The 48,723-nt window shown below is 49.6% G+C and carries 39 protein-coding genes, 1 tRNA gene and 1 pseudogene; 3 read left to right on the forward strand and 38 right to left on the reverse strand.

The annotated features are described in order from the left end of the window. The 5 genes from ACLTD4_RS14610 to ACLTD4_RS14630 form a co-directional block, all read right to left on the reverse strand. A partial coding sequence (locus ACLTD4_RS14610) for a GH25 family lysozyme (protein WP_412331391.1) occupies positions 1 to 391 on the reverse strand: 391 nt, incomplete at its 3' end. Between the two features lie 41 nt (positions 392 to 432). After that, positions 433 to 1,125 carry a hypothetical protein gene (locus tag ACLTD4_RS14615; protein ID WP_117634262.1) on the reverse strand — a complete coding sequence of 231 codons (693 nt, stop codon included), beginning with the start codon at positions 1,123 to 1,125 and terminating at the stop codon, positions 433 to 435. Between the two features lie 105 nt (positions 1,126 to 1,230). After that, positions 1,231 to 2,091 carry a PhzF family phenazine biosynthesis protein gene (locus ACLTD4_RS14620; protein ID WP_117634264.1) on the reverse strand — a complete coding sequence of 287 codons (861 nt, stop codon included), beginning with the start codon at positions 2,089 to 2,091 and terminating at the stop codon, positions 1,231 to 1,233. Between the two features lie 295 nt (positions 2,092 to 2,386). Beyond that, positions 2,387 to 2,593 carry a hypothetical protein gene (locus ACLTD4_RS14625; protein ID WP_055659632.1) on the reverse strand — a complete coding sequence of 69 codons (207 nt, stop codon included), beginning with the start codon at positions 2,591 to 2,593 and terminating at the stop codon, positions 2,387 to 2,389. A 40-nt stretch (positions 2,594 to 2,633) separates the two neighbouring features. Then, the gene (locus ACLTD4_RS14630; RefSeq protein WP_117634266.1) at positions 2,634 to 2,885 is read right to left on the reverse strand and encodes a TfoX/Sxy family protein; all 252 of its coding nucleotides are present in this window, start codon (positions 2,883 to 2,885) and stop codon (positions 2,634 to 2,636) included. Between the two features lie 644 nt (positions 2,886 to 3,529). On the opposite strand from ACLTD4_RS14630, the gene ACLTD4_RS14635 reads away from it, so the two are divergent. Further along, positions 3,530 to 4,435 (forward strand): AraC family transcriptional regulator, encoded by a 906-nt coding sequence (locus ACLTD4_RS14635; protein ID WP_117634268.1) that lies wholly within the window; start codon positions 3,530 to 3,532, stop codon positions 4,433 to 4,435. Between the two features lie 196 nt (positions 4,436 to 4,631). On the opposite strand, the gene ACLTD4_RS14640 is transcribed toward ACLTD4_RS14635, so the two are convergent. The 13 genes and pseudogenes from ACLTD4_RS14640 to ACLTD4_RS14700 form a co-directional block, all read right to left on the reverse strand. Then, a complete protein-coding gene (locus ACLTD4_RS14640; protein ID WP_117634271.1) occupies positions 4,632 to 5,693 on the reverse strand; it encodes a MerR family transcriptional regulator in 1,062 nt (353 codons plus the stop codon). Between the two features lie 455 nt (positions 5,694 to 6,148). Continuing rightward, positions 6,149 to 7,395: pseudogene (gene glyA / locus ACLTD4_RS14645) on the reverse strand (serine hydroxymethyltransferase). Between the two features lie 163 nt (positions 7,396 to 7,558). Beyond that, on the reverse strand, positions 7,559 to 9,028 hold the full coding sequence (locus ACLTD4_RS14650; RefSeq protein ID WP_117634275.1) for a glycoside hydrolase family 32 protein: 1,470 nt from the start codon (positions 9,026 to 9,028) through the stop codon (positions 7,559 to 7,561). Beyond that, entirely contained in the window at positions 9,015 to 10,082 is a 1,068-nt protein-coding gene (locus tag ACLTD4_RS14655) for a LacI family DNA-binding transcriptional regulator (protein ID WP_070102559.1), read from the reverse strand. The genes ACLTD4_RS14650 and ACLTD4_RS14655 overlap by 14 nt, the downstream gene beginning before the upstream one ends. Positions 10,083 to 10,106: 24 nt before the next feature. Further along, entirely contained in the window at positions 10,107 to 12,584 is a 2,478-nt protein-coding gene (locus ACLTD4_RS14660) for a GH116 family glycosyl-hydrolase (protein ID WP_117634276.1), read from the reverse strand. 19 nt (positions 12,585 to 12,603) lie between these two features. After that, complete coding sequence (locus tag ACLTD4_RS14665; RefSeq protein WP_055659617.1) at positions 12,604 to 13,488, reverse strand: carbohydrate ABC transporter permease; 885 nt, start codon at positions 13,486 to 13,488, stop codon at positions 12,604 to 12,606. After that, complete coding sequence (locus tag ACLTD4_RS14670) at positions 13,481 to 14,392, reverse strand: carbohydrate ABC transporter permease (protein WP_117634278.1); 912 nt, start codon at positions 14,390 to 14,392, stop codon at positions 13,481 to 13,483. The genes ACLTD4_RS14665 and ACLTD4_RS14670 overlap by 8 nt, the downstream gene beginning before the upstream one ends. Before the next feature lie 34 nt (positions 14,393 to 14,426). After that, the gene (locus ACLTD4_RS14675; RefSeq protein ID WP_117634280.1) at positions 14,427 to 15,776 is read right to left on the reverse strand and encodes an ABC transporter substrate-binding protein; all 1,350 of its coding nucleotides are present in this window, start codon (positions 15,774 to 15,776) and stop codon (positions 14,427 to 14,429) included. Positions 15,777 to 15,971: 195 nt separating this feature from the next. Beyond that, complete coding sequence (locus tag ACLTD4_RS14680) at positions 15,972 to 16,277, reverse strand: GNAT family N-acetyltransferase (RefSeq protein WP_270466885.1); 306 nt, start codon at positions 16,275 to 16,277, stop codon at positions 15,972 to 15,974. Positions 16,278 to 16,409: 132 nt separating this feature from the next. Then, a complete protein-coding gene (locus ACLTD4_RS14685) occupies positions 16,410 to 17,549 on the reverse strand; it encodes a Gfo/Idh/MocA family protein (protein WP_117634282.1) in 1,140 nt (379 codons plus the stop codon). Positions 17,550 to 17,564: 15 nt separating this feature from the next. After that, complete coding sequence (gene recJ, locus ACLTD4_RS14690; protein WP_117634284.1) at positions 17,565 to 19,277, reverse strand: single-stranded-DNA-specific exonuclease RecJ; 1,713 nt, start codon at positions 19,275 to 19,277, stop codon at positions 17,565 to 17,567. After that, positions 19,228 to 20,418: an MCP four helix bundle domain-containing protein gene (locus tag ACLTD4_RS14695; protein ID WP_117634286.1), complete on the reverse strand. Its 1,191-nt coding sequence runs from the start codon at positions 20,416 to 20,418 to the stop codon at positions 19,228 to 19,230. The genes recJ and ACLTD4_RS14695 overlap by 50 nt, the downstream gene beginning before the upstream one ends. Next, positions 20,384 to 21,151 carry a SprT family zinc-dependent metalloprotease gene (locus ACLTD4_RS14700; RefSeq protein WP_321013872.1) on the reverse strand — a complete coding sequence of 256 codons (768 nt, stop codon included), beginning with the start codon at positions 21,149 to 21,151 and terminating at the stop codon, positions 20,384 to 20,386. The genes ACLTD4_RS14695 and ACLTD4_RS14700 overlap by 35 nt, the downstream gene beginning before the upstream one ends. A gap of 192 nt (positions 21,152 to 21,343) precedes the next feature. Here ACLTD4_RS14700 and ACLTD4_RS14705 point away from each other — a divergent pair, with 192 nt between their 5' ends. Further along, entirely contained in the window at positions 21,344 to 22,240 is an 897-nt protein-coding gene (locus tag ACLTD4_RS14705) for a tocopherol cyclase family protein (RefSeq protein WP_055659605.1), read from the forward strand. A 35-nt stretch (positions 22,241 to 22,275) separates the two neighbouring features. Here the strand turns inward: ACLTD4_RS14705 and ACLTD4_RS14710 are convergent, their stop codons facing one another. From ACLTD4_RS14710 to ACLTD4_RS14755, 10 genes are all read right to left on the reverse strand, one after another. Continuing rightward, a complete protein-coding gene (locus ACLTD4_RS14710; protein WP_117634288.1) occupies positions 22,276 to 23,121 on the reverse strand; it encodes a serine hydrolase in 846 nt (281 codons plus the stop codon). A 129-nt stretch (positions 23,122 to 23,250) separates the two neighbouring features. Then, positions 23,251 to 24,186: a C40 family peptidase gene (locus tag ACLTD4_RS14715; RefSeq protein WP_412331392.1), complete on the reverse strand. Its 936-nt coding sequence runs from the start codon at positions 24,184 to 24,186 to the stop codon at positions 23,251 to 23,253. A 130-nt stretch (positions 24,187 to 24,316) separates the two neighbouring features. Next, on the reverse strand, positions 24,317 to 25,252 hold the full coding sequence (locus ACLTD4_RS14720) for an ATP-binding cassette domain-containing protein (protein ID WP_117634290.1): 936 nt from the start codon (positions 25,250 to 25,252) through the stop codon (positions 24,317 to 24,319). Beyond that, a complete protein-coding gene (locus ACLTD4_RS14725) occupies positions 25,252 to 26,301 on the reverse strand; it encodes an ABC transporter ATP-binding protein (protein ID WP_055659601.1) in 1,050 nt (349 codons plus the stop codon). The genes ACLTD4_RS14720 and ACLTD4_RS14725 overlap by 1 nt, the downstream gene beginning before the upstream one ends. Before the next feature lie 39 nt (positions 26,302 to 26,340). Further along, entirely contained in the window at positions 26,341 to 27,354 is a 1,014-nt protein-coding gene (locus ACLTD4_RS14730; protein WP_172683671.1) for an ABC transporter permease, read from the reverse strand. Beyond that, positions 27,351 to 28,292 carry an ABC transporter permease gene (locus ACLTD4_RS14735; RefSeq protein ID WP_002601476.1) on the reverse strand — a complete coding sequence of 314 codons (942 nt, stop codon included), beginning with the start codon at positions 28,290 to 28,292 and terminating at the stop codon, positions 27,351 to 27,353. Before ACLTD4_RS14735 ends, ACLTD4_RS14730 begins: the two co-directional genes overlap by 4 nt. A 166-nt stretch (positions 28,293 to 28,458) precedes the next feature. Further along, complete coding sequence (locus tag ACLTD4_RS14740) at positions 28,459 to 30,411, reverse strand: peptide ABC transporter substrate-binding protein (protein ID WP_055659599.1); 1,953 nt, start codon at positions 30,409 to 30,411, stop codon at positions 28,459 to 28,461. A gap of 65 nt (positions 30,412 to 30,476) precedes the next feature. After that, positions 30,477 to 31,562 carry a dipeptide epimerase gene (locus ACLTD4_RS14745; RefSeq protein ID WP_117634292.1) on the reverse strand — a complete coding sequence of 362 codons (1,086 nt, stop codon included), beginning with the start codon at positions 31,560 to 31,562 and terminating at the stop codon, positions 30,477 to 30,479. Continuing rightward, the gene (locus tag ACLTD4_RS14750; RefSeq protein WP_055659595.1) at positions 31,559 to 32,359 is read right to left on the reverse strand and encodes a serine hydrolase; all 801 of its coding nucleotides are present in this window, start codon (positions 32,357 to 32,359) and stop codon (positions 31,559 to 31,561) included. Before ACLTD4_RS14750 ends, ACLTD4_RS14745 begins: the two co-directional genes overlap by 4 nt. Positions 32,360 to 32,607: 248 nt before the next feature. Next, a complete protein-coding gene (locus ACLTD4_RS14755) occupies positions 32,608 to 33,255 on the reverse strand; it encodes a Crp/Fnr family transcriptional regulator (protein WP_117634294.1) in 648 nt (215 codons plus the stop codon). A gap of 104 nt (positions 33,256 to 33,359) precedes the next feature. Between ACLTD4_RS14755 and ACLTD4_RS14760 the strand changes: the two genes are divergently transcribed. Next, positions 33,360 to 34,064 carry an ATP-binding protein gene (locus ACLTD4_RS14760; protein ID WP_117634296.1) on the forward strand — a complete coding sequence of 235 codons (705 nt, stop codon included), beginning with the start codon at positions 33,360 to 33,362 and terminating at the stop codon, positions 34,062 to 34,064. A 184-nt stretch (positions 34,065 to 34,248) separates the two neighbouring features. Here the strand turns inward: ACLTD4_RS14760 and ACLTD4_RS14765 are convergent. The 10 genes from ACLTD4_RS14765 to ACLTD4_RS14810 form a co-directional block, all read right to left on the reverse strand. Then, positions 34,249 to 34,322: transfer RNA gene (locus ACLTD4_RS14765), tRNA-Arg, on the reverse strand. Positions 34,323 to 34,440: 118 nt separating this feature from the next. Then, entirely contained in the window at positions 34,441 to 35,136 is a 696-nt protein-coding gene (locus tag ACLTD4_RS14770) for a DUF1961 family protein (protein ID WP_055659590.1), read from the reverse strand. A gap of 31 nt (positions 35,137 to 35,167) precedes the next feature. Further along, positions 35,168 to 35,977: a polysaccharide deacetylase family protein gene (locus ACLTD4_RS14775; RefSeq protein ID WP_117634298.1), complete on the reverse strand. Its 810-nt coding sequence runs from the start codon at positions 35,975 to 35,977 to the stop codon at positions 35,168 to 35,170. A 17-nt stretch (positions 35,978 to 35,994) separates the two neighbouring features. Beyond that, complete coding sequence (locus ACLTD4_RS14780) at positions 35,995 to 39,144, reverse strand: GDSL-type esterase/lipase family protein (protein ID WP_117634300.1); 3,150 nt, start codon at positions 39,142 to 39,144, stop codon at positions 35,995 to 35,997. 69 nt (positions 39,145 to 39,213) lie between these two features. After that, positions 39,214 to 41,844 carry a hypothetical protein gene (locus ACLTD4_RS14785; protein ID WP_117634302.1) on the reverse strand — a complete coding sequence of 877 codons (2,631 nt, stop codon included), beginning with the start codon at positions 41,842 to 41,844 and terminating at the stop codon, positions 39,214 to 39,216. Between the two features lie 69 nt (positions 41,845 to 41,913). Beyond that, positions 41,914 to 43,482 (reverse strand): extracellular solute-binding protein, encoded by a 1,569-nt coding sequence (locus ACLTD4_RS14790; protein WP_117634304.1) that lies wholly within the window; start codon positions 43,480 to 43,482, stop codon positions 41,914 to 41,916. 34 nt (positions 43,483 to 43,516) lie between these two features. Then, positions 43,517 to 44,419, reverse strand: coding sequence for a carbohydrate ABC transporter permease (locus ACLTD4_RS14795; RefSeq protein WP_002601487.1), 903 nt, complete (start codon positions 44,417 to 44,419; stop codon positions 43,517 to 43,519). A 26-nt stretch (positions 44,420 to 44,445) separates the two neighbouring features. Further along, entirely contained in the window at positions 44,446 to 45,414 is a 969-nt protein-coding gene (locus tag ACLTD4_RS14800; protein WP_002601488.1) for an ABC transporter permease, read from the reverse strand. A gap of 248 nt (positions 45,415 to 45,662) precedes the next feature. Continuing rightward, positions 45,663 to 47,879 (reverse strand): helix-turn-helix domain-containing protein, encoded by a 2,217-nt coding sequence (locus ACLTD4_RS14805; RefSeq protein WP_181988664.1) that lies wholly within the window; start codon positions 47,877 to 47,879, stop codon positions 45,663 to 45,665. A 5-nt stretch (positions 47,880 to 47,884) separates the two neighbouring features. Further along, entirely contained in the window at positions 47,885 to 48,706 is an 822-nt protein-coding gene (locus ACLTD4_RS14810; RefSeq protein ID WP_412331393.1) for an MBL fold metallo-hydrolase, read from the reverse strand. Positions 48,707 to 48,723: the final 17 nt, after the last annotated feature.

Consider the following 48,723-nt stretch of genomic DNA (forward strand, 5'->3'; position numbering starts at 1 on the left):
GCCGGAAGGCTGGTACTGTCTCTGTAAAATGCTTCAGCTGGCTCTCTCCCGGGCTGTCAAAGCTGAAAAAATGGTATGCCCCGATCCTGAGTCCCGTGTCCTTCGCCGCTTCCCAGTTCTCCGCAAACTTCTCATCCGTATGAGAGCTTCCCTCTGTCGCCTTTATGTATGCAAAATCCAGATCCTGCGCCGCCAGAACCGGCCAGTCGATGGTCCCCTGATAGTGGGAGACATCCACACCGCGTACCGGATACCGCTTCTTTGAAGGATTATTTAACTGAATCAGGCCGCAATAGACCGCATACCCATAGAACGCGCACAGGACGGCCGCCATCACGCAGAACACGCCGGCTGCTATTATCCGTTTTCTTCCTCTTCTGCTCTTATCCATTCCTGCCCTCCTCTGCCGCTGTCACTGAAAACAGGCTGTTGTCAACGGGAATGGACCGCTTTCGCCATTCGGAACTTAAGGCCTGTCTCCCTGTTCACTCTGTCTGCCATAGCTGCTGATGCATATAAATACAATGGCGCCTCATGGCTGTTATCCAGGTAAAAACGTTGTTCTCCGCCGCCCTGCCGGTCCAGAATCCGGTTTAAAAATCCCGCCATCCCGGTATCCATCCAGTCGCGGTTTTTTCTGGCCTTCCATTGATAAACACGGTCATGAAAACGGAAGCTTACCGCATAACGTTCCTCCCCGCTGATCTCCTCAAACGGCAGCCCGGATATCGCCTTCAGACCATTTAATATCTTTCCGTAGGAATCCCACTGATAGATACACTCCCGGTCCCCGGTCGAGTAGACGCAGTTCAGCGCCTTCCTGCTCCCGGCCAGTATACAGAATCCATAGTATGGGTGACTGGCAAGATACTCATTTTCCGAAGGCGTAAGACCGAGAATAAATTCCTGTTCCATTTCAGCCGGAGTAATGGAGATCCCCGCTTCCCTCAGTACCCGTATCTGCTCCAGTTTCGGAACACATCCGCTTCCCTCCACTCCCATCATATCTTCAACCGCCGCCACGGCGCGCCGTTTTACAATCTGCACACAGACGGCCAGAGCCACCGCGACAGCCAGTAAAATCAGGAGACAGCTCATTATCGTACCGATGAAACCTGCTGCCATATCCGCTTCACTTCCTTTCCCGGGCGTACCTGCATTCCCGTAACTATTTTTGATAAATGCCGCGGCACGACAGCAGCATTTTTACCCGAGGAACCAGGTGTTCTCTCAATCCATGATGATCGTTTTCATCGTTTCCACATTCCCATACCCGCCTGCGAAAACACCGGAAACAGTATTGCCGCTGCTATGCACATGAACATATATTTCGGAAATGCGATTCAAGCAATGTCCCTGTTCAAAGATATACCGACTCCGTTTCTGTTCGTATTTATGCAGATAACAGGCCAGCGCACAGTTGGAGGTTCCGGTGGCGGATTCCTCATCAATACCATACAGAGGCGCGAAATTTCTGCATATTGCGGTTAAATTTCCCTCTCCCGTAAGAGAAAATGCATGAATCCCGACGCAGTCCCTTTCCTGACTGAGTTTCGCAATAACGGCGAAATCAGGAACCATGTTTTCCAATACCGTCGGCGACTCAATCGGAACTATGATATCTTTTAGACCAGTCGATACCATTTGAACAGGCAGATTTCCTATACCGGAGCCAGCTTTTAAACCGAAACATGGTTCGACCTCTGCCCTGTTCAGTGTCTCGTAAAATTGCGGAGTATTCTGCTGCATGAATATTGCCCCGTCATCCTCCACATTTATGCTCAATATTCCAGACCTTGTCTCAATCGTATACCCGGATTTTTTCAGTCTGTTTAAATAATTTAACACGACAAACGATGCAATTGTCGCATGGCCGCACAGGGGAACCTCTCCCGCCGGTGTAAAATATTCCAGACTATAATCCGCCTGTTCCGACTGAGAAAGAAAGGCAGTCTCGGAATATCCTAACTGATACGCTATCTTTGTTTTTTCTTCTTTGCTCAAAACAGGGCACTGCAAAACTACACCGGCTCTATTTCCGCCCATATTGTTTTTACTAAATGCGCTTGCTACGCAGACATCGATCAACATAGGAATTCCTTTCGCTGTAACAACGGTATTTTGCTGTTGGACACGCTGTCCTTATGAATAAGGATCATTTATGAAAACGGATCATTTATGAAAGCCGATAAAATATGAAAACAGCAAGCCATCTCCGGCCTGCTGATCAGTCCTGCCATACCACATTCCGCCTGGTTTTGCCGCTTAACAGAGATACGTTCGACTCCGGCTGGAAAACCGTTACACTCATTATCTGCATTTTTTTCATTTGAATTCTCCCGTTTTTCACAAGCCGCAATTTACCTGGAACCTGACCGTTATGGAATCAGTCTGTTTTTTCAAAAATGACGGTCTGCTCTTTCATCGATATTTTACCGACCTGCCAGCCATACTCTGTCAACTCTTTTTTATAGTTCAAAAAAGAATGGTCTAATGGTATTCCAACTATATCCGCTATCTCATCAAACGTTAATTTCAAAGACTTGCATTCCTTTTCCCGTACATATTCCCACAATGCCTGATATTTGCTCATTTCGTATTACTCCTTTCCGCCCCTCTGAAGCTGCCGTTTATTAAAAACCGTCGCTAAACGCCTTTAGATCTCTTTTGACTTCATCGGGCAATTGATTATACCCCAGATCATCAATCGCTCCCTGAAGCGTATATAAATGGACTAAACAGACATTTGGGTAACGCAATTTCAAACGCAGAAAAGCTTCTTTGCTTCCTGTCTGCCTTAACTCCTCAGCCGAACAAATATCGACAGCTTTCAACTTCTCTTCCATTGTTTTTCCAATATTTCGCATGGAAGTCAATTCTGCCATAGAATACCTCCTGATCTTTGTCGTTTATTTTCACCTGACCGGTCAACAGGCGATGCTTATATTCCTGTAACTCGTAACTTACCGAGACAAAAAACGATGACCGGTTTTATAAAATCCTGCATAAAGTCTAAAACAGTACTTTTGACCATTATAGTTCCATTTTACAGTAATCACTGCTATTTTACTACCACGTTTGTTACGAAAATTTATTTTGTGAATCTGTATGCGGCGCTGACCTTAAAAATACAGGTACCTGCTGGACCACACAAATGACGTATCTGTGGCAGTCTATAATTGTAAGACAAAGTTTAGTGACTGATAAATACTTCCCATGTTTCTTTAAATCCCAAATTGCCCCCATCCCATTTAACATCATTATTGTACCATCCCTTTCATTGCCTTTTAAGAGACTTATTAAATAAAGGCATTATACTACAACCGGCCAATGTCAACAAGGCAAAAGTAAACTCGGAGACAGCAATTATGCAGTTAATTAAGCCAATGGTACCGCTGACACCAGGAAGCGGTGTCTGAAAAAGCCGGATTTCTGAAATCAACATACAAAAAGAGCATTGTGTGATAAGCTAATGTTAAATTATCCGGTTAGAATATCATTAAAGAAAACAAAGGAGGGATATCAAATCGTGCATGCATGGGAAGCAATTCAAAAGTCCGTTGATTATATAGAAAACCATTTAACGGAAGACATACCCATTGATAAACTTGCGGAGACTGCCAGCTTATCACCATTCTATTTCCAGCGTTTATTTTCACGCTTAGTTAAAAAGCCCGTCTGCGAATATATAAAGTTACGCAAATTGGCACAGGCAGCAGATGATTTGAAAACCAAAAACACCCGCATAATTGATACTGCAGTGAACTACGGTTTTTCCAGTCATGCTAACTTTACAAGGGCCTTCAAAGAAGTTTATGGTATTACACCAGACGAATATCGAACGTCAGACGTACATCTAAACCAATTTGTAAAACCTGAACTGATCTTAAATTACGTAATGGTTGACGAAAATGTTCCACTGGTTACAGATGGTATTGTTCTGGAAGTCACACGCAGACAACTGGCCACACCGCGAATATTTATTGGGATTGAAAAAGAAATACCGATTAAAGAATTGATGGGAGGAACTGAAACGAGCATTTCATATGCTGCAAAGCTATGGAACGAATTTCACGAAATAAAACCGAAAATACCTCATCTCATCGAACATGGAAATGAATTTGGCGCTCTTTATATCGGAAATGCGAAAGAGGGATACTGTACCTATATGGCAGGCGCCGAAGTCGAATATGGAACTGCTGCAGAGGGATATTCTACCTTCGAACTACCTGCTGCAGAGTATATTGTATGCGGATTTGAAGCTGAAAGCTTTGAGGAGTTGACAAATTCTGCCGTTTATAAAGCACAGACATTCATGGAAAGGTGGATGAAAAAACACAAGCTGGCCGCAACCGATTTTGCAGGGGAAATGTATTACCCCACGGATGGCTGTGCGTATTTGGAACATTGGATAAGACCAGTTACAACGGATTAGTAACATCGCCCTCGTCGATGAACTATTTTTCTTTCCGGATTTGCTGAAAATTACCGCTGATATTGACAATGGTAACGAGAATTCAAAAATGCATTACTGTCATGCAGTTCAAATCTTATTTTTACATTACAATGCGGCGCCGTATAACCGATTTTCTACTTCTGCGGTGCCGCATTGATTCCGTTCTCTGCTTCGTCTAATCCCCAGCCCTTCTATCCCCGGTCACAATCCAAATTAACGGATCCACCTGTACATGCCTGGCATCGAATCCCAACGTTTCTAACACGCCTTCCAGCCGGTCCACATATGCGAAATATTCATCCTCCAGATCCTCCCGTTCCGCGTCAGAACAGTTTTCCGCAAATATCTTCCTTGCCTCTTCATCTGCAAACATCAGATCCGCAATCACAATACGCCCCGCCGGTTTCAGAATCCGGGCCATCTCCTTGACCGCCAGGATTTTCTCCTCCTCATTGCAATGATGGAACGCATAGGATGACACCACGGTATCCACACTCCCGGAATCCATGGGAAGCTGCAGAAACGTTCCCAATTTCACCTTCAGCTTGGGGAACTTCTTTTTAGTCTCCTTGAGCATATTCACCGACTGGTCGATTCCGGTAATTTCACAATCAGAAAGCCGCCGTCCAGCCAGTTCTCCCGTACCGACCCCAATTTCCGCCATGATGCCTCCGTGCTCCCGAGCCAGCCGCGCCGTCTCATTTAGGACCGTTTCATAATTCTCATAAAATGCAAGCCCGTTCACACCACGCCTCACCATCTCATCGTAATGAACCGCAGAGCTGTCGAAGTCCCACCGGTCCTCCCACTCCGCCATCCCCGCAAGCAGTGCCGCAGTTTTCTCCAACTCCTCCATGGCACTTGCCGGTATGGCCGCATTGAAACTGGAACCTCCATCTTCCGTTCCATTTATCTCTCCCAGCATCCCGTCGATGCAGCCCGCCAGGGAATCCCGGATCAGGCTCATGGAATGAACATGACGGTTTAAAATATCATACTGCTGAAAAAATAAATCCACCGGACTTTCCTCCTGCCCGAGCAGTTTTAAAATCATTTCAATGGAAAATCCCATCCTTCGGTACAGCAGAATAATCTGAATCCTGGCGACATCATCCATCGTATACAGCCGATAACCATTTTCATCCCTGTGCGGTGCAAGAGCCCCCTTCTTTTCATAAAAACGCAGGGCGTTCGGATTGACATGCAGCATTTTAGCCGCCTCATTGATTTTAAGCATCTTCTCTCCTCCTAAACATACCGTTTTCCCGGTGATAACGTAAGTATAGAGCTTCGCCCAGGGTGAATGTCAAGCGGGTATTTTTCACCATATTCATTATTGGGGCACTGTCCTGCACTTTCTTTACAATGGGGTCAATGGAGTCATTGAAGTCATTGAAGTCATTGAAGTCACTGCCGTGATCTGCATAAAATTACAACTGTTTTTATTTTAACTCATGCCTGCTATGAAAAAGCCAAAAGCGATAAAATAAAATGAAATAATATAAAAATAAAAAAACAGCAGACCGAAACCGCACAGTCTCCCATTCCAGGGGAACCGCACGACTCCGGCCTGCCTCTATCTCATTTACTGCTATTTTTATTTACTGCTGTCTCATTTACTGCAATCTCATTACCGTGTCGCATTCTATCCTTATCTGCGATTTACTCTACGATTTTCTATTATTTACTGAATTATTCGTAGATCGGATACTTCGTACAGATTTTCGTCACTTCAGCTCTGATGTAGTCGGCCTTGTTCTCAAAATCAGTCGCAGCCAGCCAGATGCATTCTGCGATCTTTTCCATATCCTCTTCCTTTAATCCTCTGGAAGTTACGGCCGGAGTTCCTACACGAACGCCGGAGGTCACGAACGGGCTTCTCGGATCATTCGGAACCGCATTCTTATTTAGTGTAAGATAAACCTCGTCACAACGGTTCTGAAGCTCCTTACCGGTTACTTCCATACCGCGTAAGTCGATTAACATCAGATGATTATCCGTGCCGCCGGTCAGAATGTTGAAGCCCTGCTTCACAAAAGCCGCAGCCAGAGCTTTGGCGTTTTTCACTACCTGCTCCTGATACTCTCTGAATTCCGGCTTCAGCGCCTCACCGAAGCACACTGCCTTGCCAGCGATTACATGCTCTAAAGGACCGCCCTGGGTACCCGGGAAAATAGCTTTGTTGAAATTGAATTTCTCAGCAGCTTCCTTATTCGCCAGAATCATACCGCCTCTCGGTCCGCGAAGCGTCTTGTGGGTCGTCGTTGTCACGACATCCGCGTACGGGATTGGACTTGGATGGAGCCCTGCTGCCACTAATCCGGCGATATGAGCCATGTCTACATTAAGTAAGCGCCTACCTTATCGGCAACCTCACGGAATCTTTTGAAATCAATGGTTCTTCCGTAAGCACTTGCGCCTGCAATGATCAGTTTCGGTTTGTTTTCAACAGCGATCCGCTCCATCTCGTCGTAATCGATGAATCCCTCGTCATTGACACCGTAAGGAACAATATTAAAATAAAGACCGGAAAAGTTGACTGGACTTCCATGTGTTAAATGGCCGCCGTGGTTCAGATTCATGCCCATCACGGTATCGCCCGGCTGCACCATGGCTACAAATGCCGCCATGTTAGCCTGTGCTCCTGAATGTGGCTGTACGTTGGCATAATCACAGCCAAACAGCTTCCTGGCACGCTCGATGGCAATATTCTCCACGATGTCCACGTCCTCGCAGCCGCCGTAATAACGCTTTCCAGGATATCCTTCTGCATACTTGTTGGTGAGAACGGTTCCCATCGCCATCATAACCGGCTCAGAAACGATGTTTTCCGACGCGATCAGCTCTAAGTTTCTTCTCTGGCGCGCGCATTCCAGCTCAATAGCCTCGCCCACTTCCTTGTCATAGCTGGTGATAAACTTCATTACTTCATTGACCATGTCCACTTTCCCTCTCTTTTCCCTTTCAATTTAACAGTTGCACAAAGACGCTGGCAGAGGGACTCTTCCCTGCACCAGCGCCTCTTACCGTTGTGGTTGATTATAATGCATTTTTAATAAGACTGTCAAGTTCTTTCCGGAGTCTTAACAATCTTAGCTCCCCCTAATCCCAGATCCCATGAAACGATATTACCTCCAGGCGTTCAAGCGCTGCAGTTTTATACGGTGTTCTTATAAAACAGCCTGTCTGTTCCTTATCCGGATATACATTAGTCGTCATACAGCAACGCCCCTCATCCGTAATCACCTCCACGGAACTGTGATCGACCAGTATTCTCATCTCAAACACCGGACGTGATGTATTAAAAGGCGCATGGATGCGTCCCACATCCCACGGTCCCATACGGCTCTTATCAATCGTAACGACTCCCGCTACAAAGTCCGCATCAATCATCAGCACATGCTCACCGTCATCGAACAGCCCGATCTCAATGGACTGTGATTCGATGTTCTTGATACTTACGCGCACCGCCACTTCAAAACAAAAGGGGTCTCCCGGATAGAGATATCGTTTTCTCCCAGTCAGTTCGCACCGTTCTGCAACGGTCCGGTCCCTTTGTATGGTATCCAGAGAGATCGGCGCTGCACAGATACTCCCCTCCGAATCCAATGTAATTCTCCTTGGAAGTGCCAGAACACACCGCCAGCCTTCTTTTCCTGATGGCCCCTGCCCTGTACACCATGGCATCCAGTCCCAGCCATTCTGCCAGGCCATCATAATGCGTTTTCCGAATTGATCCAGACAGGACTGTGCTGCATAATAATCAGAACCATAATCCAGACATCCGATTTTCTCCACTTCATAACGACATGTTTCAAAATCCATGGTTCCCACACAGTAAAGCGCCTTATTTCCTCCCGGGTGATACATAGGCGAACAGGTAACGATCCATTTTCCATCCAGTTCAAACATGTCTGGACACTCAAACATGGTGCCAAGCCTGCCGTCAGATGCGAGCACTGTACCGGCAAACTTCCATTTTAAAAGATCCTCGGATCGGTAGAAATAGATTCTTCCATCTCCCCCGCCTCCGTCCCCGCAGGCGGAACCGCCTACCACCATGTTCCAGCCTCCTTCAGCAAAAAAAACTTTGGGATCCCTGAAATCTTCGGAATTGCCTTCCGGCGGCTCTGTAATTACAGGATTTAAATGATACTTATGAAAAATAACCCCATCATCAGAATAGGCCATACACTGTGTCTGAACAGCCCTGCCGCCTCGTTTTACCGCCCCTGTGTAAAAGAGCCACAGTCTTCCATCCTTCTCTACTGCACTGCCCGAAAAGCAGCCTCCTTCCGGATCGTCGTCATACGGCTGGTCTGGTTTCAATGCAGGGGGCAAATCTTTCCAGTGCAGAAAATCCCTGCTCACGGCATGTCCCCAGTGCATAGGGCCCCATTCGCAACCAGCCGGATTGTATTGATAAAATAAATGATACCAGCCTTTGTAATAAATAAGCCCATTCGGATCATTCAGCCATCCTGACGGCGCCGTAAAATGATACGCCGGACGCCAGAACTCTTTCTTCTCCCCCTTAAACCGTTCAGAGGGAAGTAACTCATCCTCTATCATCAAATTCCTCCTCACCGATGCTGCGGACGGAACTGCGGATAATCAGCTTGGGACTGATTAAAATCTGCTCCGCATCAAACGGGTACTGGTGGCGGAATAAGTAGCTCACCGCCTGGTCACCCATCTCGTAATGGGGCAGCTCAATAGTCGTTAAAAAAGGTACCAGGAATTCTGCGATAACCGTCTGATTATCATAACCAATCACCGATAAATCCTCCGGTATTTTGAGTCCCAGCGCATTAGCAGCGGAATACACGCCCATCGCCATTCTGTCATTATAACACATGACAGCAGTCGGACGGTCCGCAGACGATAAAATATCCGTTGCCGCCTCAAACACATCATGGCCTGTTATGGTAATCGGAATAATCGCAGCAGTTTCTGACGAAACTCCATGATCTTCAAACGCCGCTTTAAATCCCCGTTCTCTTAACAAAGTGGCTGGCAGTCTCTCGCCATTCCTCGTCTCCCTCTTCTCGTTGCTTAAGTAGACAACATTCCTGTGACCACATTCAATCAGGTAGGAGGCCGCCTGATATGCGCCTGAATAATCATCAGGCAGAATGGCCGGATACCGGTTTTCAGAGTCGAAGCAGTTAACCAGTACGGTCGGAATATCCTTTAAATTTGACGGAAGTTCGATTCTCCTGTGATACATGGATGCATAAAGGATGCTGTCCACCCGGTATCCAATCATCATATCGACCGATTTTTCCACCAGCCGCCCCTCATTCTCCAGGGCCGCAAGCATCAGTATCTTATTTTTTCCCAGGGCACGTTCCTGGGCACCCTTTACAATTGCACCAGCAAAGTTCGTCGTGATCAGCTCATCTGTCAGCATGCCTATGATTCCGCTGCCTGTACTGTTTAACGCACTGGCCAGCTTGTTCACACGATATCCCAGTTCACTGCTGGCCTGGAATATCCGGTCCCTGGTAGCCTCCGGTATGTTATCCCCCGCTTTCCCCCGAAGCACAAGAGAAACTGTGGACTGTGAAACTCCTGCTAACCTGGCGACATCCGTCATAGTAGGCAATTTTCTATTGGCACCCATTTTAACCCTCACATTCTATTGTTCTTATCTTTCTAATATTCTAACACCGTCCAGACTTCCGTACAATACTTGAATACCAGATTTTACCACACCATCCTCACCAATGGATTGTTCATAAGTCCCCCAGGCTTTTCCATTAATCCAGAAGGATTTAAAGTGATTCTTGTTGATTACCGGCTTAAACGACATGGTCTTCTCCGTCATATCACACTCATAACCGGACAGAGCCGGAATCAGAGAAAAGCTGGACATTGGGCGTATATAGTGATGGCCTGCCTCAGTCTCACTCCAGGGGCATCTCTTATATCCGTCATACCTGTCACGGACTGCCCTTATAATGGTAAACGCTTCCTCCAGCATCCCCTCCTTTATCATACATACTGCCACCTGATATTCAACGCCGGTCCACACTTCATCACAGTAAGCGAACGGGAATCTCGGACGGCCGCCTTTTGGCCAGGAGCAGAGAACCAGCCCAGCCTCATCATTCAGCGCATAGGTTCGCTGAACATTAGGGACCTCTTCCATGCAGTCACGGAAATTATAGCGGTAAATGGATTCCAGCGTCTTTTTTACATGATCTTTCGGAAGCACGTATCCCAGCCCCGCGGCATGTGCCATGAACTGTCCCAGAAGCTGGTCCGTAAGGCACCCGGTACCGTACTGGTAACGATAAGCATCCACATCATCAAGCATCTGCACGTAATATTCTCCGTTAAACAGCATTTCATCCACCAGCGGTTCTGCCTTCTCATACAAAGCACGATATTTTTCCGCCTCTTCTGTCTTTCCCAGATGTTCTGCCATGAATGCAACACCTTTGACAGCTGCCAGATAAATGGTATTTGTCATCGTATTCGGACCATAGAACTCGATGTCATAGGTCACATGCATTTTTCCGTCGAGAACGCAGTCTCCATCCGTATCCCACTCATGGATCGCATATTCAAGTGCTTTTATCATTGACTCCCATATTTCTTTCAGGAAATCATCGTCTCCAGTATACTTCCACTCACGATACACCCGTAAAACAGAGCCAAACTGCCCATCACATGCGGGTATCATATCCCAACGGCTCTCCCCGAGAACCTTTCTTGCTCTAAATGGCATACCGCCATCGTCATCCAGTTCCTTCTTAAATTCTACATTACGCATGGTAATTTCAAGATCCGGGAACAGGGCCGCCACAGCTGTAGCATAGTTCCACACATGGTTTACATTACCCTGACCACAGCCTACATAGTCTCTGATCCCTTCCCAGCCCAAGAACTCTCCCGTCTCAATCCGGAAGCAGCAATGGCTCTTCATTGACATGATATTGGCGGCCACTGCATCGATCACATAAACTGGAATCGTAGTATCAAACAGTGCCTCTTCAAATGCTCGGGAAGGCTTTTCCAGCTCGTCCATCTTCCCGGCTACGTACTCCGTTACATTCCATGCATCGGTAAATCTTGTGGCGTAATAATTGCGTATCGTATCATATCCGCCATCTCTGTATCGCTCTAAATCCTCATCGTATTCGATCCAGCCCTTTGGACGGTTGGGAAAATACCAGGAAATCACGAATTCAAACGTCTTCTCCTCGTTTGGCCCAACCATTTCCATACTTCCGACAGAGCTGATGCGTTCCTTGAGATTTAAGAAGCTGAAATCGTAATGGGAAAGAAGATCACATCCTTTTGACTCAATTGTTTCCATATCGTCCAGAACTCCGTCCTCAGTAAAATCATCCCAGAAGTCCTGCGCATTATCCGTCCATTGGCCGTGCAGCCACTGTTTCTTATAAGTATTCTTCGCTCTCACAGATGCAATGGACATGCTTCCAAATTTCATGTCCGTTTCTTTTAAGTGCTTTGCAGTATAATACCAGCCTTTGATTTCTCCATTTTCACGATATTCATTCTGTACTTCATCAACCAGCTTAACATTATTAAATACATCGTAGCCCTGAAATCCGACCACATTAGCCATGGTGCCCACTACGGATACTTCTACCGCCCTATCGGTTGGATTCTTCACGTGATAACGGATAATTGCTGTTGGAATTCCGGAATCATCGGAATTAAGCGGTATGAATGGTGTAAATGCCTCCATTTTTACCTCGACCGGCACCTTGCTGTCCTCCAGATCAATATATACGAAGGGCTGCTTCCCTACCATTTTAGAAGATTCAAAACGAGGGATTCCTGCCAGTTCCCCATTTAAAAATCCGTGAGATTTATAGTACGGCGGACATATCTTAGATTCCAGAATCCTGCTGACCGGTTCCTTTCCCTCCTCCCTGGTACGGATTGCAAAAAATGAAAATGGAACGAATTGTCCCTTTCCCGGCCAGTTAAATATTTCCCAATCCCTAAGCTCCCCTCTGGCCCCCACGGAAATATTGCCCGTTCCGATTCCGCCCAAAAGAAATTTAGCAACTCCGGCATCCCCATTGTAGGAGATCTCCCCGCCGGTCTTGAATAAATCTGTCTTTGAATGCAGCATTTCTCTGTTCATCTCTTAAATACTCCTCCTCTTATCCCTTCACTCCCACATGCGTCATGCTCTGTACAATCCATTTCTGTCCCAGAATAAATACGAACAGGACCGGCAGCACCGCGAGACAAACTGCGGCAAATACAACATTATCACCTGTGGAAAACGGTTGTTTGATTGATAGAATTCCTACGGGCAGCGTCAGCTTTTCCGTAGAGTTGATCATAATAAATGTAGTAAAATAATCATTCCAGGCAAATGTAAAAACTATAATTGCCAGGGACGCCAGCGTCGATTTTGCCATTGGCAGCATGATGGAAAAAAAAGTTCTTATAATGCCTGCCCCATCGATCGTAGCCGCCTCTTCCATTTCAGCCGGCACCGTCATAAAAAACTGTCTCATCATAAATATTCCAAATGCACCCGCAAATCCCGGGCACATGGCTCCAAAAACAGAAGGCAGTGTCACGGCAGCCGCCGTGTTGATAACCCCCAGCAAATTCATGATCTTAAATAAAGGGACTATCGTCACCTGTACCGGTACCATCATACCCACCAGCATCAGCCCAAACATCACATTCTTTCCTTTAAAGGAGAGACGGGCATAGGCATAGCCTGCCAGCGCACCATGGCATACCATTCCAGCAGTGATGATTGTGCTAATTTTCAGACTGTTCCGCATAAAAGTAAAAAATGGGATCTGCCCCGAACATAATTTGTCAAAATACTTCATATTCCACTCGCCGAGGGCAGGCGGAAGCCATTTGGGCGGCAGTGCCGTCGCATCACTGAATGTCCGCAGCGACGCTGAGAACACCCACAAAAACGGGGCAATCATAATCATGGCCACAAGGATCATACCAATGGCCAGAAGAATCTGTCCGGGACGTACTCTTTTTCCTTTTATTCTAATTATCTTAGTCATAATGTACCCACCACCTGCTTCCCGCGAATTGAATCATTGTAATGATCCCGATCAAAATCAGAAGGATCATGGACAGAGCCGAAGCTATTCCATAATCGAATGAGGTAAACGCCTTTTCCGCAATAAGCATAACAAGACTTCTGCTGGAATCTCCCGGCCCGCCGTTTGTCAGAACATATACCGATTCGTAAATACGCAGCGCACCCGTCACATTCATAACCAGCACAAAGAAAATGGTCGGAGACGCGAGGGGAAGAGTCATCTTTAAGAACTTCTGCACAGGACCAGCCCCATCGATACCCGCTGCCTCTAAAAGGCCTCTGTCGATATTCTGGAGTCCTGCCAGAATAAGCAGCATGGACATCCCACAGTTCTTCCATACGTCAAGGATCAGAACAGAAAACTTTGCCATGCTCTTGTCACTGAGCCAACCGATTTTACTGACTCCAATCTTTCCCAGATAATAATTAATCACCCCGGCATCCGTCTGAAAAAAATACTGCCAGATAATTGCTACAAAGACCAGTCCGATTAAGGAAGGAAAAAAATAGATGGATCGGAAGAATACCGTGACTTTTCCCGGAAGCTTATTGTCCACAGCTATCGCTAAAAGAAGCCCCACCGCTGTGTTGCCTACCGTTGCGAAGATTGCATACCACAAAGTATTCCCCAGTGTGGTCACAGATCTTGGATCCTGTAAAATATGCAGATAATTCTTTACCCCGTTCCATGTGCTGGCCCCGGTAAATACATTGTATTTTTGAAATGAAATGATAAGGGCCCAGAATACCGGAATCAGAACAAAGGCTATGAATCCAAGGAAGGATGGCAGGGTAAATAAATACCCTGTCAAAGCCTCTTTTTTCTTTCTTCGGTTACCTGGTCTTCGTTTTATTCCTGCCATCGCTTCCTCCAATCTAGTGTTTCGCCGAACTGTCCTACTTGTTTGCAATCGTCGTCTCCACCTCTGACTGCGCCTGATTCATGGCATCTTCTACACTCATGGAACCTGAGAATACATTTTCCAGTCCACGAAGCATCGCCTGTTCGATATCACCAAAGAATACGGGAGCCGCAACCGGTGAAGCTATCGTAACTGCTTTCCAAAGCCCAAGAATGTTATCCGGTACGGTTCCCATGATTGCCGTGTCACAAGCCAGCTTCTCTGTCGGTGGTATCTGCTGTCCGCCCGCCGCTACTGCAGTTAACGTCTCGTCTGCCACCATTTCCTTCAGCAGTTCGACAGCCAGTTCTTTCTCCTTTGTCATGGAACCGATACACCATGCGGAACCTCCATATACACTGCCCTCTTCCGTCTTCTTCGGCCACTGCACACAGTCAAAATTCTTCATTCCTGCATCCTGCCATGTATTTAGTACCCATCTGCCAGCACCTACCATAGCCAACTGACCGGAAGAGAACATCGTATAAACATCAGAGCTGATCGGATCCGGCGTTACCTTTTTATCTACCATAGATTTTAAGAATGTAATGGATTCCAGCATAGACGGCGAATTTAATGTTGGTTTCTCATAGTCCTCGCTGACCGGATATGCACTGTTTGTAGCCCACCACGGTGTCAGCTGAAAATAAGAACTGGATAATCCGTATCCATATACGGTCTTTCCATTTTCTTCATATGTAAGCTTTTCAGCCGTCTCCAGAAATTCATCCCAGGTCCAGCCTTCCTTCGGGTACTCGACGCCTTTTTCATCAAAAATATCCTTGTTATAGTACATAACCATGGTCTGTGTTCCACTTGGAAGCCCATAAAGCGTCCCACCCTCGCTGAAGCCTTCCAGCAGCGACTCCGCATACTGTTCTTTCTTACTCTGTAATTCTGCATCCCCTGCTGCAATGTCATCGAGCGGAAGCAGTAAATCATTGGCAACCGCCATCTTCGCACCTTCCAGTCCCAGATTAATCACATCCGGCGCCTCCCCCGAGGTGCTCATGGTAATCCACTTCTGGATAAAGTCGGACCAGGAATCAACTGGAACACATGTCTGTTCAACCTCCACGCCCGGATGCTTCTCCTTAAATCTGCCAATCGCATCATTGGCGATAGCTTCCTCCTCCGTATTTCCCCAGTTCAACATCCGGAGTGTCACCGTCTTTTCTTCTTCCCCCGCGGAAGATTCCTTTGAAACCTCGCCAGACGTCTGCGCCTCCTTCTGGCTGCTTACCGTAGCTGGATCTGCCGCCTTTTGCGGGCTGCAGCCTGCTGCCTGGAGTACCATGAACGCGCCGAGTGCCAGTGCCGTAAACCGTTTCCATTCTTTTTTCATTTTACCTTCTCCTTTTTTCTTAAAGTTAGTAATTCGAATTAGTAATACGTATTACTAACTTTAAATTAACACATTGCCAGACCTTTGTCAAGAGTAATTCCTCCACTAAAGGCGAATTTTTCAAAAAAAAGGAACGCTGTTTTCACAGCATTCCTTTCCTAATCAGATCCCCTGGAAACAAACCGTCCCAAAGCTCTATAGTTCAATCCAATATCTCTGCGTAATCTTGCCTAGATACGGGACTTCATTTTCCAATACCGCTCCGTTTTTCTTCATAGTGGCGATCGAAGCCGTTTTATCGCTGTCGACTGTCAAAAGTACTCTGTCCAATCCTATCTTTTTCGCCTCCTTCAGAGCCAGCCGCAGCATTTCAGCTGCATATCCCTTCTGCCGCTCTGATTTGCGGACGCAATAGCCAATATGTCCTAAATAACGGTACATTTCTTCAGTTAAATCATATCTGACATTAATCATACCAACGATTCTTCCTCTGAAGTCCATAATCTCGTGCTGATACTGCTCAGAAGGCTGTATCAGACAGATATTTGACTAAGTGAGTAAGTTGTTCTGTTCCATTCTCATCCTCCATTAGAAAAACAGATCAAATTCCCTTCGCATTTAAGCCTGAACACTTCATCTATCAAGACAGGACAGCAATTTCTGTTCGTCCCGGACCTTCTCCTCCAGCATTACCGCATACTTCTCATCATCGATCGGGAACTCAACCCGCTGTTCCTGCCAGGACGAGAGGTACGCGCCATTCGCAATCATCAGTACGCGGAGCCCATCCTCTCCCGTTGCAAGCAGCGGTTCTCCTTTTAACAAATGATCCGTAAAATTCTGGAAGATCTTCTGATATCCTTCAACGCCATTTTTCTCCACTGCAATCTCCCTTGCATAGTGCTCCGGCATTCCATAGATATCCTGATTCAGACGGTTAAATTCATCCGTAGACATCACATTTTCGTCAAATATAATCCGGCTGCTGTCCTCGATGCACAGCCTTCCCTTTGTTCCCCAGATTTCCAGACGGTTGACTCCCGGATACTCCCCGCTGGAAGCAATAAAGGTTCCGTGGAGCCCGTTGTCATAGAAGAACTGGATATCTAAACTGTCGTCTACCGTGATATCACTGTATTTCCCACATTCCACCGTAGCCAGAACCTGATCCGGCATGCCGAGAAGCCACTGCCACACATCGAGGAAATGCTGGCTCTGATTGATCAGCAGACCGCCGTGTTCTCCCTCCCATGTGCTGCGCCAGGACGCGGAATTGTGATAGGCCGGAGTACGGAACCAGATATTGGATATCCACACAGCGCGGTTAAGCCGCCCCAGTTCTCCGCGCTCGATCATCTCCTTGGCACGGAAAAATACGCGGTTCATCCTCGTATTAAAGATCATTCCCAGACAGACTCCCGCGCGGGCCGCCGCATTTATGAGTCCCTTCACTTCCTTCGTCGATATCCCGGCCGGCTTATCCAGCAGGATATGCTTTCCCGCCGCGGCCGCCATCTTTCCGATCTCGACATGGGTAGCGTGAGGTGTCACGACAACTACAGCATCAAATTCGTCTCCGCATGCGAACATCGCCTCCACATTCGGATAGACAGATGCCCCCGGGTAGACTGTCCTGATCTCATTCTGCCCCTTTTCATTTCGGCAGCAAACTCCGGCGAGTACCATGCCGTCGATTTCACCGTCATAAATCATCTGTACGTACTGGCGGCCCATACCGCCGAATCCAACCACTGCGGCTCTGATTTTCTCCATCGTCCTGCTCCTTCGTCAAACCGGTATTTTATAATTTTTGATTATAATCTGTAAAGTCCTGCTGCCATTGTATACATTAACCGTCGGATAATAAATCACATCGATTACCCGGCTTCTGCCGAGTTCCTCCAAAAATGCGTCGCCGTCTGTAAACAGCATGGCGTCGATCGGAACGCCCTTATCGTCAGCCAGGGAAAACTTCACCGCGTTCCGGTTCTTTCCCAGCACCCGCACGCTTCTGATATGAAGCCCTTTCAGTGCAAACAGCGGCTTTTCATTGCCCTGTCCAAATGGTTCCAATAGCTCCAGTTCTTCAATAAGAGGCTCATTTATGTAATCGAGAGGCATGGGAACATCGATCCAGATCTTGCGGACAAAGTCATCCTCTGTAAGTTCCGCCTCCTCATTCAGCCTGCGGCGGAATTCATCGATATTTTCTTTTTCAAGTGAGAGCCCTGCGGCCATGGGATGGCCTCCGAATTTAAGCAGGAGATCCTTTACCTTCACCAGCCCTTCGAACATATGATACTGCTCGATCGACCGCCCTGATCCCTTCGCACATTCCTCTCCATCCGTCAATACAAAGGCCGGTTTCTGATACTGCTCCCGCAAACGCCCTGCAATGATTCCCGCCAGCGATTCATGGCAGGAAGGCAGATACGCCACCAGAACCTTATCGTCACGATAGCACTCCTCCACCTGTGCAATGGCTTCCTCGGTCCCCTGCTTCGTCATATCTTTTCTCTGGTCATTTAACTCCTTCAGTTCCATGGCCAGCCGGTCCGCCTCTTCCCCGTCCTCACACAGCAGAAGCGACAAAGCCAGCTTGGCTGTCTGAAGACGTCCGCCTGCATTTAAACAGGGACCGATGACAAATCCGATATGATATGCGGTAATCTGGTCTTTATCCAGGTCATTCCGCTCGATCAGCTTTAAAAGACCAATACTCTTTGTATTTGCAATTCTTTTTAATCCTTCTTTGACAATGATACGGTTTTCATCCCGCAGCTTCATCACATCGCCCACCGTGGCAATCGCTGCAAATTCCAGCATGGACAGCCATTCCTCCTCCGAAACGGAAAATGCCTCGTAGAGGGCCTTTACAAGCTTATAAGCGACCATTCCGCCGCATATCTCCGGGTATGGATAGCTGCACTCACTCTGTTTTGGATTGACCACCGCGTCCGCGGGCGGAAGCAGATCATGGCCATCCTCCTGCATGATATCGTGATGGTCCGTGATCAGCACGGTAAGTCCCAGTTCCTTCGCCAGGCTGATCTGCGCCACAGCGGCGATTCCATTGTCACATGTCAGGATCGTATCGACTCCGTCCTCAGCCGCGGCGCGGATAATGGATTCATTGATTCCATAGCCATCCCTGATCCGGTCCGGAATCTCATAATCCACGTTAGCCCCGATTCTCGTGAGCGCCCGGTAAAGCAGGTACGTAGAGCAGACGCCGTCTATATCGTAATCCCCGACAATCCGGATCCGTTTTCCCTGCTCCGTCTTCTCCTTCAGGATCTCTACTGCAAGATCCATGTCCTTTAACAGATGAGGGCTGTACAGATCCTTTAATGATCCCCGGAGATACTTCTCTACCGCCTCCTCTCCCACAATATCCCTGTTCCGGATAATCCTCGCCGTTACAGGTGTAATATGATGGATTCTTGCCATCTCATGAAAGTCTGCCTTCTTCGTCTGAAGCATCCATCGTTCTGCTGCCATCCTTCTTCGTCTCCTCACCAGCCTGTTCTCGATCAGGCGTTGTATTTTCTCCCGCCGACTGCATCTCTTCCGCCAGCTTCTTCTCTTCCGCCAGCTTCTTCTCTTCTGCCAGCTTCGCTTCTTCCGCCAGCTTCTTCTCCGCGATTATCTCCGCGGCGACCCGATCCTCCAGCCGCTTTTTCAGTTCTTCCTTTTTCTGCTTCGCTATATCCAGTCTGCTCATCAGGCTGGCAATGGAATACAGAATAGGTGCAAAATCCCCTCTGTAAGCCTGTTCACAGGTAGACTTCACCTCGAAATTCTCACTTCCGATCTCGCGGAAAAGGTATTTCTCATCGTCAATAATGTTCTTCAGCCGCTCAATCAGCTGATTCACGGAATCCGTCAGAATTCCGATCTCATCCTCAGAATCGTAGGGAAGGTACACATCCAGGTCACCGTTGGAGACCCTTCTGGTCCCCTCCACGATCGCCTTTACCGGCTTATCGATAGCAATAATAATATAGATGACAAGCATCGTGATCATCAGCGCAATCAGGCAGATGGACACGATCTTCACCCTGGCCAGCCTGGCGTAAAGCTGATCGCCCCGGACACTGGCCGCCTCGGCTCCAAGACGGTTAAACTCCGCCATCTTTAAAAAGTTGCCGCTTGCCTCATCAAATAAGAGCCTGGACTCTCCGATGATCATCTTCAGTGATTCCTCGTTATCATTGCCCCGGCTGATCGGAAGAAGCCGGTCGCTGTATTCCAAGTACCGGTCCCAGTAGGCTCTGGCGTTTTCCATCAGCTCCCGGTCCGTTTCGTCCGTAATATAATTCTGCTCATACTCCGTAAAAGCCGCGTCGATCTCATCACGGACCGCCATCATCTCTTTTTCCAGATGATCCATGGTCTCCTGGTCGTGGGTAATGGCATGGTAAAATTCCTTGATCCTGTAATCCGAGGTCTCGGTATTCAGTTCCTCCGCGATGATAATCGCCGGAACCCAGGACTGGGAAATCTCCGTGCTGGCCTGGTTAATCTGTCTCGCCGTGATAATGGACTCCGCGCCGATAAACACGAGTCCCAGAATGCTGACTCCTCCCAGAAACAAAAGCTTCGTTTTAATCCTGATATTTCTGATTGATTTCACTTTCATAACCCTTAAGTCTTCTCCTTCTTTGCCGGTAATCCGGCAGTTCTCTCTCAACGACTTTCCAGAAGTCCTTTGAATGATTCATCTCTGTGCGATGAGCCAGTTCGTGCACCACAACGTAATCCGCCAGCTCCACGGGCAGAAGCACCAGCTTCCAGTTATAGTTAATATTACCGCGGGCACTGCAGCTTCCCCATCTGGTGGCCTGATCCCGAATGGCGATTCGCAGATACGACACCCCCATCCGATCCGCCCACCACGCGGTTCTCTCCTCCAGAAAACGCCTCGCCTGCTTCCGGTACCAGTTTTCCATGGCCGCCTTCACAAGCGGCTCGTCATCCTCCTGCCCCGTAAAGGGGCCGGATACCAGAAATTTATCGCCGGTATCGCATACCCGGAACCGTTCCGTCTCATAGTCCCGCTCAAAATGGAGTTTTCTGGGGCTTCCATGAAAGAGCAGTAAAGCCCCCTCCGTCCAGTGAAACTGTTCCCGTTTCTCCATTTCTTCCCTGATCCTGGAAGCATGCGCAAAGATCCATTCCTGATTCCGCTGCGCAAATTCATGGCCGGCCTTCCACGATAGCCGATCCGGTATCCGCACAACAATCTCTCCCTCCCTGGTAACGGAGACCGCCATCGTGCGCCTGGCGGATTTCACTATCCTGTAAGGGAAAAAATCCCCATCTTCACAGATGAGTATCCCTTGATCAGGCAGCGCCTGTTTTTCAGTTTTCATTTATTTTCACATTCTTTTCTATCATGCTTCAGCCTTGCTTTTACCTTCAGTACACGCCGCATTCTCACGGCCTGTATGTCACATTATAGCGGATAATGTCAAAAGAAACAAGTGTGAATGTTTCCGCAGCACCTGGACAGACTATAAATGGTACTATCTGCTAAAAAACAAAAAAATACGGAGGTTCTCCTCATGAAATATTTTCACGGCTATCAGAAAAAACACTCTTTCTTTGAAGGCTGGTACTTAAAACATCAGTCGCCGGACGGCGTACTCGCCCTGATTCCGGCATACCATATTGACAGGCAGGGAAAGCCATCCGCCTCCCTCCAGATTATCACCAATACCGAGTCGTGGGTTATCCCCTGCTCTGCCGACCAGTTCCGGGCGGCCTCAAGTCTATTTTATGTAAACCTCGGTACATCCACCTTCGCGGAACAGGGCATCCATCTGGATATTGCCACAAAAGAGGTGACACTGACCGGTCACCTCTCCTATGGGCCATTTACACCGCCCAGCTACGATATTATGGGGCCTTTCTGCGCCGTTCCGTTCATGCAGTGCCGCCACGGAGTCTTAAGTCTCTCCCACCGCCTGTCCGGCCAGCTGGTCTTAAACAGGAAAAAGCTGAACTTTGACGGCGGTCTCGGCTACATCGAAAAAGACTGGGGCCGTTCCTTTCCCTCCCGTTACGTATGGACCCAGTGTACCTGGACCGATAAGAAGACGAAAGCCCCCTGCTGCGTCATGCTTTCCGTGGCCGATATTCCCTTTGCCGGAACACATTTTAACGGTTCTGTCGGTTCGGTTTTGTTCCGCGGAAAGGAATACCGCCTCGCCACCTACAAAGGGCTTAAAATCCTGGAATTCACCGACCGCGAGCTCCTGGTCAGCCAGGGCGGCCTGATGCTTCACGTCAACCTGATCAAGGACCAGCCCCTGTCTCTGGCCGCGCCCTCGTTCGGAAGCATGAGCCGCACCATAAAAGAGAGCGCGGCCTGCCAGGTCCGCTACCAGTTCTTCTACCAGGAAAAAAAGATATTTGACATCCTGTGTCACCATGCAGGCTTTGAATCCCAGATCATGTGACACATAACTGACAAAAAGCAATTTTAAGACACGCACTACATCTGAAAACGGCCTTCCAGCGCGATGAACTGATCAAACAGCATCCGGCTGACTCTGGCACCGAACACCGTCGCCGGATGCGCCGGATAATACATGGCGTCGCTGAACTTCTTATTGAACATCACCAGCACATACGGACCGTACGGGGTGTATATGATGCCGCCGTCATTTCGGCAGGCGTTCATGCTGCCGCTCTTGGAGGCCACATTTACCATCACATCATCCGTATTGTCACTGTCCATGTAAACAGCCGGAAAATCCTTTGTGATCATGCTGTTGTAGTGCTGCTTCTTAAAAATCTCCAGCATCTTCGCGTCCGCTTCAGGGCTTATCAAAGTCCCCGCTGCCAGCCTCGTAAAAATGCTGGCGTAATCCCTGGGAGTCGATGTTCCCAGCTTATCATACCGCTCAAAATGAAGCGGATTGTGCAGCACCGTGTCCCTGCATCCCAGTCCGCGGATACACGCATTGATCGTATCCAGCCCCAGATAGTCGATCATCATGTTCGTCGCCACATTGTCGCTGACAATAATCATCAGGGTGGCTGCGTCCTTCACCCGGAGCACAGCCCCCGGCTCCAGCGCACACATTACTCCGCTGCCGTCAACCGCGTGTTCCTCTTTAAATTCCACCATATCCTCTAAGCTGGCTTTTCCCTTTTCCACCTGATCAAACAGACACGCCAGAATATACGTCTTTATGGTGCTGGCCGTCTCAAACGGCTCATCCGCGCCGATGGCAATAACATTTCCATGAAAATCGTCGGCGTAGATACCCATTGTCCCATCATAACTCATGAGCTCCGCCTCAATCCGTCTCTCTATCGTCAGTCTCTTATCCATTCTCTTTCTCCTCTTCCGTCTCTGCGCCGCAGATCAGTGCTGCGCCGCTTATCCGCCCCGAAACCGATTCGCTCCCGAAACTATCCACTCCCGAAACCGATTCGCTCCCGAAACGGCATGGTTCCTCTGTCAGAAAATACTTCCCACCGCATACAGGCTCTCTGCCAGATCGGCTCTGAAATCCGCATCCTCCGGGTTCAGGCTGTTGATCACCACTCCGCCGCTTCCCGCCTTTCCGGTGGAATGAATATACTTTCCATCTCCCATATACATGGCGATGTGTCCTGGGAAATACAGCAGATCTCCCATTTTTTTCTCACCCACTGCGATCTCGCGGACCGGATACCCCTCCACGATTTTCGCATCCCGGTAGGTCAGAATTCCATTCATCATATAACTTACCGAGGTAAGCCCGGAACAGTCGATCCCGGCGGTGGAACGGCCGCCCCACCGGTATTGAATCCCCAGATACCTCTTTGCCGTCTCCACTACAGCGCGGCGAAATGCATCTTTATCCACAATTTTCTTCTGCGGAAGCACCTCTGTCCACAATCCAGCCTGCGAAAACTCCTTGTTTTCCAGAAACTGCTCCCTGATGTATCCGAAACGGCCGTCTGCCAGCTTCACCTTCCCCCAGCCTTCTATGCCGCATTCATACGGTATCACACTCACCAGAGCGCCCCGGAACAGGCTGACAAGCCTTACTCCCTGTACTTTTGGCACGGAAACCACATCGACGCAGAAAGCGGTGGTCACCATAAGACCGCCTTCCTCCCACGCCATCATTTCCTCTAAAGAGACAAGCCGCACCGCTTCTTTCCGAACATAGCCCGTATAACCGTAAAACGTGCGCACCGGCAGAAATCCCTGCCCGGCAGCCTCCCTCCCGGTAATCTCTGTCCCGGTGGCCTCCGCCCCGGTGACCTCCGCCCCGGTAATCGCAAGCCCCGTTCCATACATCGCCTCATCCGCAATAGCGGACAGCGTCATTCCATCCTTAACCATAGTCTCCGCCGGAATCTCATAAATAGTTGCAACCGGCTGTATCACAATTCCATACTGCATCGTTCCATCTCCTGTTCCGGACTCCTGGATTTTCCTGAACCACAGGAAAGGCAGCGCCAAAGCGCCGCCTTCCTGCTGCCTCTTTCCTCATTCCATATGGTCCTTTTCCATGATTTCCGCGAAGTGCGGACTATCTGTCCCGGTATAGCTTCTTATACGCCTCATACTCGCTGCTGTTAGCCAGCACATAATGTTCCGGCCTTACCTCCCGCCAGGAAGGCGGATCCGCCTCATAGTGATGCATGGAGGCGTCATAGACCAGAAGCTTCTTCTCCCTCTCATGCCGCGGATCCGGCATGGGGATCGCTGACAGCAGCGCCCTTGTATATGGATGAATGGCGTGGGTAATCAGTTCCTCCGTCTCCGCCATCTCCACGATCTCCCCTTTTCTGATGACCGCGATTCTGTCGGTGATAAAACGCATAACCGACAGATCGTGTGCGATAAACAGATAGGTGATCCCGCGCTTCTTCTGCATATCCGCCAGAAGGTTTAACACCTGCGCCCGAACCGACACGTCCAGCGCGGAGATCGGTTCATCCGCGATGATAAACTCCGGATTCATAATGAGTGCCCTGGCAATACCGATTCTCTGCCGCTGTCCTCCCGAAAACTCGTGAGGGAAACGGCTGGCAAATTCCGGCAGCAGCCCCACATCCAGGAGGGCCTGGTCCACCCGCTTCTTCCGTTCCTTCTCGCCGATCCCTTTCTCGATGTTCATCAGACCTTCGCTGATGATGTAATCCACCTTGGCCCGCTCATTCAGCGAAGCCTGAGGATCCTGAAAGATCATCTGGATCTCCCCCATTACCTTTCGGTCCAGTTCTCCGCTGATCCTGCCGTTGATCTTCTCGCCTTTATAGATGATCTCCCCGCCCGACGATGGGATAATTCTCATGATTGCCCGGCCGATGGTCGTTTTTCCGGAACCGGATTCTCCCACCAGTCCGAAGGTCTCTCCCTTGTAGATCTTGAAATTGACCTTCTTTACCGCCTCATACCGCTTCCTCCGCTCGCCGAACGTGACGTCTAACTCCTTTACATCCAATAATACTTCTCTCTCCATTAAAACAGACCTCCGTTTCGGATTTTTTCTACCACGGAAGGCGGGTCCACCTTCGGAGCCCGTTTATCGAGCAGCCAGGTTTTAGCCTTATGGGTCGGAGATACGAAAAAATACGGAGGCCGTTTGATAAAATCGATCTTTAGCGCCTGGGGATTTCTCGGCGCAAACGCGTCCCCCTTTATCTCCGTAAATAAGTTGGGCGGTGTCCCGGGAATCGAGAATAGATCCGTCCCCTTCACGCCCACCTGCGGAAGCGACGAGAGCAGCGCCCACGTATACGGGTGTCTCGCATCGTAGAAAATGTCCTCGCCCGTCCCGATCTCGATAATATCTCCCGCATACATCACAGCCACGCGGTCCGCGATATTGGCGACCACGCCCAAATCGTGAGTAATCAGGATGACGGATAAATGGTATTTGTGGCGCAATTCCTTGATCAGATCGAGTATCTGTGCCTGGATCGTCACGTCCAGCGCCGTTGTCGGCTCGTCACAGATTAAAATCTGCGGGTTGCAGGCAATGGCGATGGCGATCACCACACGCTGCCGCATGCCGCCGGAAAACTCATGGGGATACTGGCCGAACCGTTTCTCAGGCTCACTGATTCCCACATCCGTCAGGTATTGCAGCGTTCTGGCCTTCGCCTCGGTGCGGTTTACATTCTGATGGAGCAGTACCGCCTCCATAATCTGCACACCGATCGTCTTTAACGGGCTTAAGCTGGTCATGGGGTCCTGCATGATCATGGCAATCTCATGGCCCCGGATCTTCAGCCATTCCTTTTCCTTCTTTAAGGCTGTCAGTTCCACCGGCTCTTTATTGTCCGCACCGTAATACGTGGCCGTCCCCGCCGTCACATGGCCGTTCTGGTCCAGAAGTCCCATGAAGGACTTGGTAAACACGGATTTTCCGCTTCCCGACTCGCCCACAATGGCCAGAATCTCTCCTCTATGTAAATCCATGGAAATTCCTCTGATTGCATGCAGAGTCTTTCCCCTCAGTTCAAATTTAATCTCTAAATCTTCTACCGTCAGTATCTTCTCTGGCATTCCTTTCCTCCTTCTGATCGATCCGTTCTGTCCTGTCTTCTACACATGGTTCTTCGGGTCAGCCGCGTCGGAAAACGCGTTGCCGATAATATAGAATGAAATAGTGACGAACGAAAGAATGATGGTCGGATATACGAGCTGGTAACGGAGCGCCGGGCTGGTGATGAGGGCGCGGCCCTCATTGATTAAGTTGCCAAGGCTTGGAATGTTGACCGGAAGCCCCAAACCGATGTACGTGATAAAAACCTCATTTCCAATGGCGGACGGAATCGTCAGCGCCATACGCAGCATAATAACCGACACCAGATAAGGAAGCAGGTTTTTTATGATAATCTTCGCCGTCGGCGTGCCGAGACAACGGCTGGCCACATTGTAATCCCTGTCGCGGATAATCAGAATCTGGTTTCTGATGAAACGAGCCATCTGAATCCATCCCGTAAGACACATGGCGAAGATCAGTGTCTTCACACCCGGCTTCAAAATATAGGAAATCAGAATCAGGACAATCGTATTCGGTATGTTGTCTATAATATTATAAATCTCAGTCAGTATAAAATCAGCCTTCCGCACGTAACCCCAGATGACACCGACCGTGATGCCGATCAAAGCTTCCGCCAGCGCCACAGACAGGCCGATCAGCAGGGAGGTTCTGGTTCCCGCCCAGATTCTCGCCCACAGATCCTGGCCAATGGAGTTGGTTCCCAGAATAAACTGGTCTCCGGGCGGAATATTGCGATACTGCATTCCCGCTTCATCATTGACGATCATGTTCGGGTCATACTGGCCCGGAAGATGGGGCTGAATGAAGGTAAATGCCAGAAGAAGGAGCAGGAGAACGAGAAGAACGACCGCCCCCTTATTCTTTAAGAAAGCCCGAAACGTACTGCTCCAGTAGGAATAGTTGCTGTAGCCGGTCCGCTCCACTTCCGCTTCGTTAAATCCGGCGAAGGAAAAAAGCTCCTCATCGGTCTGTGGGGCGCCCTTTGCCGCCTGTTCCATGCTGTCCATCAGCTCTGCCTCTTTCGTATGGCGGTAAGAAAACTGCTTCATCATCTGTCACCTCCCTTTTTGCTCAGGCTGATCCTCGGGTCAAGCAGAACCATCAGGATATCGCCGAGAAGCAGACCCATAACACCGACGCAGGCATAGAGGAGCACGATTCCCTGAACCATGGTATTGTCGTGTTTCTTAATCACCGTGACCAGCAGGCCGCCCATTCCCGGAATGCTGTATAAGGATTCGATATAGATGGAGCCGATGACCGTGTTCAAAAATGCGGTCGGTATGTACTGGGCCAGCGGAACAAAGGCGTTTCGGAAAATATGCCTGAACATGACGCCGCCCTCGGACATGCCCTTTGCCCTGGCCAGCTTCACATAGTCCTTATTGCTCTCATCCACCATGTAGCGCCTCAGCCACATGCCGTAAAATGCGATATTATTTAAAGACATGGAGACAACCGGAAGAATCCAGTACTTCGGATCGTCGATTTGAAACAGCAGACCGACGCCCAGCGCCTGTGTTCCGTACAGCTGGATATAAAGGAAGTAGACCGCCGCAGGAACCGCCTGGATACAGACGATAAATAACGTCCCCAGCTTGTCAAACCATCTGTACTTGTACCGCGCCATCAGTGCTCCCATGGGAAGCCCGACAAACAGCGAAACAATCATGGACAGGACACCCAGCTTAATGGACACCGGAACCTTATCGGCCAGAATCTCCGCTACCGGCACATTTGCCCGGTAAATTCTGGATACCCCCAAATCTCCGTGCACCAGGTCGTTAAAGAAACGTACCACCTGAACCGGAAGCGGGTCCGTAAGACCCATCTCCTGTAAGCTTACCTGGATCTGCTGTGAAGTCAGCTTATCGAAATTAGTGAAATAGCCTTCAATCGGCATCAGACGAAGCAGGCAGAAAACGACAGTCAGAATAATGATTAGAGTAAGAAACGATCGCGCAATTCTTTTACCTAGATATTTTAGCATCAGCAACATAACTCCTTTGTAATTTCTTTTATAAAAACACTCTCGGAAGCAGATGTCATCGGCAATTTCGTAAATTACATCTATTTCCGAGAACATTTTTACTTAATTCCGCAGTGATGCGGATACTTACCGAAGTAAAAGTTCCGGTAAGCATCCGCCCTCTGCTCTACTGGCCTGCCTTCTCCTTATTCGCTTCAAATTCTTCCATGGAGATGTAATGATCCTGCAGATGCTGGCCCTTATACTTTAAGTTGGACACACCAAACGGCGCATACTGGCCTTCAAACACATTGAGCTTCGTCGCAAGATATTTGCTTACGCTGATGCTGAAAGGCACGACAAGCGCATGATTAATCAGAGTTGCCTCCGCTTTGGCAAATGCCTCGTAACGGGCGTTGATATCCACCTTGATGTCCTTGGCTTCCTCAATCGTTGTAAAATACTCTAATACAGCGTCGGCAGAAGGGGTTCCATCCTCAATGGCTTTCGCAAGGTTTGCATACTTGTAGCCCAAATCGTAGCCGCTCTCGCCTTTCGCCTGGTAGAATGGATCGGTCCATGTCTCCGGGTCCGCGTAATCGGCGCCCCAGTTACACTTTAACATTGCGTACTTTCCGTTACGGCGGATCTCAGTCAGGAATCCGTCGGTTGGACCTGTCTGCACAATAATATCGATAAAATCAGTTCCCAGCAGCGATTCCATCTGCTGTTCCACAACCTGACACTCCTTATCCCAGTTTACTTCGGTAGGATTGTACGGCAGCAGCACCTTCACCGGGAAGGTCACGCCTTCGGCCGCCAGCTCACTCTTTGCCAGATCACGGTACTCCACGGCCTTCGCCTCATTAAAGGTATCTCCCAGAGCCGCCATATCGCCGATCTCTGTAAAATCGGTTCCATCCGCGTTGAAGGTGAACTTCGCCGGAGTGATGGTATTGATCACGTAATCTTCCGGAACGTTCGGCTCCAGCACAGCGACTTCCTTAGTCTTATTCAGAGCGGAAGAAAGGGCCTTACGGAAGTTCTCATTGTTCACGGCCTTTCTCCAGTTATCCGGCTCATACTCTGCGTCGAACTGCGGATCAAAGTTGAAACAGTAGAAATAGGAGTAGCTGTTTCTCGGCCTCTCACGGCTGATCAGATTCTTTGTATCCTCGTTGCTCATCCAGTCGTCCAGAATATCGGCTGTGATTTCCGCGTAATCGATCTCACCGCGCTTGATCATCTCCGGTCCGATGGTATTCGACTCCGCATTGTAAATTTTCTGTATTTCATCGATATAGACGACGTCCGCATCATAGTTCAATGTATTCTTTTTATAGATCCGGCGCTCCTGAGGAGAAAATTCCGACATATAGTAAGAACCATTGTAGTACATCTTATCTGCGGCCGTTGCAAACGTCTTGCCCAGTTCCTCCAGCTGAGGTCCGTAAGCCGGCATATAGACGATATAAGCCAGAGAAGACAGGAAATACGGCACTTCCGTCTCCAGCGTATAGGTAAGCGTATAGTCATCCACTGCCTTTACTCCCACCTCGGAGAAATCAATGGCATTCCATACCACACCGTCCTCATCGGCTCCGCCGTTATATACCAGGCCATTGTAATAGGCTTTGGCATTTGCAATCACACCGAACAGATTCTGCACAATCCCACTCTCGTATTCCGGTGTCAGCTGGTATTTAATGGCGTCGACGTAGTCCTGTGCCGTCACGTCGGCTACCGGCGCACCTGTGTTATCCACCCATTTGGCTTCTCTTAAATGAAAGGTCCACGTCCTGGATGCCTCATCATATTCCCATTCCGTCGCCTGTCCCGGCCGGATCTTTCCTTCACTGTCGTACTCGATCAGAGTATCAATGCAGTATGCTGCCGTTTTAAAATCAGCTTCTGACGCAGAGACCAGATAATTTAATGTCGTAACTTCCCCCGAATACAGTTCCGTGTACACGACGGGTTTTCCCCCGTCTTCGCCTTTACCGGCCTCGTTTTTCCCGGCCTCGGTTCCGGCTGCCGCGGAGCCGCCTTCTGTCGTCTTTTTACCGCCGCATCCGCTGAGCACGGTCGAAGCAGCAAGAACAGCACAGAGCAGTGCCGCAGTCAATCTTCTTTTCTTCATAAGTTTTCCTCCATGTTCCTAATATTCTAACCCTTGCGGGATTAGTTTCCATACGATTACGCCAGTTACGGCTCAAATGCGGGAACTCCTGTAATTCCGATCCCGTCATTGTCATTCATTCGGATGACCGCGCCCTCATAAACCGGTCCCCCTGTATACGGATCGATGGAACAGAGGGATGGGCCGTCCAAATCCGCACGGGTAATAATCCCCTTACCCGCCGCCAGATGCGCCGCCGCGCTGACCGCGATCTTGCTCTCCAGCATACACCCGATCATGCACTCCACTCCGTAGCTTTCCGCAATGGCACAGATCTTCAGCGCCTCATAAATCCCGCCGGTCTTCATCAGCTTGATGTTAATGAGATCCGCCGCCCGGTTCTGGATAATCCGAACCGCATCCTCCGGAGAAAACACGCTTTCATCCGCCAGGACAGGCGTGGCCACATTGGCTGTCACAAACTTCATCCCGTCAAAATCATGAGCATTTACCGGCTGTTCCACTAAATCCATCTCAATTCCCGAATCCTCCATGGCCCTGATGATGCGAACGGCCTCCTTGGCCGTCCATCCCTGGTTGGCGTCGATGCGCAGCCGGATCTCCGGCCCCACAGCCGCCCGGATCTCCCGGATTCTCCGGATATCTTTTACGCCTTCTTTTCCCACCTTGATTTTCAGAATTCGAAAGCCCTGTTTAACCGCCTTTAAGCTGTCCTCCACCATCTCGTCCACACAGTTGACGCTGATGGTCAGATCCGTCTCCACTTCTGTCCTGCTGCCTCCCAAAACCCGGTACAAAGGCTTCCTGCAGGACTGTGCATACAGATCATAGAGCGCCATATCCACCGCCGCCTTGGCCGATGTGTTCTTCACCATACAGCCGTGAAGCTTCTTCATCATGCCGTCCAGGTTATCGATCTCCATTCCGATCAGATTGGGAGCGATAAATTCCTCGATGGCACACCGGATGGAGCCTTTCGTATCCCCGGTGATCACAGCCGTGGGAGGGGCCTCTCCATAGCCCGTCCTGCCGTCATCCGCGGTAACTCTGACCACAATATCATTCACGCTGTTCACGGTCCGCAAAGCCGTCTTAAACGGCGTTACAAGAGGAATATCCACTTCTGCGGTCTCTATCTTCGCAATTCTCATACTCTAACCTCCGAATTTCTATGGTACAGCCACAGAGAAGTCTCCGCCATCACACGCTCATATGCCGGCGTATCGGTATCGTTTCCACAGTAGCACACGATAAATGGCTGTTTTGCATATACAATTCCAACATCATGTGTAATTCCGCAGTCTTCCCCTGTCTTGTGGGCGATTTCCGGTTCCTCCGGCAGCGCCTGCAGATAAAACGGAATCTTGCTGCACAGCTGCTGGTTCTTTAAAATAGAAATCATCTTTTCACTGGCCTGCCGGCTCACCAGTCTGCCCTGATACATCTCACGAAGCAGACGGCCCGTCTCCGCTGCCGTTATGTAATTCTGGATTCCCCGCTTTGATTTCTCCGTATCGTACATCTTCCGCTGAAGCACCGTATCGCGGTATCCCATCCGCCTGATCGTACGGTTAATCTCCTCGATTCCAAGAAGATCGATAAGCACATTCGTCGCCGTATTATCGCTGAAAATAATCATCAGCGTCACGAGATCGAGAACCGTCACTTCGATTCCGTCATGAAGATACGTAAGTGCCCCGCAGGACGGCACACAGTCCTCCCGCTTCATGCGGATGATTCTGTCGGGATTCAGAGTCCCCTCCTCGAACCGCACAAATGCTTCTGTCATCACAAACAGCTTGATAACGCTGGCGGCCATCATCCGTTCGTCCTCGTGATACGCCGCCCGCTCACCGGTTACGAGATTTTCATAATAAAATCCCGTTTTTCCCGGAAGTCTCCTGATCTTCTCTGTCACTTCCTCTTCCAGACTGCCTGTCAACCGCATAAGTCCCCTCTCCACGCCTGTCGAATTTTCATTATAGAAAAAAAGAGGCACTGCACCTACCACCTACAGCTACCTCATTGCACCTGATTTTGCGACTGATTCGTATTCTTTATGAAATATAATCTTATGTATAAGTATAATAAATTTCACAAAAAAAGCAAGCGCTATTTCCCTCTAATTCGGTAATTTTCAGTCATTTTATTACGGTTCGCAGCCCCTCCGGCCCCGCTGCCTGCCACGTTTTTTGACTACCGCAGCTCCGCTTTCAGCAGCTGAAACTGATTTTTATGGAAGGATATCTGTCCTTCTTCCTTCAGCCGTCCCAGCTCCTTTGACATGGCGCTCCTGTCCACAGCCAGATAATCGGCCATCTCCTGCCTGTTTAACGGAATGGTAAAGGACTCCCCTCCCGCCTTCTTTGCCTGCTCCGACAAATAGGAAAGAATCTTCTCCCTGGTTGTGCGTTTTCCCATGTGACCGATCTTCTGTGTCAGCGTCATATTCTTTTCCGCCAGAATTTTAAGCATATTGCGGACCAGACGGTTATGAAATTCACATGCAGACGGACAGACGGTTATGATTCTCTCACAGTTGATGAAGAGCACCTCCGTCTTCTCCGCGGCGGTCACACTGACCGGCAGACACTCCACGCGCGCAAAGGAAAACGCCTCGCCGAACAGACCTCCCCGCTCCACATGGGCCAGAATGGTCCGGTTGCCCCAGAAGTCGTCAGAAAACACCAGCACGCTGCCGGACAGGACCATACCTACCTGATCCGCCCGGCCGCCCGCCATTAAGATATACTCTCCCTCATCAAAGAAAACTCTTCTTCCGCCAAGACACGGAAGCAGCTGTTCCAGTTCCCCATTTTCAATCCCGTCAAATAATGAAACCATCTCGTTCCGCCATTTCGATTTATTTTTAATTTCGTTGCAAAAACAACATACTTTTCGATTTTAGTATAGTATGATACAGCTATCGAGTCAAGGAGGAAAAAAACATGATAAGAAAAATCATTCACATTGATACAGACGCCTGTACCGGCTGCGGACTGTGTGCCGAAGCCTGCCACGAGGGAGCCATTCAGATGATAGACGGAAAAGCAATTTTAACGAGAGAGGATTACTGTGACGGTTTGGGAGACTGCCTGCCCGCCTGTCCCGCAGGGGCCATCTCCTTTGTAGAGCGCGAAGCGCCCGCCTACGATCACGCCGCTGTACAGAAGGCCAAAGAGGCCCTGGAATACGCCGGCTCTGGAGACAGCCACTGTGCCTGTCCCTCGGCTGCCTCCCGTTCCTTATCCGGCAGCGCCGTCCAGAACCAGGCCGGACCGGAAGACGTTCCAGGCTGCCTGTCCCAGTGGCCGGTCCAGATCAAACTTGCGCCCATCCACGCCCCCTATTTCGCCAATGCCGACCTGTTGATCGCAGCGGACTGCACCGCTTTTTCCTATGGTAATTTCCACCACGATTTTATCCGGGACCACATCACTCTGATCGGATGTCCGAAATTAGACAGCACGGATTACTCCGAGAAGCTGACGGAAATCCTGCGTGAAAATGACATCCGCTCCATAACGGTAACCCGTATGGAAGTTCCCTGCTGCGGCGGAATCCAGTTCGCGGTGGAACGGGCAGTAGAAAACAGCGGGAAGAAGATTCCGTGTAAGGTCTTTACTATCGGAATTGATGGGAATTTGCTTTGAGGATGGGTTAAAAAGATGAGAGATACTTCACGCCTGCCGATCTATAATACCGTGAAGTATCTCTATTTTTTTGCCCCCTGCGATTGTCCGCACTTATAATCCAATGACTAAAAAACCTCCAGATATCAGCAATAAAAAAGACACCCTCACTCGGATGTCTTTTTCCTTAAACCTTTGCATTTAATGCGCCGAACATGATTCGAACACGCGGCCTTCTGGTCCGTAGCCAGACGCTCTATCCAGCTGAGCTATCGGCGCATATTGCTTTCGCAACGGTATTAAGTATATCCGATACCACACATTTTGTCAACCTGTTTTTTCATTTTTTTGCTATTATTTTCACTTATTTTCACTATTTACACTTTTTTGGTTTTCTCTATGCCCACACCTCCAGATTCTCATACTCTCCAATCATAGGCGCCAGCTGGCGGAAACCGATCTTTCCTCCCTCCAAAAGCTTTCCATAAGTCACGCCATCGTCTTTGAACCGGAACAGCTCCAGTGCGTTGATATAAAAACGCACTTCGTTTCCCCTCTTCAGGACCGCTATTTCATATGGCCCTTCCGCCTCGTCTGCGTCCGGAATCGGGTCGCCTCCCTGGGCTGTTAAGTAAAAGCCATGGCTCTTTCTTAAATTGCAGGTATGGAAAGCCCTCTCATCCGGCTCCTTCCTGCGGAAATAGGAGATGTGGAAGGCGTCTATATCACCGTGATGATACTGCACATACTCTCCGGCTCTGGGCATCAGGGAAGGAGAGAATAAGTCATCCCCATCCCGTCCCTTTGCAGCCAGGAATATCATGCACAGACCCGGCTCCTGAATCGGGTAAAACTGCCACCGCACGAATAGATCAGCCGGAAATTCCTCCGGGCACCACAACACATAATTGGCCTTCTGCCCGCTGTCCGCACCCAACTGGTTTTCCATGCGAAGCCTTGCATTCGGGAAAGAAAACACGGCCTTCCCTTCCAGCACGAAATCCCTTATATCCTCCGGCCTTTGCAGCGGGTTTTTATAAATGCACGCAGCATTTTTTAAAGTCTCTGTTCCATAAGCGGATAAATCAATCATTCTAATTCCTCCATAGCCGAAACCGGCTGCTCTACAGTTTTATGCTTTCTCCACCCGGCACTAAAAACAAGTCCCCGTCCACACAGATCCAGACAGACTGTGCGGATGGATTATAGACCAGGTCACCGTCAATCGTAAACTTCAGATTCCCTGCAGCTCGCATATAATCCACAATCTGAATATTGGTAGCGTACCAGGTGTCCTCCCTGCCTCCTGCCATGCGGCAGAACTCCTCCATCAGATCCCAGTTTTGATCTCTGTCAAATTCATAGCTGTGGCCCCAGACAAGCATCAGATAAAGATACTGAGTCTTATTCAGCCGTATAAATGCTTCTCCATCCTCTAAAAGCCCGTGATTGTGATGGCAGGTGGCCTTCCAGGTCAGGAAGTTTTCCGGCATGGCGAACTGATGGGTATCCCCAACCACCCGGCCGTATTCAATCCCAAGCCCCGGCATCAGAGAAAGTATTTCCTTGCTGTAAGATCCATTGGGATAGGACAGTCCCCGCACAGGGTAGCCCGCCGACCGTTCCAGATTCCGTCTGTCCTCCAATACCTGAAGAGCCACCTGCTCCACAGGGCAGCGCTCTATGGTAGGATGAAGCACCGTGTGGCAGGAAATCTCATGCCCCTGATACAGGTCCGCCCACTCACTCTGAGGTACTCGTTCCCCGTCCGTCAGACCGGAATTCAGGTGAAAGGTCCCTTTTATCTTGTATGAATTGAAGAGTTCCACCAGCTTTCGGTCCCAGGTTCTCCCATCATCGTAACTCATCGTCAGAACCTTATGCTTCCCTCCCGGGAAGCAGGTATAGATATTTTTCAGCCTTGTCGTTATCATGAGCCGTCTCCCTCCTGTCACGCCTGCTTTACTGCGTTTTCGTGTACTCTCAGCTTTTTCAGTTCCTCTGCCGCCAGACCGGCAAACCGCCTGGCGCCTTCTGCTGTCAAATGAACCTTATCTTCTCTATAGCAGCCGGCCGCTTCCGTCTCACTTACCCCTTTAAGCCAGTTTCCCGTCACCATTCCGAGGTCGATGTACGGGATATGCTCTCTCTCTGCCAGCTTCCTCATCTCTTCGGCATACCGGGGAAGTGATGCGGCAATCGCTCCTTTCTCCCCTTCTTCATTTTCACTGCATGGATACAGGCAGATGGAGGACAACAGAACAGGCACCGCTTTGCATTTCTTTGCCGCGCAGACATAAGCTTCAAGCACACCGGCAAACTGTTCTGCGGGCACAAAGCGTTCTGCCTTCGAAGCAGCGGCATCATTATGTCCGAACTGGATCAGAAGAGTATCCCCTTCCTTTAAATGTTTTTTTATATCCTCCAGACGCCCTTCCTCCAGAAATGTCTTCGAAGACCGCCCTGCCGCAGCGCAGTTGTCCACGATCAGATGTCTCGTTTCATACTGCATCTCCTGTTCAAACGGACAGTCCTCCCTGTGCCCTGTTTTAACCGCAGTATCCGGATCCAAACAGGAGAGAAGCATCTCCCCCCAGCCGGCCTGCGGCCTGTCGCCGCTGTCGTAGGACTGGGCGGTGGAATCCCCGGCCAGATACAGAACCGGCTTGTGTTTCATATAGGGCAGCACCCGTCCAAACTCCATGTCAGAGCCATAATAGAACGAAGGATATCCCGGCTGGTTATAGCAGTTATTCTGCCATGCCACGCTGCACCGGTACTGGGTATCCTGCATAAGGGTAAACAGCTTGTGGTCTGTCACCTCCGTATTGGTGTAAATGCGGATGGACGAGCTGTCCGCAGTCCGAAGCAAAAGCTCCTCTCTGAAATCTCCAAATATATCAGCTGTCAGGCAGGGATTTCCCTTCGTTCCGTTATTCGTCAGCGTATTCTCCGGAGTCAGCATAACACCGTGGATCAAATCCTGAATCACACCGGTGGGTTTCTGGTTTAAATAATCGCTGCCGTCAGTAATCTGGGTCGTCAGATCCCCTGACCAGCGGATGGACATATTGGTTCCCGGCGTATTGGTGTCCAACAGACGGCCCCTGCAGTCATAGATTCCTGCACCGTTTACCCAGCACTGGTATCCACGCACGCCCGGCACCATGTCGCCAATCATGCACCGCCCCAAATCTTCCTCCGCATACGTCCCAAAGATGGCCTCTCCAGTAGCCGCATCCCGCAGCGCATAGCCATAAGGCACATCCCCGGCTCCCTCAAACACATTAAATATCTCCAGCCCCGGACGGTCCGGATCCATGTCTGCCACATGCATGGCATCGCCGTGTCCCATTTTGGCCAGGACTCCATCCGGCCTGCGGTCATAAGAGCTGTATAAAAGACTTCCGTCATGGTCAATGCAGGCTGCCCCGTAGATAATCTCCATGCAGCCGTCCCCATCCACGTCAGCCGTAGAGATCGAGTGGTTCCCCTGCCCCGCCAGTTTCCCATAGACAGGGTCACTGCCTGCAAGGGCATGGGGAACGTCGTTAAATGGATTTCTCATTGGGACATATCCGCTGTCCACCTTCCATTTTTCCCGGAATTTCCCCTCGAAAAAGTCGTATGCGGCAAGACAGGACCTGGTGTAATAGCCGCGGCATACGATCAAATACGGCCTTATCCCGTCCAAATAGGCTACTCCCGATAAAAAACGGTCCACCCGGTTGCACGGTTCGATGCGGTTCATGGCGTAATCGCCCCATCGAAGGCCGTCGTCCTCTCTGGGGAACGGGAACGGAACCGTCTCCAGCTCCTCCCCGTCTCCGCCAAACATAGTTAAATATTCCGGTCCCTCATAGATAAATCCTTCAAACCGCCGCAGATCATTCCTCAGGCTTCTCTCTGGCGCGTAGACGTCAAGGAAGTAATCCGCCAGCGCCCTGGCCTCCTCCTTCTGTAAAGGATATTCACAGCGCTTTTGAATTCCGAAACACGCTTCCAGCGTATCCGGCCACTGACCATTCACGACCTCAGGCAGTTCTCTCCAGCCCAGAAACAGTTCTGTTAAATGCTCATAGTAACCGTCAGCACTGCATACATAGGAATCCTCATGGCCGTATCCCCGCCTGATATCCTCCTCCGGCATGGTAATATAAAATTCCCGCGCCGGTGTTCCGTCTCTTCCATAGACTGTCATCTTCGTTCCCGGCGCAGTTTTCACGGCCATTTCGCCTCTGCCGTCCCCGTTAAAATCATAGCAGATAAACTGGGTATAATGGGCGCCAGCCCGTATATTCGCCCCCATATCAAGCCGCCACAGAAGTCTTCCGTCCAGTTTGTAACAGTCGATATAGCACCGGCCCGTATAGCCCTTGATGGAAACATCATGAGAATTGGAGGGATCCCATTTGACAAGATACTCATACTCTCCGTCTCCATCCACATCCGAGACTGACATATCATTGGCTGAATACGTATACCTCTCTCCCTGCGGCGTCACGCCGTCCTCCGGCTTCTGAACAGGAATATCCAGGTATTCCCGTTCCCATACGGCGACCGGCTCACAGGCCGCCCCCTCTTCCCCGTCGTGCACAGGCGCAACCGCATAGACATCTCCGCACGTTCCGTGGACATCTGCATAATTCGTACTGTTTGTCACCAGTGAAATGGCCCTGCCGTTCCGGTATATCCGGTAATTCACGCCAGTCATGCCTCCTGCCTCTTCACTGAAGCCGCACACCTCGCTGACAAGCATGCGCCAGCTTAAAAATACGCCCTGATCCGTCTTTACCGCCACCAGTCCGCGCCCCAGACTTTCCGTCTGCTCATTTCTGATATAGTGAACAGGGGTCCTTAACGTGGTATATGGTCCTGCCGTTTTTCCTGCCATTACCGGACGCACCGCCAGATAGTGGGGCACATGGGTAAATTTTTCCAATGTATAAGTGGTGCATTCCGCAGGCACAGTCCCCAGCAGCCGGTACTGCTCCGGTTCAAGTTCCCTGTCGGACCAGTATATTTCATAGTGGTCTGCATCAGGATTTATCTCCCAGGAGATTGTCACCTGGTTATTTGTTATCTTCGTTATCCGTATCATAGAGGCCTCCCGTTCTGTTTTCTGCCTGGTACTGCGTTATGTAATTAACGGTGAATTGAGTGCCTGCTCTCAGGCCTTGCGGAAGCTCCCTTCGGGCATCCCGGCCACCAGTAAATCCGCCTCGTGCAGTGTCTTCGGCAAAGTATCCCGGATAAAATCCAGAGCCATAATCACATTCAAACACCATTGGGCGGCAAAATTAGTCGATATCCAGGGAATCTCCGTCAGATATTCCCTGTTCCCCTCATGCTTTCGCGTAACGCATTCCAGTCCCTGATGATTTCCTTCACAGAGAATTGCATGAAGCAGATGCCCCCAGGTGGTCTCCGCCAGTGCCGTATCCTGAAAATACTCCGCGCCATAAGCCCCCATGGCAGCAGCCATAAACGGAAGAGAGAATTCCCGATCCCCGATAATTCCCCCGGACTCTTCCATCTGCTTCTCCCTGGGCAGATAATAAAACCGTCCATAGTTGGCCATCATCCGTTTCCACTCCTCATCCTCCAGAAGTTCCGCCATCTCCATCCATACCTGCGGCGCTCCCATACAGATCTGAAGATGCGTTCCGCCCGCCGCCCGTTCCCCGATATAACGCAGATGAACGGTTTCCGGATCGAATTCAAAGTCCGGTCCCGATACCAGCTGTAACGGCGCCTTCTTGATATCCTCCATGCCGGTCATGATCTTATCCCGGTATAACGGATCATTTTTGCGTTCCCACTGAGTCAGCCAGTTGGCGCACAGGGACGACCAGTCCGGACCGGTTCTGGCATGGCTCTTACAGACCATATCCGCCTTCTCATAAAAATCTCCCAGCGGATCCCTGTTTAAAAATGTCATTTCATTGTCCTTCAGTTCCTCAAAGATATCCTCCAGCCTGTGATCCCCGGTCATATAATAGTAAAACCGGTGGTGTGCCGCCATGGCAATCCTGGCTTCCTTACAGGGACAGCCCCAATGCCGCACGTTGTGCCGCGACCCTAAGCCCCTGTACTTCCCCATATGGTATACGTCCACCTCCGAGGCGTGTCTTGAAAGCTTTTCCGCCAGTGAAAATACATCCGGCCTTCCGGTCCTCATGAACATAAGCCACAGCCACAGTGTCGGAACCAGCTCCGTATTATCCCAGGCATAGCCGCCCATATCGTAGCGCCACACATGGCGTTCCCGGTCATAGGTGTGCATAAAATCGCCGTAATTAAACAGCCCGTACCAGTTTCTCTGCTCCACCTCTCCTTCATAAAAAGCAGCGGCCCGGTCAAGCTGCTCCTCCAGCCACATTTCCGTCTCACAGCTCTTTTCCGGAAGTGACCAATAGCCAAATGCCCTCATCTCATGGTAAAATCCGGGGTCCCCCACATACTGTGCCGGGTGATCCACCATTTCGGATAAGGCTTCCAGCTTCTCTCCTTCTGGAATCACTGCATCATAAAATGCTATGGAATACTCGCTGGTAGAGGCGATTCCATAAGGCGTCGCACCCTTGTAATCATAGCCCTCATAATAAACCTGATTGTATCCCCGTTCCGCATAATGCCTGAAATCCATAGCCTCGGCCGACGGACTGTACAGCCATACAAATGCCTCCGCCCTTTCCTTTGTCAGTCCTTTAAATGTATATCCGGATGGATACGTCTGCCAGAAATCCCGGATCGAAAAGGCCACCGATTTGTTTCCGCTTCCAAAAGCCGCGGCTCCTTCCGTTCTCATACCATGAAGGCAGTCCAGATAACAGCAGGTCTCCCCTTCCGTCTTCTTTCTGATTCTATAATGCGTCGGGCTGTCCTGGCATACGTCATACGTATCCCAGAAGGGCATATCCTTAAGAACGCTTTCTACAAGCTCCTTCTCATTTCCCCCCAAGACAAGCCTCTTTCCCGCCATCTGATCCCGGTAAATCTGCTCCGGCAGCCGCGGTCTCCAGGTAAGAAGCTCTGCCGCTGTCTCATGGAATACGCCGTAATCCCCCTGCACTTCCACGTGCCGGTTATACATTTCATCCTCCATAGGCACTTCCAGACGGAGCCCAATCCCCTTTAAGAAATCCCGTTCCTCATCGCCGTCGTAGAGAAACGTATGGACAAAATCCACCTTTTCCGATTCCAGGCCGATCATCATCCGGATCACAAACGGCAGTTTTCTCTCCCCATCCTCCGACACATGAGTTCCTTCAAATTTTACGACAGCCCGGACCGGTCCTTCTTCCTCCAGTGTCACCCGTTCAACCAGACCTTCGTATTCCTTTTCCGTCCTGACGGTTCGCCCATGGATATTGGCCGGCTCTTCCAGAATCAGCACCGCTCCCGCGTGCCCGGCCCGGAGTTCTCCATTAACCTCCAGCCTCTCAAACAGCCATTTCCCTTCGTCCGGGATCACCACAGCCACGCTCCCTGCCGTAATAATCCGCTGTCCCTCCAGCCTCTTAACCTCAACTTCCGGCTCTCCTTTTCTCTGACACTCACCGTCAGCAGGTACCACCTCGATCACCTCAGACAGCTTCCCCGCGTCCGCCGTATGCGCGGTCCATTTCACCGACCCATCCGGCCAAAATGCCGTAACCCTGGACTGCATGCGCTGCGCGCTCCCGTCCTCATTTCTCAGAACATACTCTGTATCCGCACTGCACCTTCCCTGATTCCACATGCAGCCCCATGAAGTAAGTCCTGACTTTACTCTGTCCCCCAAATTATGAAGTCTCATCTAATCCACCATCACATCACCGTGTGTCCCGTCACAAATTTAAGAATGCTCAACACTGCCGCCCATTTCCTACTTCGCAGTATCCTGCTGATATAACTGATTTATTTCCTCGATAAGCCTGTCTCCTCCTCTGTTCAACCACTGCGCGGCCGCGGCCTCCAGCCCTTCATCATCGATCTGACCGCAGATATACTGGGTTCTCGCATCATCGATAATCTGCTCGATATCCGTCCCGACCTCTGCGTTCACCGTAGAATTGGCCAGGTAGCCCAGCGCCGGATTAAAGACCGCTACCTTTTCATTTCTCTCATAAGCCGCATCCTGCGCTTTGGTCGGTTCATCCTTCTTCAGTGCAGGAGAAACCGATGCCAGGTGAGGAATGTAGCTGATGCACTGGTTTAATCCCACCTGAGGAGTCTGAGATACCTCCAGTTTGTTCTTTAACACGACCTCTCCGTTCTCATCCAGATCATAAGTAATGCCTTCCAGACCGTAATCCGCCATTACCAACATCTCATCATCACACATTTTGTCTAAGAAATGCAGACAATTCTTCACATCCTCCTCCGTCTTTGCCCCGGCCTTCGTGATCACGTAATATCCGTTCATTCCGCTGGTTGCCAGAGTGACATTATTGACCGGACCAACCAGATTCATGGATGCCGTCCTGGAATCGTCAACAACAGACTTCACATCGTTCTGGATATAATAGTTCCAGACTCTCTTGGCGCCGTCCATAACGTCGATAAATGCGCCGGCCTCGCCCTTCTTGCAGGCATCTCCAAATGTACCGGAATCCACGGTAGCCCAGTCCTTACGGATCAGCCCGTCCTCATAGATCTTCCTCATCCATTTCAATGCTTCCTGATACTCTGCCGTCTGATGAACCGGAACCAGCTTTCCATCCGCTTCCACCCACTCGTTTCCCACACCGAACCATGTCTGCATAATATCCAGCGGACCTACATACTTGGTCATCTCCAGACCGTAGGTATCGTCCTTACCGTTACCGTCCGGATCATCGTATGTAAACTTATAAAGCATGTTATAGACGTCTTCCACACTCTTCGGGGCCTCCGTGATTCCCACAGCCTCCGCCCAGTCGGTCCGGTAGGAGAAACCGTAGCGGCCGATAGGACGCGCACGATACACACCGATGACCTTTCCATCCACGGTCAGGCTCTTTAAGATATTCTCATTGGCCTGGGATAAGTTGGGATAGCTTTCTGAATCCTTTAAGAACTCTCTCAAATCCCAGAATGCGCCTTTCTTTGCCGCATCCACGATGTTGGCCGTCAGCTCGCCGCTTCCGGTTAAGATCATAGGCATGTTATCCTTATCCATGAGCACCAGTCCCAGCTTCTCCTTATACGTATCATTGGCCTCCCATTTCCATTCCACATGAGTGTTGGTGTAGTCCTCATACTTAGCGATAACCTCGTCGGAATGGTCATTCTTTAACTCTGTACCCTGAAACTGAGTCACCATAAAGGAGATCACAGCTTTGCCGTCTGCGGCCGCTTCCGGTTCACCGCCTCCATTCTGGCTGTTTGCTTTGTCTGCGCATGCGGCCATAGATAATACCATACTTCCAGCCAGTGTAATGGCTGCTGCTTTTTTCAAAATATTTTTTTTCATAACGATATTTTTCCTTTCTATACGTTTCTGTTTGCTAGCCTTTTACGGACCCGACCATAACGCCCTGTGTGAAATATTTCTGCACAAAGGGATAAATCAGCAGGATCGGAACCGTTGCAACCACTGTGGTCGCCATCTTAACCGCTTTCTGCGGCGGAATTCCCATGGCTCCCCAGTCAAATCCGCTGTCATTGGCTACCGCGGATGTCAAGAATATAATTCTTCTCAGTACGATCTGGATCACCTCTTTATTGCTGTCCGAAATATACATCATAGCATTGAAATAAGAATTCCAGTGGGTAACCGCATAAAACAGGGTTACGCTTGCCAGTACCGGTTTGGACAGCGGAAGGATGATCCTGCAGAAGATCTGCAGATCATTGCAGCCATCCATTCTGGCCGCCTCCTCCAGCTCTGTGGGAAGTCCCTGAAAATAGTTCTTGATAATAATCATGTTAAATGGATTTACCGCTCCAGGCAGCCATAAGGCCCAGAAGGAATCCTTTAAATGCAGTACGTTGGCAACCACCAGATAGGCAGGAACCATACCACCGGAAAACAGCATGGTCACAATCACCATATTGGTAAAGAATTTTCTCCCCTTAAAATATGGCCTGGATAAGGGATACGCCAGCGTACTGGAGAACACCATATTAATCAGGACACCTACAACTGTCACAAAGATAGAATTCTTCAATCCCTTAATTGCATCTCCTGTTTTAAAGATATACTGGTATGCATTCATGGAAATCGTACGTGGAAACAGGAAAAACGCCCGCTCTGTCAATTCCCGTTCCGTGGCAAAGGACCCCGCCACAATATATACAAATGGAAGCAGTGTTATTAACGCAAAGGCTCCGACGAATATATAGATTACGATCTGAACCAACTGGTCTCCCGGACTGCGCTTTATCTTGATTGCTTTTGTCTTAGCCATGTCTTAAGTCCTCCTCATTTCCCGATTTAATAGAAGCCGGATTCGCCGACCGCCTTTGCCAGCCGGTTCGCTCCCAGTACCATAATCATACTGACTACGGACTTGAACATGCCTGCTGCGGTAGCCAGGGAATAGTTGCCGTTTACAACACCCTTCGTGTAAATATAGGTATCAAACACATCGGATACGGTACGGTTCATGGAATTCTGCATCAGGAAAATCTGCTCATAGCCCGTATTCAGGATCGAACCCACCTTTAAGATTAACATAATTACAATGGTTGATTTGATGGCAGGAAGCGTGATATGCCACATCTTCTGCCACCGGTTTGCCCCATCCACCTCTGCCGCTTCATATAACTGCACATCCACACCGGAAAGGGCTGCCAGGAAGATAATTGTTCCGTACCCGGTCTCCTTCCACATGTTCTGTCCCACGATCATCGGTACAAACAGCCTGGGATTGGACATGACATCCGGCGCGTTATTTCTTCCGAAAATCTCCACCAGCCAGTGATACACCAGACCGTCTGTCGTGCTGAAGAGCTGGGCAGTCAGGGCCGCTACGATAACCATGGATATAAAGTGGGGAATGTAAACCATGGTCTGAGTCACTCTCTTAAACGCCGCATTTTTGATTTCATTCAGCAGTAAGGCCAGAATAATCGGAGCCGGGAAATAAAAGATCAGGCTGGTAATGGATATTGACAGGGTATTCTTTAATAGCTGTAAGAAATCCGGCCCGGTAAAAAACTTTTTAAATACGCTGAGTCCCACAAATGGACTTTGAAGAAATGCTCCTATCATGGAGTCTCCATTGTATGGGCTGAACTCCTGAAATGCCATCACTAATCCGCCCATGGGCAGATAGTTAAAGATCAGCATGTACAGTACGCCGGGAATTAACATAAGGTACAGCCATTTATGGGAAACCAGCGCGTGTTTGATGGTATCCGATTTGGGCCTCTGCTTTTGGTCTGCTGCCTTTTGACTCATATGTTCCTCCTATTATTTTATTTTTACGAAAGAGCTCTTTTCGTTATACAGGAAGCGTAATCTTACCCGCTCCTTTTGTGAGCTCATGGTAACACTCCTTGGAAACGTTTGTAAATAATCATTATCTGCCTGTTTTTTCACATAAAAAAAGCCCCTTATATCCCGCATATTCACGGTGTTTGTAAGGGGCTTCCTTTTTAACAGTTATCATGATATTCTCGCTGTTATCATCTTTTATTTTTAAGTTATCATCCTTCTTTATGCTTCTTTCGGAATGCAGAAGGGGTAGTTTCTTCATGGTTTTTGAAAAAGCGGATAAAGTTCTGTACATTATTATACTGAAGCTTCTCCGATATCTCCGCCACGGACAGATCGCTGGTCAGCAGCATATATTTTGCCACCTTCAGCTTCTCCTCACTGACCATGTCGGTAAAGGTGACTCCTCTTTCTTTTTTCAATACCTTAGATACGTAATTGGGCTGGTAGTTCAATGCGTCCGCACATTCGTTCAGCGTAATATTTCCCCTGGATTCTTTAATCATTGCCGTTACCTGCTTCACGATATCCGATGCCCCGGACTGGCGGAATGCAGTCAGAGAATGGGTAATCGGCCGAATGATCTCATCCATGACAAACTGAATCAGCTGTTTTTTATCGTATATCTGCGCCGCCTTGATCAGTATATTATACTGCTCGCTGTCAAACACGTCGTTGATCGGCAGTGAGGCTTTTGTCAAAACATCGACAATGGCAGTCAAAAGTCTGGTCACATAGAAGTTTCTCTCGATCCCCGACGCGCCCTTCATCTCCAGGCGGCCTAGAATCAGCTCCAGAAGGCGCCTGGCTTCCTCCTCCTTGCAGCTGTCCACGGCATTGATCAGTTCATTCTCCATAATCAGGTCATAGACGTTGTTCACCGGAGCCATCAGGGAATAATCATCATAAAGCACAAGAGACGAAATCCCCTCCTCCCGATTGTGGTTCTGGCTGTGCAGTGCCTCAGAGCTCTCCTCATAAGCCTTTCGGGTATGGGTTAAATCATGGAAGGGCCGGCTGATGCCGAATGCAATATGGCAGCCGTACATCTCCTCTGCGTGATCCTTGATCCGCTTATAGACCAGGGCCGTCTTGTCATCCAGGGCAATGTCGTCGTTTTCTCCGATCATGAAAATGATACAGTGTTCATAGATGATGGGTACGATGTAAAAGGATTCCCGGACCGCCTCCGGAAGCCCGGACAGAAGCTCCCGGTTCTGCCTCTCCCGCTCCTGCAGCGTAATCTCGCCCTCATCCGCCTTCGGCTTTCGGGAGATGCCGATCATCCGGTAAGATTGCCAGGACTCCATCTGATACTTCTTCTTTGTCTCTGCGATACGCTCCGGGCTCAGTCCGCCCTTCACCAGATTTGCTACAAATAATTCCTTAATCTGTACGTTCTGATCATCTACAAACTTCTGAAGCAGCAGAATCGGCTGGGAGAATCTCACCGCCGCTGCCTTTAACACGGCAAGGATCACGCCGAACAGCAGCATGACGCCAAGAGCCGCGAACACAAATACAATCCCGCCCCATTTCATTTTCGCCATATCGTAACCGGTAATATAAGTAAGCCCATGGATTCCCGCTTCTTTCACGGCCACCCGGTAGCGCCTTCCCTCCGGTGAACGGTAAATCTGCTGGTCAGACTGTCCCTCTGTGCCGCTTCTGCGTAAATAGCTCTCTGTAAAATCAGGATTCGTCTCCATCAGCATGGAACCATTGCTTAACACAGCCACGTCGTAACCCATTTTTTTATAAGACTGGGAAATGTTAAGAAGCGCATTCGTGTTGACCTGCACAGTCAGCAGATAGATCAGGTTGCCGCTGCTGTCCTGCTGCTTGATGACCAGAATCTCCCCCGACGTATCCACCATTCGGGATTCCTTCACGGTTTTATCATAAGGAGCCGGCACCCCCGTCCGGTTTAACCAGTACACCGACAGCGGAACCTTCTTCTGTTCCTCCAGAAACTGATCTGTCTCTTCGTAATTTTTCAGATAATCATAGGGATACATCCCGTAATTATTTAAAATCCAGCCTTCCCTCACATTAATGAAATTATAAAGGCTGATGTATTTCGTCATAAAGTAATTGCCCTTCAGCAGGTTCTGGGCCTGACGCACCTCGGTATAATTGCTGTAGGGAACCTTTTGCTGTTCGAGCATCCACTTAAACGTCGTATTGCTGGTACTGTCCAGATAGTATTCCCTTATGGACGAAAACAGGTTGTCGTATTCAATGGATACGCTCTCACCGTAAGACTCCAACGCCTGCCGGTTCCGCTTCGTCTCCCCCTGCACATAGATCTGGTAAGAAAGAACACCCATGATAATAAGAGGCACCATCACGAGCAAAAGGAACTGAAGAAACAGACGGTCCTCATACTTCCCGTTTTTTAAATCCAGTGGTCTCCGATTAATTTTCACGTTCTCTATCCTGCCCCTTCTGTTCGCTTCCAGTAAATAATCCCCTCCCGCTCGCATCTCTCCACAAGCCCTTCCCCATACATAAATTCCAGGCAGGAAAATGTCTTCGCCCAGATCTGGGTACAGGAGACGAAATGGCGGTAATCGGGCGGCCCCTGGCTTCTTCCGTAGGCCCGGACGCCCACATCCCGGGTGGTCATCAGCCCTCCGTCCTCTTCCAGTATCCCTTTCATGATTTCACATTTATCCAGATAGCCGAGAATAATCCGGTTAGCCTCCTTTTCCACATCCTCTATAGGCCCGTAATGGCACGGCAGAATCCTGCAGTCCGCGTACCGGTGCTTCATATCACCGAGGGACTCCATATAGCATTTTAAAAGCCCCAGATCCTTCTGCTGGCTGCCCACGATCGGCACGATGGTCGTCATGATCTGATCCCCGCAAAACAGGAATCCGTGTCTCTTCTCATGGAGACCGCACTGCCCAAACGTATGGCCCTTTAAAGAAACGACATCGAACTGATACTCCCCATATTCCAGTGTCTGGCCGGGATGAACCGGGATAAAGGGGAAGTCCTGGGCCTTTCCCCGCTCCGCGTAAGCGCGCCCGGTGTATTCCATAATAGCCTGATAGACGTCCGGAGTATCCTTCTTCGTCACGCCCACGATCCGCAGATTCTGTATACGCGACTCCTCATCCGCCAGGTAACAGTGAAGCAGATCCGCCCGCTTCCTGGTCTCCTCCGGATTCATGTACACGCTTGCCCCCAGCTCCTGCAAAGCCGGCACAAGCCCCGTATGGTCCGGATGGTCGTGGGTAATAAACACGTCCAGGTCCTTCTAGG

The sequence above is a fragment of the Hungatella sp. genome, assembly GCF_046966825.1.

Excerpts from the sequence above, each read along its gene's own strand:
- ACLTD4_RS14615 (WP_117634262.1), bottom strand. The coding sequence starts at position 1,125 with ATGGCAGCAGGTTTCATCGGTACGATAATGAGCTGTCTCCTGATTTTA.
- ACLTD4_RS14620 (WP_117634264.1), bottom strand. The coding sequence starts at position 2,091 with ATGTTGATCGATGTCTGCGTAGCAAGCGCATTTAGTAAAAACAATATG.
- ACLTD4_RS14625 (WP_055659632.1), bottom strand. The coding sequence starts at position 2,593 with ATGAGCAAATATCAGGCATTGTGGGAATATGTACGGGAAAAGGAATGC.
- ACLTD4_RS14630 (WP_117634266.1), bottom strand. The coding sequence starts at position 2,885 with ATGGCAGAATTGACTTCCATGCGAAATATTGGAAAAACAATGGAAGAG.
- ACLTD4_RS14640 (WP_117634271.1), bottom strand. The coding sequence starts at position 5,693 with ATGCTTAAAATCAATGAGGCGGCTAAAATGCTGCATGTCAATCCGAAC.
- ACLTD4_RS14650 (WP_117634275.1), bottom strand. The coding sequence starts at position 9,028 with ATGATAGAGGATGAGTTACTTCCCTCTGAACGGTTTAAGGGGGAGAAG.
- ACLTD4_RS14655 (WP_070102559.1), bottom strand. The coding sequence starts at position 10,082 with ATGGGTGCCAATAGAAAATTGCCTACTATGACGGATGTCGCCAGGTTA.
- ACLTD4_RS14660 (WP_117634276.1), bottom strand. The coding sequence starts at position 12,584 with ATGAACAGAGAAATGCTGCATTCAAAGACAGATTTATTCAAGACCGGC.
- ACLTD4_RS14665 (WP_055659617.1), bottom strand. The coding sequence starts at position 13,488 with ATGACTAAGATAATTAGAATAAAAGGAAAAAGAGTACGTCCCGGACAG.
- ACLTD4_RS14670 (WP_117634278.1), bottom strand. The coding sequence starts at position 14,392 with ATGGCAGGAATAAAACGAAGACCAGGTAACCGAAGAAAGAAAAAAGAG.
- ACLTD4_RS14675 (WP_117634280.1), bottom strand. The coding sequence starts at position 15,776 with ATGAAAAAAGAATGGAAACGGTTTACGGCACTGGCACTCGGCGCGTTC.
- ACLTD4_RS14680 (WP_270466885.1), bottom strand. The coding sequence starts at position 16,277 with ATGGACTTCAGAGGAAGAATCGTTGGTATGATTAATGTCAGATATGAT.
- ACLTD4_RS14685 (WP_117634282.1), bottom strand. The coding sequence starts at position 17,549 with ATGGAGAAAATCAGAGCCGCAGTGGTTGGATTCGGCGGTATGGGCCGC.
- recJ (WP_117634284.1), bottom strand. The coding sequence starts at position 19,277 with ATGGCAGCAGAACGATGGATGCTTCAGACGAAGAAGGCAGACTTTCAT.
- ACLTD4_RS14695 (WP_117634286.1), bottom strand. The coding sequence starts at position 20,418 with ATGAAAGTGAAATCAATCAGAAATATCAGGATTAAAACGAAGCTTTTG.
- ACLTD4_RS14700 (WP_321013872.1), bottom strand. The coding sequence starts at position 21,151 with ATGAAAACTGAAAAACAGGCGCTGCCTGATCAAGGGATACTCATCTGT.
- ACLTD4_RS14705 (WP_055659605.1), top strand. The coding sequence starts at position 21,344 with ATGAAATATTTTCACGGCTATCAGAAAAAACACTCTTTCTTTGAAGGC.
- ACLTD4_RS14710 (WP_117634288.1), bottom strand. The coding sequence starts at position 23,121 with ATGGATAAGAGACTGACGATAGAGAGACGGATTGAGGCGGAGCTCATG.
- ACLTD4_RS14715 (WP_412331392.1), bottom strand. The coding sequence starts at position 24,186 with ATGCAGTATGGAATTGTGATACAGCCGGTTGCAACTATTTATGAGATT.
- ACLTD4_RS14720 (WP_117634290.1), bottom strand. The coding sequence starts at position 25,252 with ATGGAGAGAGAAGTATTATTGGATGTAAAGGAGTTAGACGTCACGTTC.
- ACLTD4_RS14725 (WP_055659601.1), bottom strand. The coding sequence starts at position 26,301 with ATGCCAGAGAAGATACTGACGGTAGAAGATTTAGAGATTAAATTTGAA.
- ACLTD4_RS14730 (WP_172683671.1), bottom strand. The coding sequence starts at position 27,354 with ATGATGAAGCAGTTTTCTTACCGCCATACGAAAGAGGCAGAGCTGATG.
- ACLTD4_RS14735 (WP_002601476.1), bottom strand. The coding sequence starts at position 28,292 with ATGCTAAAATATCTAGGTAAAAGAATTGCGCGATCGTTTCTTACTCTA.
- ACLTD4_RS14740 (WP_055659599.1), bottom strand. The coding sequence starts at position 30,411 with ATGAAGAAAAGAAGATTGACTGCGGCACTGCTCTGTGCTGTTCTTGCT.
- ACLTD4_RS14745 (WP_117634292.1), bottom strand. The coding sequence starts at position 31,562 with ATGAGAATTGCGAAGATAGAGACCGCAGAAGTGGATATTCCTCTTGTA.
- ACLTD4_RS14750 (WP_055659595.1), bottom strand. The coding sequence starts at position 32,359 with ATGCGGTTGACAGGCAGTCTGGAAGAGGAAGTGACAGAGAAGATCAGG.
- ACLTD4_RS14755 (WP_117634294.1), bottom strand. The coding sequence starts at position 33,255 with ATGGTTTCATTATTTGACGGGATTGAAAATGGGGAACTGGAACAGCTG.
- ACLTD4_RS14760 (WP_117634296.1), top strand. The coding sequence starts at position 33,360 with ATGATAAGAAAAATCATTCACATTGATACAGACGCCTGTACCGGCTGC.
- ACLTD4_RS14770 (WP_055659590.1), bottom strand. The coding sequence starts at position 35,136 with ATGATTGATTTATCCGCTTATGGAACAGAGACTTTAAAAAATGCTGCG.
- ACLTD4_RS14775 (WP_117634298.1), bottom strand. The coding sequence starts at position 35,977 with ATGATAACGACAAGGCTGAAAAATATCTATACCTGCTTCCCGGGAGGG.
- ACLTD4_RS14780 (WP_117634300.1), bottom strand. The coding sequence starts at position 39,144 with ATGATACGGATAACGAAGATAACAAATAACCAGGTGACAATCTCCTGG.
- ACLTD4_RS14785 (WP_117634302.1), bottom strand. The coding sequence starts at position 41,844 with ATGAGACTTCATAATTTGGGGGACAGAGTAAAGTCAGGACTTACTTCA.
- ACLTD4_RS14790 (WP_117634304.1), bottom strand. The coding sequence starts at position 43,482 with ATGAAAAAAAATATTTTGAAAAAAGCAGCAGCCATTACACTGGCTGGA.
- ACLTD4_RS14795 (WP_002601487.1), bottom strand. The coding sequence starts at position 44,419 with ATGGCTAAGACAAAAGCAATCAAGATAAAGCGCAGTCCGGGAGACCAG.
- ACLTD4_RS14800 (WP_002601488.1), bottom strand. The coding sequence starts at position 45,414 with ATGAGTCAAAAGGCAGCAGACCAAAAGCAGAGGCCCAAATCGGATACC.